The organism is Leisingera sp. XS_AS12 (assembly GCF_041224635.1).
Classification (GTDB): domain Bacteria; phylum Pseudomonadota; class Alphaproteobacteria; order Rhodobacterales; family Rhodobacteraceae; genus Leisingera.
Window position 1 is genome coordinate 1 of sequence record NZ_JBGFGM010000085.1, and the last position, 54,517, is coordinate 54,517.

62 protein-coding genes are annotated in these 54,517 nt (G+C 58.4%); 18 read left to right on the top strand and 44 right to left on the bottom strand.

Going from position 1 to position 54,517, the window contains the following annotated elements; genetic code table 11:
* From AB9K35_RS07475 to AB9K35_RS07510, 8 genes are all read right to left on the bottom strand, one after another.
* On the bottom strand, positions 1-234 hold a 234-nt coding region (locus AB9K35_RS07475; protein ID WP_369925118.1), incomplete at its 3' end, for a transposase.
* A gap of 381 nt (positions 235-615) precedes the next feature.
* Entirely contained in the window at positions 616-1,971 is a 1,356-nt protein-coding gene (locus AB9K35_RS07480) for a PepSY-associated TM helix domain-containing protein (protein WP_369925119.1), read from the bottom strand.
* Positions 1,972-2,075: 104 nt separating this feature from the next.
* Positions 2,076-3,128, bottom strand: coding sequence for a GTP cyclohydrolase FolE2 (gene folE2 / locus AB9K35_RS07485; protein ID WP_369925120.1), 1,053 nt, complete (start codon positions 3,126-3,128; stop codon positions 2,076-2,078).
* Positions 3,129-4,002: 874 nt separating this feature from the next.
* The gene (locus tag AB9K35_RS07490; RefSeq protein WP_369925121.1) at positions 4,003-4,515 is read right to left on the bottom strand and encodes an ester cyclase; all 513 of its coding nucleotides are present in this window, start codon (positions 4,513-4,515) and stop codon (positions 4,003-4,005) included.
* Between the two features lie 235 nt (positions 4,516-4,750).
* Entirely contained in the window at positions 4,751-5,452 is a 702-nt protein-coding gene (locus tag AB9K35_RS07495) for an RNA polymerase sigma factor (protein WP_369925122.1), read from the bottom strand.
* Complete coding sequence (locus tag AB9K35_RS07500; RefSeq protein WP_369925123.1) at positions 5,449-5,979, bottom strand: plastocyanin/azurin family copper-binding protein; 531 nt, start codon at positions 5,977-5,979, stop codon at positions 5,449-5,451. Before AB9K35_RS07500 ends, AB9K35_RS07495 begins: the two co-directional genes overlap by 4 nt.
* The gene (locus AB9K35_RS07505; RefSeq protein WP_369925124.1) at positions 5,976-6,395 is read right to left on the bottom strand and encodes a hypothetical protein; all 420 of its coding nucleotides are present in this window, start codon (positions 6,393-6,395) and stop codon (positions 5,976-5,978) included. The genes AB9K35_RS07500 and AB9K35_RS07505 overlap by 4 nt, the downstream gene beginning before the upstream one ends.
* Before the next feature lie 826 nt (positions 6,396-7,221).
* Entirely contained in the window at positions 7,222-7,659 is a 438-nt protein-coding gene (locus AB9K35_RS07510; RefSeq protein WP_369925125.1) for an Rrf2 family transcriptional regulator, read from the bottom strand.
* A 145-nt stretch (positions 7,660-7,804) separates the two neighbouring features.
* On the opposite strand from AB9K35_RS07510, the gene hmpA reads away from it, so the two are divergent.
* The gene (gene hmpA, locus AB9K35_RS07515) at positions 7,805-8,995 is read left to right on the top strand and encodes an NO-inducible flavohemoprotein (protein ID WP_369925126.1); all 1,191 of its coding nucleotides are present in this window, start codon (positions 7,805-7,807) and stop codon (positions 8,993-8,995) included.
* Between the two features lie 561 nt (positions 8,996-9,556).
* On the opposite strand, the gene AB9K35_RS07520 is transcribed toward hmpA, so the two are convergent.
* The 3 genes from AB9K35_RS07520 to AB9K35_RS07530 all read right to left on the bottom strand — a co-directional run bounded on the left by AB9K35_RS07520 (position 9,557) and on the right by AB9K35_RS07530 (position 12,441).
* Complete coding sequence (locus tag AB9K35_RS07520; RefSeq protein ID WP_084299399.1) at positions 9,557-10,675, bottom strand: tyrosine-type recombinase/integrase; 1,119 nt, start codon at positions 10,673-10,675, stop codon at positions 9,557-9,559.
* Entirely contained in the window at positions 10,662-10,913 is a 252-nt protein-coding gene (locus AB9K35_RS07525) for a hypothetical protein (protein WP_027234174.1), read from the bottom strand. The genes AB9K35_RS07520 and AB9K35_RS07525 overlap by 14 nt, the downstream gene beginning before the upstream one ends.
* Positions 10,914-11,316: 403 nt before the next feature.
* On the bottom strand, positions 11,317-12,441 hold the full coding sequence (locus tag AB9K35_RS07530) for a tyrosine-type recombinase/integrase (RefSeq protein ID WP_369925127.1): 1,125 nt from the start codon (positions 12,439-12,441) through the stop codon (positions 11,317-11,319).
* A 1,087-nt stretch (positions 12,442-13,528) separates the two neighbouring features.
* On the opposite strand from AB9K35_RS07530, the gene AB9K35_RS07535 reads away from it, so the two are divergent.
* Positions 13,529-14,128, top strand: coding sequence for a GIY-YIG nuclease family protein (locus AB9K35_RS07535; protein ID WP_369925128.1), 600 nt, complete (start codon positions 13,529-13,531; stop codon positions 14,126-14,128).
* Between the two features lie 390 nt (positions 14,129-14,518).
* Here AB9K35_RS07535 and AB9K35_RS07540 read toward each other — a convergent pair whose 3' ends face one another.
* Positions 14,519-14,848 (bottom strand): thermonuclease family protein, encoded by a 330-nt coding sequence (locus AB9K35_RS07540; protein ID WP_369925129.1) that lies wholly within the window; start codon positions 14,846-14,848, stop codon positions 14,519-14,521.
* Positions 14,849-15,144: 296 nt separating this feature from the next.
* Positions 15,145-15,639 carry a hypothetical protein gene (locus tag AB9K35_RS07545; protein WP_369925130.1) on the bottom strand — a complete coding sequence of 165 codons (495 nt, stop codon included), beginning with the start codon at positions 15,637-15,639 and terminating at the stop codon, positions 15,145-15,147.
* A 164-nt stretch (positions 15,640-15,803) separates the two neighbouring features.
* Between AB9K35_RS07545 and AB9K35_RS07550 the strand changes: the two genes are divergently transcribed.
* Positions 15,804-16,124 carry a hypothetical protein gene (locus tag AB9K35_RS07550; protein WP_369925131.1) on the top strand — a complete coding sequence of 107 codons (321 nt, stop codon included), beginning with the start codon at positions 15,804-15,806 and terminating at the stop codon, positions 16,122-16,124.
* 25 nt (positions 16,125-16,149) lie between these two features.
* On the opposite strand, the gene AB9K35_RS07555 is transcribed toward AB9K35_RS07550, so the two are convergent.
* From AB9K35_RS07555 to AB9K35_RS07600, 10 genes are all read right to left on the bottom strand, one after another.
* Positions 16,150-16,812, bottom strand: a complete 663-nt coding sequence (locus AB9K35_RS07555) for an HNH endonuclease signature motif containing protein (protein ID WP_369925132.1) — start codon at positions 16,810-16,812, stop codon at positions 16,150-16,152.
* Entirely contained in the window at positions 16,809-17,090 is a 282-nt protein-coding gene (locus AB9K35_RS07560) for a hypothetical protein (protein WP_369925133.1), read from the bottom strand. Before AB9K35_RS07560 ends, AB9K35_RS07555 begins: the two co-directional genes overlap by 4 nt.
* A gap of 142 nt (positions 17,091-17,232) precedes the next feature.
* Positions 17,233-17,886 (bottom strand): ABC transporter ATP-binding protein, encoded by a 654-nt coding sequence (locus AB9K35_RS07565; RefSeq protein ID WP_027234166.1) that lies wholly within the window; start codon positions 17,884-17,886, stop codon positions 17,233-17,235.
* Complete coding sequence (locus AB9K35_RS07570; protein ID WP_369925134.1) at positions 17,883-18,656, bottom strand: ABC transporter permease; 774 nt, start codon at positions 18,654-18,656, stop codon at positions 17,883-17,885. The genes AB9K35_RS07565 and AB9K35_RS07570 overlap by 4 nt, the downstream gene beginning before the upstream one ends.
* Positions 18,653-19,750 carry a capsule biosynthesis protein gene (locus AB9K35_RS07575; RefSeq protein ID WP_369925135.1) on the bottom strand — a complete coding sequence of 366 codons (1,098 nt, stop codon included), beginning with the start codon at positions 19,748-19,750 and terminating at the stop codon, positions 18,653-18,655. Before AB9K35_RS07575 ends, AB9K35_RS07570 begins: the two co-directional genes overlap by 4 nt.
* Positions 19,747-21,282, bottom strand: a complete 1,536-nt coding sequence (locus AB9K35_RS07580) for a CDP-glycerol glycerophosphotransferase family protein (RefSeq protein WP_369925137.1) — start codon at positions 21,280-21,282, stop codon at positions 19,747-19,749. Before AB9K35_RS07580 ends, AB9K35_RS07575 begins: the two co-directional genes overlap by 4 nt.
* Complete coding sequence (locus AB9K35_RS07585) at positions 21,276-22,325, bottom strand: hypothetical protein (protein ID WP_369925138.1); 1,050 nt, start codon at positions 22,323-22,325, stop codon at positions 21,276-21,278. Before AB9K35_RS07585 ends, AB9K35_RS07580 begins: the two co-directional genes overlap by 7 nt.
* Positions 22,326-22,421: 96 nt before the next feature.
* Positions 22,422-23,561: a hypothetical protein gene (locus AB9K35_RS07590; protein ID WP_369925139.1), complete on the bottom strand. Its 1,140-nt coding sequence runs from the start codon at positions 23,559-23,561 to the stop codon at positions 22,422-22,424.
* A 14-nt stretch (positions 23,562-23,575) separates the two neighbouring features.
* Positions 23,576-24,274: an SDR family NAD(P)-dependent oxidoreductase gene (locus AB9K35_RS07595; RefSeq protein ID WP_369925140.1), complete on the bottom strand. Its 699-nt coding sequence runs from the start codon at positions 24,272-24,274 to the stop codon at positions 23,576-23,578.
* 10 nt (positions 24,275-24,284) lie between these two features.
* The gene (locus AB9K35_RS07600) at positions 24,285-24,965 is read right to left on the bottom strand and encodes a 2-C-methyl-D-erythritol 4-phosphate cytidylyltransferase (protein ID WP_369925141.1); all 681 of its coding nucleotides are present in this window, start codon (positions 24,963-24,965) and stop codon (positions 24,285-24,287) included.
* 231 nt (positions 24,966-25,196) lie between these two features.
* Here AB9K35_RS07600 and AB9K35_RS07605 point away from each other — a divergent pair, with 231 nt between their 5' ends.
* Positions 25,197-25,838 carry a hypothetical protein gene (locus tag AB9K35_RS07605; RefSeq protein WP_369925142.1) on the top strand — a complete coding sequence of 214 codons (642 nt, stop codon included), beginning with the start codon at positions 25,197-25,199 and terminating at the stop codon, positions 25,836-25,838.
* 39 nt (positions 25,839-25,877) lie between these two features.
* Here AB9K35_RS07605 and AB9K35_RS07610 read toward each other — a convergent pair whose 3' ends face one another.
* From AB9K35_RS07610 to AB9K35_RS07620, 3 genes are all read right to left on the bottom strand, one after another.
* Entirely contained in the window at positions 25,878-26,255 is a 378-nt protein-coding gene (locus AB9K35_RS07610; protein WP_369925143.1) for a hypothetical protein, read from the bottom strand.
* On the bottom strand, positions 26,242-26,760 hold the full coding sequence (locus AB9K35_RS07615) for an AAA family ATPase (protein ID WP_369925144.1): 519 nt from the start codon (positions 26,758-26,760) through the stop codon (positions 26,242-26,244). The genes AB9K35_RS07610 and AB9K35_RS07615 overlap by 14 nt, the downstream gene beginning before the upstream one ends.
* Positions 26,761-26,846: 86 nt before the next feature.
* Entirely contained in the window at positions 26,847-27,158 is a 312-nt protein-coding gene (locus tag AB9K35_RS07620; protein ID WP_369925146.1) for a hypothetical protein, read from the bottom strand.
* Between the two features lie 77 nt (positions 27,159-27,235).
* Between AB9K35_RS07620 and AB9K35_RS07625 the strand changes: the two genes are divergently transcribed.
* The 3 genes from AB9K35_RS07625 (at position 27,236) to AB9K35_RS07635 (ending at position 29,716) form a co-directional block, all read left to right on the top strand.
* Positions 27,236-28,435 carry a UMUC-like DNA-repair protein gene (locus AB9K35_RS07625; protein WP_027234157.1) on the top strand — a complete coding sequence of 400 codons (1,200 nt, stop codon included), beginning with the start codon at positions 27,236-27,238 and terminating at the stop codon, positions 28,433-28,435.
* Between the two features lie 90 nt (positions 28,436-28,525).
* On the top strand, positions 28,526-29,212 hold the full coding sequence (locus AB9K35_RS07630; protein ID WP_369925147.1) for a hypothetical protein: 687 nt from the start codon (positions 28,526-28,528) through the stop codon (positions 29,210-29,212).
* Positions 29,213-29,446: 234 nt separating this feature from the next.
* Positions 29,447-29,716 (top strand): hypothetical protein, encoded by a 270-nt coding sequence (locus tag AB9K35_RS07635; protein ID WP_369925148.1) that lies wholly within the window; start codon positions 29,447-29,449, stop codon positions 29,714-29,716.
* Positions 29,717-29,744: 28 nt separating this feature from the next.
* On the opposite strand, the gene AB9K35_RS07640 is transcribed toward AB9K35_RS07635, so the two are convergent.
* Positions 29,745-30,197, bottom strand: coding sequence for a hypothetical protein (locus AB9K35_RS07640; RefSeq protein ID WP_369925149.1), 453 nt, complete (start codon positions 30,195-30,197; stop codon positions 29,745-29,747).
* A 150-nt stretch (positions 30,198-30,347) separates the two neighbouring features.
* On the opposite strand from AB9K35_RS07640, the gene AB9K35_RS07645 reads away from it, so the two are divergent.
* Complete coding sequence (locus AB9K35_RS07645; protein ID WP_369925150.1) at positions 30,348-30,848, top strand: hypothetical protein; 501 nt, start codon at positions 30,348-30,350, stop codon at positions 30,846-30,848.
* Here the strand turns inward: AB9K35_RS07645 and AB9K35_RS07650 are convergent.
* Positions 30,832-31,116 (bottom strand): integration host factor subunit beta, encoded by a 285-nt coding sequence (locus tag AB9K35_RS07650; RefSeq protein ID WP_369925151.1) that lies wholly within the window; start codon positions 31,114-31,116, stop codon positions 30,832-30,834. The two genes, AB9K35_RS07645 and AB9K35_RS07650, sit on opposite strands and share 17 nt — an antisense overlap.
* Positions 31,117-31,293: 177 nt before the next feature.
* Here AB9K35_RS07650 and AB9K35_RS07655 point away from each other — a divergent pair, with 177 nt between their 5' ends.
* Positions 31,294-31,710: a hypothetical protein gene (locus AB9K35_RS07655; protein WP_369925152.1), complete on the top strand. Its 417-nt coding sequence runs from the start codon at positions 31,294-31,296 to the stop codon at positions 31,708-31,710.
* A 48-nt stretch (positions 31,711-31,758) separates the two neighbouring features.
* On the opposite strand, the gene AB9K35_RS07660 is transcribed toward AB9K35_RS07655, so the two are convergent.
* The 3 genes from AB9K35_RS07660 to AB9K35_RS07670 form a co-directional block, all read right to left on the bottom strand.
* A complete protein-coding gene (locus AB9K35_RS07660; RefSeq protein WP_369925153.1) occupies positions 31,759-33,579 on the bottom strand; it encodes a hypothetical protein in 1,821 nt (606 codons plus the stop codon).
* 5 nt (positions 33,580-33,584) lie between these two features.
* Complete coding sequence (locus AB9K35_RS07665; RefSeq protein WP_369925154.1) at positions 33,585-34,262, bottom strand: hypothetical protein; 678 nt, start codon at positions 34,260-34,262, stop codon at positions 33,585-33,587.
* Between the two features lie 130 nt (positions 34,263-34,392).
* Positions 34,393-34,938 (bottom strand): hypothetical protein, encoded by a 546-nt coding sequence (locus AB9K35_RS07670; RefSeq protein ID WP_369925155.1) that lies wholly within the window; start codon positions 34,936-34,938, stop codon positions 34,393-34,395.
* Between the two features lie 375 nt (positions 34,939-35,313).
* On the opposite strand from AB9K35_RS07670, the gene AB9K35_RS07675 reads away from it, so the two are divergent.
* Together AB9K35_RS07675 and AB9K35_RS07680 are read left to right on the top strand one after the other, a co-directional pair.
* Positions 35,314-36,327, top strand: coding sequence for a hypothetical protein (locus tag AB9K35_RS07675; protein WP_369925156.1), 1,014 nt, complete (start codon positions 35,314-35,316; stop codon positions 36,325-36,327).
* A gap of 30 nt (positions 36,328-36,357) precedes the next feature.
* Complete coding sequence (locus AB9K35_RS07680; protein ID WP_369925157.1) at positions 36,358-37,161, top strand: hypothetical protein; 804 nt, start codon at positions 36,358-36,360, stop codon at positions 37,159-37,161.
* Between the two features lie 114 nt (positions 37,162-37,275).
* Here AB9K35_RS07680 and AB9K35_RS07685 read toward each other — a convergent pair whose 3' ends face one another.
* The 5 genes from AB9K35_RS07685 to AB9K35_RS07705 form a co-directional block, all read right to left on the bottom strand.
* The gene (locus AB9K35_RS07685; protein ID WP_369925158.1) at positions 37,276-37,593 is read right to left on the bottom strand and encodes a hypothetical protein; all 318 of its coding nucleotides are present in this window, start codon (positions 37,591-37,593) and stop codon (positions 37,276-37,278) included.
* Positions 37,594-37,688: 95 nt separating this feature from the next.
* On the bottom strand, positions 37,689-38,315 hold the full coding sequence (locus AB9K35_RS07690) for a nicotinamidase (RefSeq protein ID WP_369925159.1): 627 nt from the start codon (positions 38,313-38,315) through the stop codon (positions 37,689-37,691).
* Between the two features lie 37 nt (positions 38,316-38,352).
* Positions 38,353-38,859, bottom strand: coding sequence for a hypothetical protein (locus tag AB9K35_RS07695; protein WP_369925160.1), 507 nt, complete (start codon positions 38,857-38,859; stop codon positions 38,353-38,355).
* A gap of 1 nt (position 38,860) precedes the next feature.
* Complete coding sequence (locus AB9K35_RS07700; RefSeq protein ID WP_369925161.1) at positions 38,861-39,646, bottom strand: hypothetical protein; 786 nt, start codon at positions 39,644-39,646, stop codon at positions 38,861-38,863.
* Positions 39,647-39,746: 100 nt separating this feature from the next.
* Positions 39,747-40,139: a hypothetical protein gene (locus AB9K35_RS07705; protein ID WP_369925162.1), complete on the bottom strand. Its 393-nt coding sequence runs from the start codon at positions 40,137-40,139 to the stop codon at positions 39,747-39,749.
* 158 nt (positions 40,140-40,297) lie between these two features.
* On the opposite strand from AB9K35_RS07705, the gene AB9K35_RS07710 reads away from it, so the two are divergent.
* From AB9K35_RS07710 to AB9K35_RS07725, 4 genes are read left to right on the top strand one after another with little or no spacing between them, the layout of a single operon-like run.
* Positions 40,298-41,578, top strand: coding sequence for a WGR domain-containing protein (locus AB9K35_RS07710; protein ID WP_369925163.1), 1,281 nt, complete (start codon positions 40,298-40,300; stop codon positions 41,576-41,578).
* A gap of 12 nt (positions 41,579-41,590) precedes the next feature.
* On the top strand, positions 41,591-42,118 hold the full coding sequence (locus tag AB9K35_RS07715; protein ID WP_369925164.1) for a hypothetical protein: 528 nt from the start codon (positions 41,591-41,593) through the stop codon (positions 42,116-42,118).
* A 41-nt stretch (positions 42,119-42,159) separates the two neighbouring features.
* A complete protein-coding gene (locus AB9K35_RS07720; RefSeq protein ID WP_369925165.1) occupies positions 42,160-42,843 on the top strand; it encodes a hypothetical protein in 684 nt (227 codons plus the stop codon).
* Positions 42,844-42,872: 29 nt separating this feature from the next.
* A complete protein-coding gene (locus tag AB9K35_RS07725; RefSeq protein ID WP_369925166.1) occupies positions 42,873-43,199 on the top strand; it encodes a hypothetical protein in 327 nt (108 codons plus the stop codon).
* Between the two features lie 16 nt (positions 43,200-43,215).
* Here the strand turns inward: AB9K35_RS07725 and AB9K35_RS07730 are convergent, their stop codons facing one another.
* Together AB9K35_RS07730 and AB9K35_RS07735 are read right to left on the bottom strand one after the other, a co-directional pair.
* Positions 43,216-45,153: a calcium-binding protein gene (locus tag AB9K35_RS07730; RefSeq protein ID WP_369925167.1), complete on the bottom strand. Its 1,938-nt coding sequence runs from the start codon at positions 45,151-45,153 to the stop codon at positions 43,216-43,218.
* 162 nt (positions 45,154-45,315) lie between these two features.
* Positions 45,316-46,749, bottom strand: coding sequence for a hypothetical protein (locus AB9K35_RS07735; protein ID WP_369925168.1), 1,434 nt, complete (start codon positions 46,747-46,749; stop codon positions 45,316-45,318).
* Positions 46,750-46,975: 226 nt separating this feature from the next.
* Between AB9K35_RS07735 and AB9K35_RS07740 the strand changes: the two genes are divergently transcribed.
* Entirely contained in the window at positions 46,976-47,548 is a 573-nt protein-coding gene (locus AB9K35_RS07740) for a hypothetical protein (RefSeq protein ID WP_369925169.1), read from the top strand.
* Between the two features lie 130 nt (positions 47,549-47,678).
* On the opposite strand, the gene AB9K35_RS07745 is transcribed toward AB9K35_RS07740, so the two are convergent.
* The 5 genes from AB9K35_RS07745 to AB9K35_RS07765 all read right to left on the bottom strand — a co-directional run bounded on the left by AB9K35_RS07745 (position 47,679) and on the right by AB9K35_RS07765 (position 51,105).
* A complete protein-coding gene (locus AB9K35_RS07745) occupies positions 47,679-48,308 on the bottom strand; it encodes an NUDIX domain-containing protein (protein ID WP_369925170.1) in 630 nt (209 codons plus the stop codon).
* Between the two features lie 50 nt (positions 48,309-48,358).
* Positions 48,359-48,886 (bottom strand): hypothetical protein, encoded by a 528-nt coding sequence (locus tag AB9K35_RS07750; RefSeq protein WP_369925171.1) that lies wholly within the window; start codon positions 48,884-48,886, stop codon positions 48,359-48,361.
* A 70-nt stretch (positions 48,887-48,956) separates the two neighbouring features.
* Positions 48,957-49,190 (bottom strand): hypothetical protein, encoded by a 234-nt coding sequence (locus AB9K35_RS07755; protein WP_369925172.1) that lies wholly within the window; start codon positions 49,188-49,190, stop codon positions 48,957-48,959.
* Positions 49,191-49,210: 20 nt separating this feature from the next.
* Positions 49,211-49,708, bottom strand: a complete 498-nt coding sequence (locus AB9K35_RS07760; protein ID WP_369925173.1) for a hypothetical protein — start codon at positions 49,706-49,708, stop codon at positions 49,211-49,213.
* A complete protein-coding gene (locus AB9K35_RS07765; RefSeq protein ID WP_369925174.1) occupies positions 49,708-51,105 on the bottom strand; it encodes a nicotinate phosphoribosyltransferase in 1,398 nt (465 codons plus the stop codon). The genes AB9K35_RS07760 and AB9K35_RS07765 overlap by 1 nt, the downstream gene beginning before the upstream one ends.
* Before the next feature lie 158 nt (positions 51,106-51,263).
* On the opposite strand from AB9K35_RS07765, the gene AB9K35_RS07770 reads away from it, so the two are divergent.
* The gene (locus AB9K35_RS07770; protein ID WP_369925175.1) at positions 51,264-51,398 is read left to right on the top strand and encodes a hypothetical protein; all 135 of its coding nucleotides are present in this window, start codon (positions 51,264-51,266) and stop codon (positions 51,396-51,398) included.
* A 247-nt stretch (positions 51,399-51,645) separates the two neighbouring features.
* Entirely contained in the window at positions 51,646-52,692 is a 1,047-nt protein-coding gene (locus AB9K35_RS07775) for a hypothetical protein (RefSeq protein ID WP_369925176.1), read from the top strand.
* A 64-nt stretch (positions 52,693-52,756) separates the two neighbouring features.
* On the opposite strand, the gene AB9K35_RS07780 is transcribed toward AB9K35_RS07775, so the two are convergent.
* Positions 52,757-54,502 (bottom strand): NAD+ synthase, encoded by a 1,746-nt coding sequence (locus AB9K35_RS07780; RefSeq protein ID WP_369925177.1) that lies wholly within the window; start codon positions 54,500-54,502, stop codon positions 52,757-52,759.
* Positions 54,503-54,517 lie beyond the last annotated feature (15 nt).

The window sequence follows — 54,517 nt, forward strand, 5'->3', positions numbered from 1 at the left end:
CGGTTCGTCCGGCTCCGCCGCTGGCAACACCAGCTTCCCCTGCTTCGCCAGCCGGCGCCAAGCCGACAGCTGGTTTGGTAAGACACCATACCGCGCCGCCACGCCATTCACAGTCGCGCCCGGTTCGAGCGTATCCGCCACGGCCTGGGCCTTGGCTTCATCCGGCCACCGCCGGTGACCCGACGCGTAGATTTCGACACCCAACGATTTGAGAAACGAATTTGTAGCGCACATTGCGAAACGCACTCCCCACTGTGAGATGTGCAAGATCTCGCAGCACGGGATAGGCGCTACAACGTGGGGTCGGGACACCGTTTACGGTCTTCACGCGTTGAATGATTCCGCGAGTATGCCGTGCAGCTCATCGGTTTCCTGTCTCCCGATGGTCACCACTCGAAACACGGTCATGCTGTTGCCAGTGGTGCGTTTTTGCAGCCCTTTCCCGAAAGGTCTTTTTGAACACCATCCCTCGACCATACAGCCTGAATAGTCCCAATGAGCTTAGTGGCACTTCTTCTGGCCGATGCGTGCTAGCATGAACTCCAAGGGAGCGTCTCCAAAACCTGGATTAGGAAACTCAATGCCTGAGAAGAGTTGACCCAACGTACGCTTTGTTCAGCGTGCCCTGTGCGGGCGGCGGCTCGACAGGTAAATCGCGCATTCAACGCCTGCAATCGCCAGCATTGATAGCCCCACCAGCGGAAAGAAGATTCCTAGGGCAACGGCGACTAGTAGCAGAGTCCGCGGAATGCTCCAATCAGCTGGCACCTGAGGCAGGCCAAGTGTGCCGACAGGACGACGTTTCCACCACATTGCCACACCTGAGATGCATAATATGATCATCGCCACGCAGGCCGCCAGCAGGACTATCTGGTTAACGAGACCAAATTCCTGCCCCATGTGAACACTTATCCCCCATTCCGACCAACGCCCCAGCGCCCCGAGATCGGCCAGACCAGCGTCATATAGAACCTCGCCTGAGTACTGATCCAGATGGATTACCCGTTCGAAGTTGATGTCGTCGGGATAGACGGACGCAGTGAATACTCCAGTCGGACCGGCGGGTAGGCTTACGGTATAGCCCGGGGCGAGGCCCATTGCCTCCACCGTGGTTGCCACGGCATCAAGTGTCCTGGCTAAGCCCGTCTCGGCGCCCGATAGCGGAAGCGGTTGATTTTGCATAATCCAGGGTGCGTGATCGACAGCATCCGACACAGGCTTTGATGAGACAGGCAAATCCGACCAGTAGCCATCAGGTATGCCAAGCCCGAAGGAATAAGCATAGTCGTAAAACTTTTCGCCCCAAACCGATGACCAGGGCAATCCGGTCATGGCCATGAAAACAATAACGGTACCGGCATAGAGTCCGGTCACCGCGTGCATGTCGCGCCACCATGGTCGGCCCTGCGTTGCCTTCATCGAGAAGGTGCCGACCTTTCGGCCGCGCGGCCACCACAGGTAAATTCCCGTAATCACCAGTACCACCATCCAGCCCGCCGCGGCCTCGATTACCCGGTTACCGAACCAGCCAACATATTCCAATGAATGAAGCTTGCGCACCACATACATTGCAGGGCTGCCGGCGGGTCCTCCATCCCAAAGGCTTCCCAGCACGGCGCCGCTGTAGGGGTCCACGTAGACCGTGTCTTTCAATCCATCTACACCAAGTATATCTACCTCGGCGCTGCGGTCCTTGGCTGAGGGTGCGGTGTAGGCCTTCACCTCGCCAGGGTGGGAGGCGATCGCAGCCTTGGTGATCTGCGAAGGCGTCAGTGTAATAGAGTCGGCCGGCTCTACAAACCGTAGATTCCTATGGGCGGTGTCGTTGATTTCATCCTTGAATAGGTAAATGGCGCCAGTTACGGCCAAAAGTAGGATGAAGGGAAGAACCACAAGGCCGGCAATGAAATGCCAGCGCCAGATTGCGCGGTAGAGCGCAGAGTTGCTCCTGCCTTGGATGTCATTTGTCATGTTCCGTTTCCATTTATAGTCTTGGAAGGGGATACTCAGAGCATTCCGGAACAGCTCTGAGCTAAAATCCTCTCTTGGACACATCGCTAAGTGTTGGATGCCATCTAAGAAGAGTGTGACAACGTTCCGAACAACTGAGGATCAAGGCTTGCCGAGACAAAGCTCTCTCCTGCAGTAAGAACGCTTACCGCATCATGGCTGTGCAGGCTTTCCTGGTGGCTTGCAATGATACGAAAATCTCCAATCCTTGGATCATTTTGAAACTGTTCGCAGAAGAGCCGCGCCGCATCCTCAACGAAAATCGGATTAGCGGCGTTGAGCTCGGCGAAAGCTTGTTCGTCTTCACGCTTAACCATGGCCTGGGTTTCAGTCGGCACGGCAATGCGGGCCTTGTCGATTAGATCCTCAATCCACAGGCGCTCGCTGCCGACCACTTCGACAGATAGCCTGGCAACTGAGCGTTGCGAATGCGGTGTCGCCAATTGTCCGCGGACCCGCCGCGCATGCTCACTCAGTCCCAATGAACATGGACATGTCGAGGAATAGACATAGTCGAGATGCACAAATCTTTGACGGCTTGCTTGCAATTCTGCCAATTCCATGGCGATCTCATAATATTGGTAAGCTTCCAGCCCGGATCTTAAAGACGGCATTTTGAGCGGATAGGAGAACCGAAGCTGCAGCCTCGCGTCCCCGGTCTCGAGGTCACATAGATAGTCGTCCAGCACTGCGCCCATTGTGTCAAAGTCGAAGAGCCTATCTGCATGTTGGTAGAAACTGCGCATGATGCGGGACATATTGATGCCCTTTTTGCAGGCCTCCAGACTGACGGTTCCGCTTACCGAAACCGGCAAGGTCACCTCGGACTTGTCTCGGCACTTGAAACGCAGCGGCAGGCGAAAATTGGAAATGCCCACATGCTGCAGCTTGCGGCGCGCACCACTAATTAAAGTGGCTGGGCCGTTCTGTAGATCAGGCATTGATGCGAGATAGGTCGCATCCGGGCGAAATTTCTTTGGGTAATCTCGGTCGAGCAAAGGATATTCCTGTCCTTCGGCTTTGATGTCGACCACTTCGCCTGAGTCCTCATAGAACATAGGCGAAACACAATGAACTGCTACCATTTCAAAGGACCTCGCAAGCCTTTGATGCGTCAATGCCGCTTCCGATCATTTGGCCGCAACTTGTTCCACCAAAAATGGATATCACCTCGGGCCCGTCCAAGTGCTCCTTTTCCAACTCGGCCCACAACGGGGTCTGTCCGCAGGAATGCCGGGGTTCCATACTATGAAGCACTGCTTGCAGCCCCTCGTTCCAGCCAGCACGGTTTGCAATTTTTCTGACACCCTCTGAGTTCGCGAGTGCCAGTTTGCATCGGTTATTGCGAGCGGCCGACATATGCACTTGTCGCACGGTCAATTCCAAATTCCTTCTTGCTGCTTCATCAGGTGAGCTTCGTTGACACCTAGCCATTAGGTGCAGAAATGAGCAAAAGGTTCCCCAAAATCGCCCCTGTGTCTGATTTGAAGTGTCTTTGCAGTCATTCTGGAGAACCATGGCGTCTCCCAGGATCTGAATTCATAGCCGGTGAATGAGTAAGGCTGAAGGGGTAATGGCTGACAGGAAGACCCTTGGCACCGGCCGTGGAATGCGTATTTGCTGACCCGTCCGGCGGTGCTAAACAGGCTGTGCGGTCAGGCTTGGTTGATGCAAAATGGCGCACAATTTTCTGTTCATGCCGCCGTTGGCCGACCGATCTGTCGTCCGCGCCCTTATTCTCGAAAGGCCTTCATGTAAGTGGCGTCGATCCTCTATGCTGCGACCGAAGGCCAGCCCATCTATCTTTCGAGCGAGTGAAGTTTTTCTCGCCAGCGCTTCCACAGTCAATGAAGGCGGCTCTGCGGACCGTATCCAGCATGCCTCCCCAGCCTGCCCAAGCCGTTTTGGTCTCCAAATTTAATCCCGGTCAAGACGCGCCGATCATCGACGCGATACTTGGCCAATGCATCTGGCCGAAAACTGAATCGGTTTTCACGTGTGCCCTCCTGCCCACCCCTTCCACATAAGCCTTGCACCGGTCGTCAATATAGGCAGGGAGTCTTTCGGGATTTGACCAAGTTGTTCAAAAAGGGAAAGATAATCTGTGCTAGAGTGCCATTCTACAATTTTCTGGTTCTTCACTTTCGCGATCAGCTGCCCCCGGATCAGCAGGGGAAGCTCAGATCCTGTGGAAGTCGCTTCAATAATGGTTGTCGCAGCAACCCAATCCCCTCCATCTATTTTTATATTTATTGATACCGTTGGATTAACCTCAAAAAGAGACATGAGGACGTCCGCAGCTTCAATAAACTCACTCTTTGAATCAGCCAAGTCGCCAATGGCCCCTCCGAATCTTGCATCTGGAGAAAAGTACCTGGGCAAAGCTTTTCTATTGTTATTCTCGAACACATCTTTGTAAAATGCGCGCACAATGTCGGACGCCTTATTTTGATCGCTAAGCGGCATCTGTATGATCGTATGCTTTTTGACGTCACTTTCTTTCATTTTCCAGCCCTTTGATTGTTACCTAGCGGCCGCCGCAGGTGAATACATAAAGAAAGCAATCGTGAAGAAGGCGCTGAACAGAAACGGCAATATTTAAAATTGATCCTTTCCATACTAATTTCGGCCGCTACTATTTCTTGCCTCTAGACAAGCCTCAAGGTGTGGCGCTTGTTGCGGGCTTCGAATGATAATCCAAATAAGAACTGCATTTCATTAACAGCACCCTCGGAGTCTCCTATATTATTTTCTTTTCCCGCAAGCTAAAAATGACCCTATCAGCCATTCTCGCGCATCTCTGCCCGTCAAACGGAAAGATTGCTTCAAATCCGCCCGAGACGCTGTTTTCTAAGGCTGAGCGCAGACGGCGTCGCGCTCTAAACAACCTCGTCTTGACGGTTACCTTATTGAGATCGAGCTCATCTGATATTTCAGATATAGTCATGCCCTCCACTTCTCGCAGGAGGAATGGTAGGCGCAACTCCGTTGGCAGGCGGGCTACGGAGTTCTCCAGAAGTCCACGGAGCTGCGCCCTGCCGAGAGATGCTTCCGGCAGTTCGGACTGGTTCGGAAAAAGCTCCAATACTTGCGGGGTATTGGTTTCGCTCACGGTATTGTACTCCTCAGCAGATCGATCACGACGGCAATGGCTGCGCGCAGCGTTTATTGCGATGCGGGTGACCCAAGTGGAAAACCGAGACTGACCGCGGAAACTTTTAATCTTTGAGAATGCAGCCAGATAGGTTTCCTGCACAATTTCTTCAGCTTCGGCATCTGAAGATACTATCCCCCGGGCAACCCGGAACAGTCTTGGGTTCAGCCGTCGAACAAGTTCTCTTATAGCATGCTCACTGCCGTTACCTGCAGCCAGAACAAGTTCGCTTTCTGGAGTAGCTGAACCTACGGCTTCTTTTGTATACTGGTGGTCTCGGAGCGTCATTGTGTTCCCTCCACGTGTACATTCCCCAGATTGAGGATGGTCTCTACTTTTGGAAAGGCGGCTAGCACCTCTGCCGAAATGTCACTTGCGTCGTCTGCTGCTCCAGACCACTTAGCGTCATTCGGTGTACCGACGACAATACGCCCCACCATAGCCGCCATTTCATGCGGGATGCAGTAGTAGTCATAGACGCCTGGCACATCGAGAGTTACATCGAAACTATCCCCTGGAAGCAAGAAATCGCTGTCCCAAGGTTGAGCTAATGCAGGAATACGCTTCTCCCTCCCGAAAAGGTCCGGATGATACGCCGTGGCGGTATGGCTGTTGCCGGGGTCCTTGTTGATAAAGCGAACCGTTGTGCCCGGGGAAACTGACAATCCGATTGGATCGAACCATATTTTCTCACCGCGTGCCGTTCCACGCATCTCTACCGTTTCGACTGGCTTGGCCAGCAAAAGGCCGGGTGACCCGAGGGCGGCAACCATGCCGCCTCCGAGCCAAAGGACATTGCGTCTTTTGAAAGTCATTTTGCCAGCCGCTCCTTGGCTCCGTCATCATGAAAGAGAGCAATATGCGCGTGCGGCTTTTCGACACCGGGGTGGCCGGCGTTGTAGTAGATGTCGACTGCTTTCACCGCTTCGGAACCTAGGCCAAGATTGTCGAAAGAGGTGCCGTTCTGGAGATCCTCCAACGGGGTCATGTAAATAGTTGCGGACAACTTTCCATCATGGTCATAGGCCAGGAATGGGCCCGCGGGCAGCGTTTGAGGGTTCACGAACAATGTTCCCATCCCAGGGAGAAACTCAGGCAAGGGCAGAACGTCGCTCACTTGCACATAAGGATCTCCAGGAGGGGATTGGTGCAGCGCTGTTGCGTCTTCGGCATACGAAGCAGTGCCCAGGGCAACCATCAAAGTTGAGATCGTCAGCGTGGTCCTAAACATGGGTAGTCCTTTTCTTAGTAATGAGTGGCGCCTTTTTGGACACCTGCCCCTTAGATGCAGGTCAGCCCAAAAGGTTCCCACGATTTTTACATTTTGATTTTGGACTCATTTGGTCGGACCGTTTGGACTTCGATGGGCAATGTGCCCTAGTCAGCCCCGGGAGCGTGTCAACGGCGGCGCAAAATCCGGCCACGGAGCAGAGAAAAAGTCGGCAAGTCTGGGAATGACCGCTGTGTACTCAGGTCGTGAAGTCCCACCACTTGAAGGAGGGGGCTTCCCGTATCGACGTGACCGCAGTACCCGCAAGTGCGCTATGTATTCCGCAGATCCACCTCGACGAGGCGGCCCCCGGCCCAGGACAGTTTGTAGGAAACCTAGTGGCGCCTCTCGCTGAGCCTTTGTCGAGGATCGATCGGATTAAACCGGACTTGGCTGCAACATTGCGCTCAGGGTCCTCGACGGTTCCGCGAGCTTAGGCCGTCATGGCCTTTACTCGCGTGCTTTGGCGCGGGGCCTTCTAGTCACCGTCCTACTGTGTCGTCTCCTGCGGTGGTGCGCCGCTCGATGTCATCAAAGAGTATGTCGAGAACCAGAACATGCCCGATCGCGACCTCCACGGCGCCGCCAAGTGCGAGGCGCAGGGAAAAGAAAAAACGAGGGGATAAGAAAGGGCCTTGCCCCCTCCCTAAACGAAGGGGGTTGCGGCTAGTATTGCTCAGAAAATCAATAAACCTATTGTCGAAGGGCGCTGAAAACATCCAGCCTGTTCACTCCCTTGCATCGGTCCTTGCACAAGTCGAGTTCTCTTCACAATTCAAAGGGCATGTTACGGATTATCCGCCGCCTCTGACAAAGTCAGCAATGGAACCAGATCCGCTTTGTTTCTGATCAGGTCGGCGACAGTGCTGCGGTCGAGGATGCTTAGAAACGCATTGACTGCTTCGGCAAAGACCCCTCGGAGCCCGCATTGAGGCTGGATCACGCATTCTGCGCAATTGGCAACTTCCAAGCTTTCTTCCATGATCCGGACGACTTGCCCGACATTGATTTCGCTGGCTGCCTGTCCAAGCTTGATGCCGCCGTAGCGGCCGCGAACGCTCGTGACGTAGCCTTGCCGGACCAACTCGCTGACGATCTTCATCAAAGAGCTGTGCGGCAGACGGTAGATGCGGCTCAATGTCTCAATCGAGTGCAGTTCTTCGGGTTTGGACGCCAGAAAAATTAGAATTCTCAACGCGTAATCTGTTGTGAGGTTCAACTTCATGCGGGGCTCCGATCACGCCTTTAATATTCATATGGGTTGCATCTTTCAATCCTGCAATCATACATGCAACTAGTCTGAATGATTCAGGCGGTGAAACTCATGATGCAGACCGCAGGTCTGCCAACCGACATATCAGGAGCGTGCAATGGCACAGCCACTCAGCCAAACCACCATCGACACCGTAAAGGCGACTGTTCCGGCGCTGGCGCTGCATGGGCGCGGGATTGTAGCGGAGATGTATAACAGGCTGCTGGCCGATCCCGAAATCCGCACGCTATTCAACCAGTCCCACCAGAACGGTGACTCCCCGCAGCACGCAGCATTGACCAACGCAATCCTGGCCTACGCCCAGAACATTGAAAACCTCCCGGTGATGGCCGCAGCGGTGGAGCGTATTGCAAACAAGCATGTGGGCCTGCAAATCGAACCCCGCCATTATGACCATGTCGCCAGCGCCCTGCTGGGCGCCATCGAAGCGGTTCTCAAGGAAGCTGCAACCGGGGAGGTGATCCGCGCCTGGGGCGAAGCATATTGGTTCCTGGCCAATATCCTGATTGGCCGAGAAGAACAGCTTTACCAGGACACCGCCGCGGCCGAGGGCGGTTGGCGCGGCTGGCGGGAATTCCGGATCGACAGGCGGACCCAGGAGAGTGCTGACGTGATGTCATTCATCCTGAAACCCGTCGACGGTAAGCCCGTGCTGAAGCACAAGCCGGGGCAATATCTGTCTTTCGATTTTGAGGTGCCCGGAGCAGGCAAGCTGCGCCGCAATTATTCGATTTCCTCGGGGCCATCGAACGAGTTCTACCGGATCACGGTCAAGCATCAGAAAGGCGGCCTAGCCAGCACCTGGCTGCATGAGCAGGCAGTCGAAGGCACTATGGTCAATGTTGCTGCACCGGCTGGAGAGTTTTTCCTGAAAAGCGGCCAGGAGGCTGAGGTTGTCCTGTTGTCGGCCGGTGTCGGGCTGACGCCGATGATTTCAATGCTTGAGGTTCTGGCCGCAAACAATCGATCTGCGACCTACCTGCATGCCACGCAAAACAGCAGGCATCACGTCCTGCCTGATATCGCACAATCCCTGTCCCGCCGGTGTGTCACATTTTTTGAGGATCCCAGTTCCGAAGACCGGGTAGAAGCGAACTTCGATGTGGAAGGCCGCATCACTCCGGAGTGGCTGGCCCGAAACACCAATACAGATCAGGCTGATTACTACATATGCGGTCCAAAGGGATTCATGGTGATGGCTGTGAACGGCTTAAGGGCGGCCGGCGTCGACGAGAACCGTATCTTCTACGAGTTTTTCGGGCCAGCACAGGAACTGGACGCCGCGTAGCAGCAATAGACCAGCACAAGAAGAACGGCCTTCCCGGCCGGGAAAACCGTATCGGGTGGACCACACGATCGTCGATAGCCTTGTGACACGAAGCCAACCGCACCTGCATCGCGGTTGGCCGTGACCAAGGTGGCGAATGGCTATCAGAAGTTCAATAAACAGCTCAATCCATATGGTGGCGCTTCAGACTTGCTGCAAGCTGCCTGAGTGACTGCATTCCCCTCTGCAATGCAGCAATGGTTTCGCAGCGACGCAGCAGGTTTGCGTGCTGCCTGCGCGCGCAGAACAAACTTGGCGCTTCCGCAATGGGCTCTGTCGGGGCATTCGCCGCAATCCGCAAGAACGGCCGGTCCGAGGTCCGGCCGTTCTTGCGAGAGTTTCACGCTTGAAGGAGGCAGCGAGAGTTTGCGCTGATCCTCAGAGGCAAGTCGCCTTGTTTCCCGGGCTGGTTTCATGACTGCGCTTGACCTTAGTGAAGAAGAGTTGTTCTGCTTCCCTGGCAGTGCGCAAAGTTTTTTCAGTGAATGGCCCCCTCGCAAACGCAGCGCCGCGGCCGCATGTTCAACTTTCGCCGCCCTCCTCGTCATGGGTCAAGCGCTGCTGCCTTTTCACTTTGTCGAGGATGCCGTCCGTCATATCGGGATCCAAGGCCGCATAGATGTCCAGCATGTTTGCTGCGTGCTGAATTTTCCATCCCATATGCGCGGCCAGTTCCCCGATACTGCAACCGGCCCGGACGAGCCTAGTCACCGCAGTGCCCCGGGCATCATATAGCCTCAGTTCCCTACGGATCCCCAGTTTGTCACGCCACTGAGAGATATTCCGCCCCATGACGTTCGTTGCCTGAATTGGCTCTCCGCGTGCGCCCACGATGATGTGCTCCTGATCGGTTGGGAGTTCGTCGATCAGCGCTTGCAGCCTAGGGGTTACCGGAACGGTAGCGTAGCTGGTCCTACCGCTTTTTCTGGTGAGGATCATCGCACGGGCGTTGCCGTTTCTCTGGTGCTCGATATCCGATTTTTTAAACGCCTGAAGGTCTCCGGGCCGGAAGCCAGTCTCCACCGCCGCGATCAGGATCCGGCCGACATAGGCGGGAGCTTTCTCGACGAAATAATCGATTTCCTCCTGTGTCCAGATGATGTGCGCGTGGCTACGCCGCTTTCGCTTTTTCACCTTCAAGAGGTGATGGTTCTGCAAGAGCCCGCGGTCATAGGCAAAGGAAACGATCCGCTGGATCGTCGCCATCATGTTGTTGCCCACCCCGTCCGAGTTCTTATCGCGCCAGCGCATGACCTCCCGCCGGATCCGGGCGCTTTCGAACGCCATGATTGGCGCAGCGCCGAATTCGGCCTCGATCCCGCCACTGCGGGAAATGTTGTGCAAGTGATCTCGGCGGGTCCGCGGCGCAAGGCGGGTGAATTCGGAGGAGCCGGTGAACTCGTTGATGATTTCCTGAAAACGCCCCCGGACATCGCGCTTGGCCTGGCAGGCCCTTTGCCAGGCTTCGATGTATTCGATTCCATCGCGCCGGCAGGTACTTTCATGACTCCAGAACAACGGACCACCACGCCAAGCATAGTGGTATTCTGCGTAGGAGCCATCTGCCAGCGTCTTTCGTACGCGGTGGACACCTTTGCAGGGGCTCATGCGGAACTGAGGTTTACGCTTAGGTGCGGGCATCGAACCAAGCCTCCGCGTCAGTTTGGTGAATGGCGTCGGCGGACGCTTCCGGACGGGTCTGCACACGGATGGTGCCACCCTCGATGGTGAAAGCGTAAATAGTCAAGCCGGCGGCGTGCGCATTGCGCAAAGCCTGCTTCAGCTGTGCATCGGTCACCCTGGCCGCACGGGGCGCGGCCGATTTGGCAGCGGATTGCTGGGCCCGCGAAACGGACTTGAGTTCATGGATGGTGCTCATTGGCAACTCCTGATTTTCTTGACGAAAACCTGGCGGGTCGCAATGCGAGCTATCAGGGAGCAGGGAAGCTCTACGGGCTGATCAGCTCGGCCGCGCCCCGCCAGGACGGCGGACAGCGGCCACACGTATCAGGGCACCGGAACAGGGCTCTTCACAGCATGCACGGAAATAGCGGTTCATGATATCGCCCTTGTTGCATCGCGGGAGAATCGCGCGATGGCGGTTTGATTGGCCGTCTTGCGACGGATGTGCAAATCAAATGCCGTAAGGGCAGAAGTGAAAATAAGGGGGGCTCGACGCGCATTCAAGCTCCGCAGCAAAAAAGTTCCGCAAATCTGCTATGAATACCCCGTCACCGTTTCCGGCCAGGACCGGCCGCGGGGGAAGAAAATGCTCACCTGACTCAGCTGGAAATGGTCGGCGCAGACTGCAGGTAAGCCAACCATGCCTCTAAATCGGATTGCTCGTGTGAGGCTGTGCGATTGAGGTACTCGTGGGCGCGCCTGAAGTCCAGGACTTGAATGTCAAACTCCAGGTCGCGCATCGCCTTGTATGAGGCATTGGCCTTGTAGGGCGCGCCGATGTTCTGAGGGTTGTAGAACACCCAACCGGTTCCGCCGCCCTTAGCAATCTGCCGTGCCTCCTCCAGAATAGCGATGTGAGCGTCCAATAGGCCGAATTCGACGACCGCCCCGCCCTCGGCCTGCATCTTCGGGAAACGCCACAGCCTGGCCTGCAAATCGATCTGTTCCCACCGTGCCAGGCGGCATTCCTGCGGCGCCCGCAGCGTCAGGAGGTTGAACCGGATCAGCCGCAGCAAACTTGGCCGCCGCGGACTGGCTTCGAGCACCTGAAGAAGGGATGGCAGTTCCGCCAGAACTCGTGCCTTCCTCTTGTCGCCCTCCGCGGTTGTGCGTTTCGGTGCTGGCAGAACACGGGTTTCCGGGTGATCGGCCGGGTTGTCCTTTCTAAAGCCGTCCCGGACCGCTTCGTCCAGGATTTCGATCAGACGGGTCCGGGCAGCCTTTGCCACGTTCGGATTTACCTTCCGCACTTTCTCAAGCGCATCCCGGATTTCGGCGGAGGTTAGGTCCGCAACAGGCCGCCGTCCGATAATCGGATGGATATGGTTGCGCATCAAGCCGTACTCCTCTCGCGCTGCCTTCGCCCCTTTTTCTTCCGCCTTCCGCCGGCGGAAGCGGTTCAGCACGAAGCGCGCCAGCGTCTGCGGCCTCGCCTCCTGAGATCCTCTCGATACGGCAGGCGCCGCGAGAGGGTGTTCCCCCGCCCGAGCCAGCAGCCGGTTTTTCGCAGCAATGCGCCGCGCGGCGGCAGGGGTGATCCGGTATGCGGACCCCAATCCGATATCGCGCCGCCGGCCACCTATGGTGAGACGCTGGACCCAGCGTTTCGCCCCTCCTGCGCTCACCACAAGAATCAGCCCGTCTCTGTCGTAATACTTCCCCGGCGTGGCGACGTTTCTAACAAAGGCAAGGCTCAGCTTCTTCGGCCGGTCCGGAGATTTCACGCGCCTCCCTCCGCACCCCACATTTTTATCCCACGAAAATGCCCCACGCGGCCGTCCCACACCTGGGCGCCAGAATGGGACCGGAATAAGGTCGATCGATTGGGCAACCTGCAGGCAGAATACTTATTATTATGGCTCTTTCCGGCGAACAGAGAAAATTCTGCCGAGCAACTCGGGCGCTGTGCATGGGGTGAAAATGGCATTGAAATATGGGTGTACTTTCCGAGTGTTCTCTTGGTACGATTGCCTAGTTTACAGAGCGCCCGCTAAGTCATTGATCTGTGACTGCGAATTTCAGGTCGGTTTACAGAATTATGGCGCATTTTCAACGTGGTGTCATGCGTTAGAAGAATTGCGCAATCCGCGTAACCATACGCATTGCGTTCACCGCCGGCCAGGCGGCTTAGAGGTATTACGACCGCGGCTTCGACGTGCGTGCCCGGTTCACCGCCGGGTAGGCGGCTTAGAAGGGATGCTGGACGAGATCGCCACTGACGGCGCCGTTCACCGCCGGGCAGGTGGCTTAGAAGTTTGCACCGGGTCTCGGTACACGCCGGCAGTCGTTCACCGCCGGGTAGGCGGCTTAGAAGCACATGCAGCTTGTTCGCATCGAGCCGCGGGTGTTCACCGCCGGGTAGGCTGCTTAGAAACGCGCATCACTGCACGAACTCCTGCGCGCCCAGTTCACCGCCGGCAGGCGGCATTCAGGCTTTCTTCCGATATTCATATCCGTTTTGCCCTGTTCCCTCCCGGGGGTCCGGAGTAATATAGAAACCCGACCCATTCGGCCACGGAGCGTGTCGACCGCCGGGTAGGCGGCTTAGAAGGCAAACCGGTGATGCACGTCACTGTCAGTCACGTTCACCGCCGGGTAGGCGGCTTAGAAGCCGGGAGGGGCGCATTGTCGCCATCACCTGAAGTTCACCGCCGGGCAGGCGGCCAGCAAGAACATGGGCGGTACCGGATCACCGAGTTAATAAAGTGCGCATTCCGAAAATCGTTATAAGCGAGTATGACAAACTGCAGGTGGATTATAAGATCTTCCTGTACTCATGAAGACCACAACATTTTTACAGAGAAACTTCAGATGACTACAGGCATTTACGCCATCGTAAATCGTACAACCGGTGATAGATATGTCGGCCAATCGGTAAACATCGAAAAACGATGGGCCGAGCATCGTCGCGCCCTTACGTCGGGCCGGGCTTCTTCGCCAGCTCTACAGGAAGCCTGGAACAGTTATGGCGAGGCGACTTTTGACTTCCGCATCCTCGAGCGGTGCGAACCTGAGGATCTCGACCAGCGCGAGCAGAGCCACATGCTCAAGGGGTCCTCGCTCAATCGTGTGACGCAATATGTTGAGCCGCTGGCGATCGAGCGGGAACTGGGGATTGATCCGAATGAACTGGAGGTCGACTTAAACCAAATGCTCGAGGATCTCTTGTCGGAAGATGCGGAGGCCGCCATCAGCTCACCGGATGAGCTTTGGCAGACGCTGGAGGAAATGCTAAGGCTAAACACCAAGATCGCAGCTCTTCTCGAGGCCGCCGAACCTTATGTTCTGAATTCCGAACTGCATGATGATCGTTTGATTGAAACCCTCTGGGAGAAAACAGCCGACGGAGTTCATGGCGTCTCTGGAGCTATTCCAGAAATTCTCAGGCGAATGGATCAGCTGAAGGTTTGATTGGCTCAACCAGGCGCGATCTTTGGTATGATCACCACCAGATGGGCAAGGTAGAATACCAGCCTTACTAACTCTGGCCGCGGGGGCATTCCGTCCGCTGGTAGGCGGCTTAGAAGTCCGGCCAGTGCGTGGCCACTAGGCGCTCTCGGTTCACCGCCGGAGAGGCGGCTTGAACTCAAGAGATCAATATCACCGGATTATGATTGGAAAAGCGAAATGCGGTCCGCATTACAAACAAAAAGCAGCACTCGTTAACGCGGACCGCAGCCCCAGACGTGCCGAGGCATCTTAATGGTAGCGTGGCGGCAGCCAGGTCCACGTTTTTTCAGGCACGGTTACAAGACATCCCCTCAATCGGCTTACGAAAGCCTGCGGAGCCACGATCGTGGATCAGCACCAACTTTGGCGCTGTCCGCCCCGGTACGGTCTGGCCAAGCCCTCATTGATTAACAGGTCACCGGCATCCCGGCCGTCGATCAGAAGCCTTCCCAGCCCTCTTCCGTAGCGATCCGTGCCTCGCTCCGTTTCAAGCCTCACAGAGTCCGCCCGGTCAATCAGCTGACGCAAGCGGCGTGTGGCCCTGTCGCCAAGCGCCTTTTCCGAGCTGCATTCTGAGAAATGGGTTTCCGGGGTGTCATAACCGGTCAGCCTGTACTTCCGGCCGGCATACTCGATCGTGTCTCCGTCAACCACACGGATCTGAGAGGCGAGCATCGCCATGCGGACCGGGTCCGGCCGGTCCGGTGGGGGCGCGATCGCCTGCCCCGCAAGAAGCCAGCCGGCCAGCAGAAGGGCGCCCGGACCCAGCAGAATTACAAAACGGCGTTTCGCCGATCGCCTAAAGGAGGTGTTTCTTCGCTTATGTGCTAGTCGCCTAAATTCAGCCATGAGTGACATTTCAATGATTTTTGGGATGCATGTTAGTTGAAATGTTTGGCTCTGCAACCTCCCAGCCTGCGCCAGGTTTCTGATGGGGAAGCATCCCCATCGGCGGCTGACAACGGGGCATTCTGGCACTAGAAATCAAACGCGATCGAGAGGTTCAAAACCGCTTCCGTATCCGTGTCCGGCGGCAGGGTGGTCAGCCGGATCTCAACTGGCGAAATGCGATAAGACGCGGTTAGTACCGCCATCGGGATAAACCCGCCGATACTGGGCAGGCCGTAGCGGTCTTTCAGGCTGCCAGACAGTTCATCGTAGTAGGCAATGCCGGCGCTCGCCCCGACGCGGATCTCACCACGCCCAGCTCGGGCCAGGCGGGTCGAAACGCCTGCCAGCAGGAGCGGGGAGATCTCGTCATAGCTATTGTAGAAAACGCCGCCCTCGACATGGTACTCGCCGCCATCCCAGCGCGCATCCCACCGCTTGCCAAGCGTCAGGCCAGGGTTGAAGTCATTGAGACTGTCATTGCCGAAATGCTGAGAGCCGATGATCATACCGAAGTAACGAGCTTCGCCGCATTTCGCGGATCCCGCGGCAATTATCGCGGCGACGGTGATCGTTAGCAGCATCTCTGTTTGCATCTGGAAATTATAGACCTGATCTGTTGCGTTGAACTTAACGTTGGCGAAACTCGAGCTTCGATCAATGTGTGGCTGATCAAGCCGTGCGCACTGTTGCGTGGGCGGTACTGCACCAATAGAAACGTCCGATAGCAAGGATCAGGACAGTTATCATGAAAACCTCTTCAATCATTATGGTCGCGACTTCTTTTCTCAGTTTTGCCGGTTGCACAGAGCTCTCCTCAATGGACCCCGATGCCCAGGTCGTCTCAGTCTCAGGAAGAGAATTTGCCGTGGGCCGACTGGCCGGCCAACGCAACGCGTTCTATGGCCGACCAAACAACGTGGATGCCGCAACGCTTTGGTACGGTGACATGTCGATCTTCCCGCAAAATGTTAAGGCGATCGAGAAGGCAACAGGATGTCGAGTGATCCCTGAGAGCATTGTAAACTCAGGGATCAAGACCGATGCAGCTGTAAACTGCAGCCACTGATAACAACCCCCGGGCAGGGAGAGGGTCACCTCTCCCGCTTGAGCGTCAGCTTGGGCACCGGCCGCCCTTTCTCTCGCTCCCGCACGACGTGCTTCAGCTTGGCCGTGTTCATCAGAACCGGCTTCAGTTCCGGATCTGCGCTATCGTAATGCATGGTCCAGCGCCCGGACAGGCGCGGGAGAAGCCCTGCCGGAATAGCCTCCCAGTTCGAGGCATCGGTATTGGTCTTGTCACCGTCCAGGCATTTCAAAACGTAGCCCTCCGGCACCGGGCCGTTCTCGCGCTCCCAGTTCACCCGGTGTTTGGCAACAAACCGCTGCGCGGACCCGGTGTATGGGTTCGTTTCAGCGACGCAGACCTCGATGTAGCCATCATCGCGCACCCGCTCATCCCCGATGCTGGCTTTGTTGTGCGGGGTCTGCCCCTTCTTGAACCGGGTCCGTGCGCTGTTGGGATTGAACGGCATCTTCTTGCCTTTGTTGTCCGGGATCCGGCCAGGGTTGTAACGGCCATCGCGTCCGGTCATCCACCGCTTGCGCTTGCACAGACCCCGCAGCGTATCATAGCTGATCTCAGGCCGGTTGAACTTCGCTACGAATTGGGCGTGCAGCTCTCGACGGGGCATGGAAGCATTTGCCTTAATCCAGGCCAGCTCCTCGTCAGTCCAGTTCCAAGGGGTGCCTTTCATTGACCGCCCTCCTCATCTGGCGTGATGTTTTTGACCTCTTTAGGGCCCACAGAACCGATCTGAGGCAAATGCGGAAGGATGCGGTCTCCATGACTGGCATAGAGCCGGGCGGCCTGGATCTTCATGTCCGCGATGTTGACGATCTGGTCGGAGACATCGACGATCGCACGGGCGCGCTTGCTCTCAGCCTCAATGGCCTCCTGTGACAGCCCTTCTTCGGAAAGCCGTTCGAGCTGCGCGAACAGGTGGTCGTTCAAATCCTGAAGCTTGTTTTTCATGAGGGGAACCTCGTTTGATTTTCGATTTCGACAATCAAACCGGCATCCCGGCCGGGCCTGCGCAATGCATCAGGGCACCGCTCGCTTCTCCTCAGAGATTACCGCATCGCGAAAGAATGGCAATAGTTATTCGCAAATATTCTCAGCTGCAGAATTTCTTGTAATCCGCAATCAGCGCTTCCGTGTCATCGTATTCGTAAAGCGAACCCTGCCACAGCAGCATGCCGCGCTGGCAGTATTTCTGGATGGTGGAGATGGTGTGGGAGATCATGATCACCCGCGAGGTCTCAAGCCGGGCCGATAGCGCCTCGGCGCATTTCTTTTTGAAACGGGCGTCACCAACCGCCGTGATCTCATCAATGAGATAGGTGTCAAAGCGGATCGCCAGCGACAGGCCGAACGCGAGGCGCTGGCGCATGCCGGTGGAATACGTCGAAACGGGCAGGGCGATGCTCTTGCCGATCTCGGCAAAGGCTTCTGCCTCCTGCAAGACGCGCCGCGGATCCTGGCCGTAGATGCGGGCCACGAAGGCCACGTTTTCCCGGCCCGTCATCGTCCCGTTGAAGCCGCCGTAAAAGCCAAGCGGCCAGGAGACGATCTCATCGCGGTCGATCCGGCCGGAGCTGGGCATGTCAGCCCCTGAAATCAGGCGCATCAGGGTCGACTTGCCAGCGCCGTTCGGCCCCATGATCGCATAGTTCTGCCCGTCCTCGAAAACCGCATTGACCCGGTCCAGCACCTGCTTGCGGCCGACCTTGGTGTCGTAATGGCGGGAGAGGTTGGAAAACCGGATCATTTGCGGATCTTCCTTGTGCTGCGTTCGATCATAAAGGCTAGCGCAATGGCGGTCATGCAGAACGCCGCGCAGTAGGCCGGGCTGAAGATTTCGCTGTGGTAATGGGGCCAGAAACCCATGCGCACCAGCTCCACAGCATGCAGGATCGGGTTCCACTCCAGGATTCTGAGGGCCTCAGGCGGGAGGGCAGAGGGGACATAGAAGGTGCCGGACAGGAAAAAGAGCGGCCGTCCCCAAACCTTCTCCACATGCTGCCAGGAGGTCGTGAACCGGTAGATCACCGCATTGATCATGCCGATAGCCAGGCCGATCATCCCGACGATCATGAAGCCGCCGATGACCAGTTCAGGGCGCCGGGGGGCTTCGCCGTAGCCGGTGGCGATGAGCGCCGTGTGAAAGCCAGCCCAGACCAGAACATAGACGGAGCTGACCAGCAAATAGCGCGCAAAGACCGTATCCAGCGCCTGAACCGGCGGATACGCAAAGAGGGAAGTGTTCGAGCTGAACGCCCGCATGAGGCTGACGGACAGCTTCTGGAAATACTCCAGGCACAAAACGCTGGTGGCAAAAAACAGCGCCAGGGAGTCTCCGAAGGGGGCATGCCGGCCGATCATCACGAAAACCACGATCAGAAAGGTCAGCGTCACGGCAGGCTGCAGCGCGGCCCAGAGATACCCCCAATGGGAGGTTCCGAACGCCATCCGCGACTCCCGCAGCAGCAGGGCCCAGATGACCTGGCGGTTGATGCGCAGTTCCCGGCGGGTGATCATTGGCGGTGATCCCGGATCATCTGGATGATGAAGCGGCCGATCGCCCAAAGCAGGATCGATGCGATCAGCGTCAGAACCACATTGATGATCCGGCGCGGGTATTCGGCCTGATCCGCGGCGTAGGGGCGCGAGAAGATGGCCAGATAGCGCTGCTGGTGCTCGGCATCCCGCCGGGCGCTTTCCATCGCATCCAGCATGCTGACATAGCGCGTCTTGGCAATCTCCACCGACAGCCGCAGCTCGTCGAAATCGCTCATGACCTCTGCCGTGATAGCGGTTCCGCCATCCTGGCTGCCGATCTCTTCCCGCAGCGCATCGCGGCGCCGGGTGAGCGCATCGATCCGCTTGCGCAGGACCTCAGCATTCGGGCCAGGCTTCGCAACATTCTGCTGCAGCACGTCCAGAGCCACCTTTTCTTCGGCAATCTGCTTGTTGAGCTCGTAAATCAGAAGATCATCCCGCTCGGCACTGCTGTCGGGGTTGGCGATGTTGTTGGCCACCCGGAAGTGCTTGAGACGCTGCTGGGCGTTGCGCAGCTCATTCTCCGCCTCCTGCAGATCCTGAAGCGCATAGGCGTAGGAGGTTTCCCGGGCCTGATGGGACAGGCGGTTCACCAGGCTGGAAATCTCAGACATCACGAAGTCCGCCACATCGCGTGCATCGGTGGCCGAGTACGCCTGGATCTCAAGCGTCAGGATGCCGGACGTGTTGTCATAGGTGCTGAAGGTGCGCCGGTTCCAATAGTCAATCTTGTCCTCAAATCGTGCCCACGGCTGCAGCCGCTGCACCAGGTCTGCGCGATCCGGGCCAAAGAGCTTCTCCAGCCCGAAGTTTTCATCGACGAGGCGCACAAGGTCGGCCGATTCAATAAAGCGGCGCACGATGTAGGAATCCGACTTGGTGGAACCCGATGACACCGACCCCGTGATCGTGTCCAGCATGTCTCCGCCGGACTGTCCGCTGGAGGCGCTGCGCACAACAAAGCTCGCATGCGCAGAGAAACGCTCCGTTGCCAGGATGTTGTAGACAGCTGACAGCAGGACAGGCAGCGCAACAACGATCAGAAAGGACCAGGCCGCGGCGCTTGGCCTCAAACGGCGCCGCGCCTTTTCGCGCGCAGCCGGATCAGCCGCGCGGACTTTGCCGCCGGGGATCGGTTTTTCGCATTCTGCCTGCGCGGGGCCGCTTTCCTTTTGGGCGTCGAGCACCGGTGCGCCTCCTTCAATGTCTCTTGGTCTAAGTCACTTTCGGACAGGATCGCCATGGTTGGCGCGCAGGCCAATGCACGGATAGCTTCAGAAAATCGGCTGTCTTCACTGCCGGCGTCTGCCCCGAATGCATATTCTCGCATTTCTTTTCTCGGGTCCGCAAGGCGGTCCGGACCGATTGCGTCAAAAATTTTCGCATCCAGATTTGAGAGGTCAGGATCAACCTGCCCGGCTGCCGCAAGGGAAGGATAGCGCAGCTCGTCCAGCTCAAAGCCCTCGGGCAGGAACAGGATCTGTGGCCGGTCCGTAAAGAGGAAGTCGATAACGGTCGAGGAGATGTCAGTGAGCAGGACATCCGCCATCTCATAGGCCTCGAAAGCTGTGAGATCCTGGGCCGCAAACTCACCGCCGAATTTGCGCAACGCTGCACGGACATCCTTTTCGATGCGCGGCCAGCTGGGGTGCTTGAAGCTGAGCGGGTGCGGTTTGAAAATGAGGGTGACCCCCGGGGCGCATTCGCCGAAACGCTCAATGATCTCTGCTGCCCGCTCCAGCGAGGAGAATTTCGTATCCTCATATTGGCCGAGCCAAGTGGGCATATAGACCGCGGTCTTTACCGGGCCGCGCTTGCCCCTCTGCATCAGCGCGGATTGGGGGCGGCCGACATGGACGAATTTCGACGGCGGGATGAACACGCCGTTCCTGGCATAGCGGTCCTCGCCCATTTGTCCGGAGACAAACACCTGATCGAAGTTGCGGGTCAGCGGCGAATAGGAGGGCGGCTTGTCGGAGTCGCCATGCAGCATCTGAACATGAACCAGATCCTCGCGCTCCTCGAGCATTTCCCGATTCTTCTGCGCATTGTTGGCATAGAGGATGGCTCTTACGCCGGGCGCAACCGCCCAGCGGAGCGCGGAGCGGTCCGCGGCATGCACCGATTTGGCGCGGCCGGTTTTGCGGAACCAGTCATGATGCCGCTTCTCCCGGCAAATGACGTACCAGGAGACGCCGGATGCATCGAGGGCATCAATCCACATGTCGACGTGGGTCGGCGTTTCCAGCCCCGCATCCGAGAAATGGAAGGCAATCGAGGGCGCATCCAGACCGGCAACCGCATCCTGAAGATCCTGAACCGAGGCCGGGATCCGGGTCGGTCCGGATGTCACCGTCAGCGCAATGATCGCAGGCACCGTTGTACAGAGGGCTGCCATCGCGGCCAGAGGCACGGATTGAACGAACCAAGCCGCACCGGCCGCTGAGGCGCACACCAAGGCAAGAGCCCAGGGCAAAGCAGCTGCGATGCGCCGCGCCCGCGGGTCGGGGATGCACAACGTTGAGACCGGGATCCGGCGCTGAAAGAGAAGAGGGCTCACAACACTCGAAACGAGCGTCACGGCGGCAAGAATAATGATCAGCATGGCTGAACCTTCCGGTAGACGGCGGCTTGGTGCGGTTCGATCAGATCCAGGCCGCTTTCGCGGGCCTTCATCTGCTGCAGGGGGTTTGGCCGTGCCGTGCAGGCGATGGCATCATACATGGCCAGGTAGCCGGGCAGGCCGCGAACGGAGGCGGGCAGGAACTTCAGGTGGAGAATATGGCTGACCCATCCGAAGCGAACCACATGACCTGCACGCTGGGTGTTTGCGGTGTAATGCATCCGCTCCAGCGAGGGCAGCACGAACGCATCCAGATCCGCAAGTGTACGCACCAGATAGGTCTTGAGCTTGGCATCATTGGCACGCTTGTACGAAGAGATGTCCCTCGCCAGGACCACAACGGGCCGCCCTAGCTTTTTGAGTTTTGCCGCGGTGGACTGGATGTCCTTGATGGAGCCGCCAGCGTAGTGAATGGCATCCTTGATGCGCGCGGTGGCGCAGTACCTCAGGAAGTCATCCATATGGCGGCTGAAAGCCGCCTCCAAACCGCTTCGCAGGGCATGATGCGACAGCAGCAGGAGCATCAGGCTGATGGCCGCAAGCACGCCCGCCGAAGGCAAGAGCCAAAGCGGGGAGGGCCCGCCGGACGCCAGCCACGCCGGGCTGACAGCCACGATCGCTGCATTGGCCACGATGAGCAGTGAATTCAGCTTGCGCAGCGTGTTGAGCGGCATTTCGTCATCGCGGCGCGCGTAGGGCTGCTTCCGCATCCGGGCGCGGAGGGTGAACATGCTTTGGGCGGCGGCCCGCAGACCCCAGGTAAGCGATGCGGTGGCGGCAATGGCGGCCAGCGCGGCTGCCGGGCGCGCGAATGCGAAGGGGAACAGGGGCGCGGCCACCGCCAGTGCGCGCAGCGTTTCAAACAGCAGGAGGGTCGGGCCGGACAAGGTTTTCGACCCAAGGATGAGCTTGCGCGGCAGAAGCCCCCATAGGGCAATACCCCCTGCAAGCGCCCACCCGGCGCCGGGCAAGAGGAGGCTGACAAGGTCGCCTTTCTCAGGAACGGGCGCAACAACGGAGGTCATGAAGGCCCCGTAAACTACGGCCGGCACGTATATGAGAACCGGGATCATAAGAAAAAGCCTTTCGAAGAAGGGCAATTTAGACATGCTGTGACGTCCTCAAACTAACGGGGCAACAATGCTCATCAGGCGCTGGAAACGTGTCGCGCCATCGGAAGACCGGAAGTCGGGGTGGGAGACCGAAAAACTTGCCTCCCGGTGCGCAGCGTCGACGTCCTCAGGATCACTGAGATAGGCGGGCAGTTTCTCGTCCAGCTCCCCCATGCAGCCTGCAGACTTCCGGTCGTAGAAGGGCTTGACCGCGGAAGTGACGTTGAAATTTCGCAGAAGCGTGAAGTTCGGGAGCCGCTCCTTCAGGCAAATTGCTTCGATCGCGGAAATATCGCTGACGCACAGGGCAATTCGCGCGCTGTCTTGTGCGTAGACGCCGATCCGGGGATTTACGAGCGCCAGAGCCTGCACGGCCGCCCGCACCGCAGCATTGGCATCCCGCAGGTCGACGCTGACCGGCCACTTCAGGGACACAGCCCGCAGACCTTCGATGAACTGACGGATCAGGCCCGGTTTGAGCAGGCCGAGATAGGGGTGCGGGCGAACGACGATATGCTCGCACCCGCGAAGCCAAGCGGCGCGCCGGGCCATCTCAAGGCCCCCGATGCCGATGGAGCAATAGTTGTTGATCTCGCCGCCATAACCCTCCCAGGTCGGCGCGTAGAGGAGCGAGTCCCCATGTTCCGGGTCCACCCGGTAGCCTTCCAGTGACTGAACAAAGGTATCTCCAACGCGGATCAGGCGGTCGGTATCCGCATCGCTCTCCCGGAAGATGCCTGCCCGCAAATAGCGGTCCAGAGCCAGCCCGCCCGCCAGGCAGACATGGTCGTAGAGACGCGCCGCCGGCCGGGCGGAGGCACGCTTGTTGGACTCACCGTGAAGGACGAGGACATGACGATAGCTGCGGTTCGCAACCGTGTGCAGGTTTCCCTGGCTGTTGAAACCGTAGAAGACCGCGCCACCCCTTTTGACAGGAAGTTTTTTCGCAGTTTGACCGTCAACCATCCGGATGTCCACGCCTGCGAACCGCTTGGCCTGAGCGAGGCCGAAACCGTTGCCGATGCGCTTACGCATGAGCATCGGGGTGCGGATAGAGTGGAAGACCCCCTGATGGTAGAAGGGCACCATCTGCTTTGCAGCCGCGCGGATCGGGCTGTCGATATAAACAGCCGCAGAAACCTGTGTCATGTCCTCAATCCAGCTTAGCGGAAGACCACGTTCTGATGGCGCACGATCTTGCCCTGTGCGGACAGCATGTAGCGCAGGCCATGCGCAACCTCTTCCGGCTGCATGATGGTCGACGGATCTTCATCCGGCGCGAGGGTCTTGCGCAGATCGGTTGCACAGCGGCCGGGCGAAATGCGCACGACTTCAGTGCCGTCCTTGCGGAATTCTTCCCCCATGGATTCCGAGGCGGCCAGGATGGCAGCCTTGGAGGCTGAATAGGCGGCCCATTCCGGACGCCCGTTCAGGCCGGCGGTCGAGGCGATGTTCACGATGAAGTCCAGCTTGTGGCCGCGGCGGCGCGCCTCGCGCACGATCAGGATCGGCGCCTTGACGTTGATCTGCATCGTCAGGTCGAGATCCTCATCGGTGATCTCGTTGAACGGGCAGGGCGCGGTATAACCGGCGTTGTTCACGATCGTGGTGACGGTCAGGCCCTCGGCCTCGATGCGGTCGAACAGTTCCTTCTGAAAACCGGGAACGCCCAGGTCCGCTTCAATCAAAATGACGGCCTTGTTGCCGGCGATGCGGGACACTTCTTCCCCGGCGCACTGCAGGCGGTCCGCGTCGCGCGCGACCAGGATGATGTTGTCAAAATCCGCATCCATTTCAGCGAAGGCTTTTGCGGTTGCAAAGCCGATACCGCGAGATGCGCCGGTGATCATGATGGTTTTCATTGGGGTTCCCTTAGTTCTGAAGTAGCTTTTCAACGAGGCCAAAGTCTTCCGGAGAGGTGACTTTGATATTCTGCCCGTGCCCGGCAATCGCGCGCACGTTTGCACCGGTCATTTCCTTGACGAGGATCGCGTCTTCGGTGAATTCCCGGCCAGCATCAGCCGCGGCCTGATGGGCCGACAGCAGAGTGGAACGGTCAAATTTCTGCGGTAGCTGGATGTTGAAGACGTCCTTGCGCGGCACATCCCTTGCAACCATGCCAGTGTCCAGATCGACCGAGCACATCGAAAACGGAACCGCGGAGAACAGGCCCGCATTCGGCTCCTTGGAGGCCAGAAGCTCGTCGATCATGGCCCTGCTGATCATCGGCCGGGCCGCTTCATGCAGGATCACGGCATCCCCTTGCGCCGCCGATGCCAGGATCCGGACGCTTTCCTGCCGGGTGTCGCCGCATTGTAAGATTTTCGCAGATTTTGCCGGGGCGTACTTCTCACAAAGGACGCGTGTCCTTTCCTCGAAGCCAGCTGGCGCGTTGGTGATGATCTCAGTGATGCGCTCATGGGCATTGGCCAGCATGAGCGAATAGCACAGCATTTCCAGGCCGTTGATCTTGTAAAACTGTTTGGGCTCGTAGTGCCGCGAGCGGGAGCCTATCCCGCCCGAGAGCAGGAGAAACGAGACTTGCTTTTGCATCAATCGATAGTCCGAGGGATTTGAGTTTTTCGCATCCTAGCTGCGCGTCATAAATCTGTCACCATGTGAATCGTAATTTTTTTCGCATATCCACATTTTTCTGTCCGGCCGCTGCCCCGGCTTCGCATCCGGTCATTTGACCTGCGGCGCGGGCCGTCTCATTGGCGTTTCCGGTTTTCCTTTAGGTTGGATAGGATTGCGAAAACAGAACAGTGAAATCAGGACAAACACATGATCACCGAACGCACGAACCCGCGCATGACCCAGGCAATCTGGCTTGGCCAGATCTGGCGCGGCGCCATCGCGGAGAAAGCTCATTTCACGGCAGATCAGATCATCGATCTCTCCCAGGCGCAGATCACGATGACCGCTGACTGCGATGAGGCGGATCCCGTGAAGATGCGCAAGCTCACCAAGGCGGCCACGTATCCGCAGCGCGCGCGGCGGTATCTGGAACGCAACTGGGTATTGAACACCGGCCTGTCGCGCGATCGCGACCAGGTCAGCATTGCGCTCGCCGGCAAGCGCACCGAAAAGGCAATCGACCAGGCGCTCGAAGGCCTGAGGCTTTCCGCCACGAACCTGTCTGAGGCTTCCGGCCCGGAGTTCGTCAGGATCACGGATCGCGTTGCGGTGGCATTGTCAGGGGAAACGAATACGCTGCGTGATCTTCATGGCGAGGGAACGGGCGTCCTGCTGCGGGAGATCCTCGGTCTGCCGGGTGATGCGGCGCATTGCGAAAAACTGACAAACTCGGAGGTTCTGGAATGCGCGCTCCTGGCACTGGAGCGTTTTGGCGTGACGGTGGCGCCGGAGCTGTACGAGAGCCTGCAGACGAACCTGAATGATGAGAGCCTCCCAGAGCCGGCATGAGACCACATCTTCATCGAGCTGGCAGATGCAGGGTGCTGCTCAATGTGGCGAACGGTTGGGCTTCGATGACCATTCGATAGAGACTTCCTGAATAAGCACGTCGAAGCCACCAGTCGATGTATGCGCCAGACTGAGAGCGGCAGCTGTTCTGAGATCCAGCTCCGCTTTCGGATCGATCCTGAGGCGCAACTGACCGCCTTGCGCAGGCTGCAGGAAGATCGCGTCCCGGCCGCGCCCGGCAACGAGGCGCAATGCCCCCGTGGCGGGGAGGTCAGCGCCGAGCAGGCGCTTATCCTTTCCGAAAATGACCAGAACGGCCTGCTCGCCATCCCGGATCACCGCGGTCGGGGCAGGCTTTAAATGATGCGTGGTTGCCGAGATGGACTGCGCGCGCCGCAGCGGGTCATGCGACCGCACAGGACAGCTCTGCAGCGGGCTCCGGCATCGTCACTTCTTGGGTCATGATGCGATCAAAGCCTTCATCGAAGTCGGGCATTTCCATATTCAAAATCTGCCTTTTGGACACCTCGCGCGGGATGTCCCGGCCGCCAATTGACGCGCGGGCCAGGATCCGTGATCGATGCGCAGCCAGCCCGCCATGAAGGCAGACCGCGATCTTGGTGTATCCGTCCGGCACCATGGCCAAACGCTTCTCCCGGACCGACCGCTGGAGGTTGGTTTGATCCCAGATCACATCCAGGCCGCGTTCAAACGCGCGCACCGCGGTTTGCTCGCAGATATCCCGGGCATTGTCAGCCTGCGCGGGGTAGGCCTCCTGGTAACTGATCCCCTCCGCCCGAGCGAAGTCCTCAATGATCTGGTCGGATGAAATGATCACCGCGCTGGGGTTCCTGGCGCGGATGTCCTCGGCGATGGTGGATTTTCCGCTGCCGGAGCAGCCAATCAGCATGATGAAATGCATCTCGGTTTTCCCATTCGGTATTCCCGTTCAGGATAATCCGAGTATGCGAAAAAGAGAAGGCGAGGCGCCCGGGCCGGTGCTGGGGGTCATCTTTCCGGGGAGAGCCAGGCGGAAAAAGCCGCGGCCAGCCGCGTCAGCTCACGCTGCCGTATTGCGGGCTCCGGATGTGCCAGGGCCCGCGCCCAAGAGGCGCCAAGCTGTGCCCCTTTCGGGTGGAGCGCACATAGATCCTGAAGCGCTGCCTCCAAGCCCGGGTCGAGGCGCAGATCTTCTTCGACGGTGCGCTGTGCTGCCTCCTGCACCAGGGAGATGGAGTGCGCCATGCGCTCCCTCCGCGGGATGGCCTCCGACCAGGCGCCGCCGAAGGCGACATTGGAAAGCTGCCGGTTTCTGTCCATGGATTTCGCTCCTTGAATTGGGGAGAACAGATGTAGAACAAGTGAGGTCCGGCTAGCAATGATTCTTCGGGGGCCTTGTGACCTTCAGAACTCTGTACATCGATATGAACTCGTTCTTCGCGAGCGTTGAGCAGCAGCTTGACCCGGCGCTGCGCGGGCGGCCGGTTGCCATAACCGCGATGGAAAATGAGAAGGGCTCCTGTGTTGCCGCGTCGTATGAAGCCAAGGCCTTCGGCGTCAAGACAGGCACGCGGGTGGCCGAGGCGCGCCAGCTCTGCCCTGACATTCAGTTCCGCCCGAGCCGTCATCGACTTTATGTGCGCTATAACCTTGCCGTGGCCGAGGTTCTGGACCGGTTCGCAGAGCTGGAGCGCATCCGGTCCGTTGATGAGTTTCAGCTGATCCTGTCCGGTCCGGCCACGGAACTGGAGGGCGCGCGCGATCTGGTCATGCGCATGAAGCGGGCGGTTGCCGGCGAGGTCGGGGAGTGCCTGCGTTTCAGCGCGGGCATCGGCCCCAATCACCTGCTGGCCAAGATCGCTGGCAAGCTGGAGAAGCCGGACGGCTTCCGCTGGCTATCCCAGGAAAACATGCCGCAAGCCCTTGCTCACCTGTCCCTGGATGATCTCCCTGGGATTTCCAGGGGGATGGGCGCACGGCTTGAAAAGGCTGGCGTGCGCAGCATTCCGGATCTCGTCGCGCTGGACCCCCGGCATGCCCGGCGGATCTGGAATTCAGTCGAGGGCGAGCGGTTCGTCCGGATGCTTCAAGGCATGGATATTCCGCTCCAGCCCTCAAGCCGCGGCGGCTTTGGGAACTCCAAGGTGCTGGCGCCGGAATTCCGTGCGCCCGAGGAGGCATATCTCGTTTCGAGATGGCTGATCGAGAAGGCGGCGGCACGGCTGCGCGAAGAGGGCAGGGTCGCCGGACGGTTTGCCCTGCAGATTTCGATCGCCGACCGGTCCGGCTGGTCGCGGTCGGTCAAATGCGCGCCCGCACAGGATACGCTGGGCTTCCTGCGGATCAACCGAACGCTCTGGCGCTCCGCCTGGCCCGCGATCCGCGGGCAGACGCTGTTGTCCATCGGCGTGCAGCTGAGCGATGTGCAGCTGCTCTGTGATCGCAGCGGGGACCTGCTCAGCGGCGTCCAGGCCGCAGAACGCAGCCCGCAGGAAAAAGCCGCTGTCGCCGCCGACAGCATCAACCGCCGGTTTGGCGCCGGGACGATCCGCTATGGCGATAATCAGCCGCATCCGGGGTTCTTCGAACGCGGTTGATCCGCAACCTATTTTGCTGCTTATGGGACGTTTTCTTGCCAAAGATTTCACCCAGAAGTACGGTTTTGGCATATGCGGAAAGGGTGTTCGATGAAGATCATGATTACAGGATATGGAGCCCAAAGCGATACTGACGGCGCCAAACGTTATTCCACAATGCGTCTTCTGACAAAGCGAGAGGGCGTTTACAACCAAGTGATCCCAGCTCGAACAAGTGTTCGAGTAGGGAAGAAAAACATTCCGGCTCTCAGGATTAACGCGGTCACACGGAAAACAAGCCAGAACACCTCTGATAATGAAGCGGCCATATATCTGCATTCAATGTCGCCGGATGATGCTCTGACGTTAGCGATAGAGCTAATAGGTTTCTCAACCTCTTCGCTTTCTGGTGGGGAACTGAAGGCCTTCTGGGAACGCAATCATGCATCACGTTCCATTCTTTCGCGCTACATCTATCGGGACCCGGAAGACGGTTGGTTCGAAGAGGGTCTCGAGGGCACTATCACTCCAGATGAATTTGAGCGCATTTGTGCAGTAGCATATCACCGGCTCGTCCCGGACCTTAGCAACCTTCCGCACAAGCGGGAAGATTGGCAACCGATGCATCAATCGCGCTTTGAGCAGGCAAAGGAACAGGCGGACAGTTTGCGCAAACGGGTACGCACTGTTCTTGATGGGCTATTTCCAAATCTGGCCAAGCGTCGAGTCAAACCCAATGATGATAGCTCTCCCAAATCCTGTGAACGGCCTAATCTCCATGTTGTGCCGCGAGACTGAACTGTTGCAGTATAGGCTTTAAAGACCTTCCCGGGCGGTTGGGTGATCTGGAGCTCATCCTTCTTCTATTTTGAAAATCGATCAGCATTGTATCGCGTCATGTCGCAAAAGACCCAAGAGCCAACATTCCATGTTCCCCTGCTGCCGCATGACAAGCCCGGCGGCCGGCCTGAGCGCAGGTTCAGCTCTGAGGAGCTTGCGCATCCGCTTCTGCCCCAGCTGCAGGACGGTGACATGCTGATCCGCATGGAGGAGGATGCAACCGGGCTGTTCCGGGAAGATGATCTCCTTCTGGTCCGCCACGCACCCCAGGCAAAGCCGGAGATCGGCATGATCCTGGTCACGCTCTACGACGATCAATTCTGGCCCGAAAAGGTCGTGGCCAAGGGGCCGGAGGGGCCGCTGCTTGAAACGCCGCCGGAGGCGGGCGCGCCGGGCAGCCATTACCGGGTCGAGCGTATCGGCTATGTGCTCTGGTCGGGCAGGGAGTGGCCCGCGCCGTGACTGCGCAGGCCCAAAACGCTGGTGGCGCCTAGAGATTGGCGGCCCAGGCCCAGCATGCCTCACGATGCTTTTGCGCCGCTGCGGCCGGGTCTTCTGTCGAGGAGACCAGCTCCAATTTCAGAAGTTCCTTGAAGAACCCCTCGCCGCATTGGCCGGACTGCGCATTTACGACCAGCGAAGAGAGTATCGGCAAGCCATGCTCGTTGCAGTGGACCATGAGCCTGCCCAGGAACTGCGACACCTGGGACATCTTCGTGTGATCCCATTGGACATCTCCGCCCACGCAGTCTTCAAAGAACGGCTTGTAGTTGATGGTCTCTCCGGACTTGGCGACGCCGGTCAGCAATTCGAGCGCACGCGAAACGTGGAGGTGGCCTTCCCGCGCCCCCAAGATCTCGTCAATTTCGGCGTGATACTCGGTGTAGCGCTGATCGGCGAGGATGCGCTCCAGACTTTCGGTCTTGTATGTGTTGAAGTCCATTTGGGAACCCGGAATTGAGAATGGTCGGTGCCGCATGCGGCGGCATGAAATCAGCTTGCATGATCGGTATCGCGTTGCAACTCTGGCGATTGCGATTGCACGTCGCAGGGGGCGGTGCTAGTTTTGCGAAAAATCATTTAAGGCATTAACATGACCGGTGAAAACACTTTCAAGGAATGGGCCTCGCTTGCCCCTTGGGGGCTCTACGGGTCTGACATCGTCTTGCGTGTCGATCATGTTCTGACCGAGCCGGTTTGTCCGACTGCGGTGATTTCGTTCGAGTTGCCGGAGCGCGCAGGCATCGAACGCATCGCATCCGCAATTGGCGACACTGTGGATGAAGCGATTTCAAAGGCAGTCGAGGCGGCCAAGCAGCGGCTGGCCGGGCTACCTTTTGAGCTCGCTCACTTCATGCGCGGGGTCGAACCTGTCGGTGACTTGCCCTTCATCGCCTTGCGGCCGTGGCGGCATCACGCGTCAGAAGAGAACTTTCCGCCCGGTGACCTTGATCCGGAGCAGATTGTCGAGGTCTGCCGCCGCGGACCGGATGCCGTCGAATGGCTGGTGGCTGAAGCTCATCAGCTCGATTGGGCGCACACGGGAGGCAAGGAAGACATTATGCGGTATCGGCCAGTTATGCGTCGCCGTTAAGGCGCTTGTGTAACTCTTTTCCGGTCTTGAAGAAGGGGATATGCTTCTCTTGCACTTGGACTTGGGCACCAGTTCGAGGATTGCGCGCTTCGCGGGCTTCACGTTCGCGGATGGAGAATACACCAAAGCCGCGCAGCTCTATGCGCTTGCCACCCTCCAGACCTGCGATAATTTGGCTGAATAGCGCCAAGACAACACGCTCCGCGTCATCCCGGTTTAAATGGGGGTTCTCGGCTGCAATGATGTCGACCAGGTCTGAGCGAACCACTGGCGTTCTCCATATGATTGTTTCGCTCACCCTATCATATACTTACGCAATTCTATCAATAAAAATTCTATCCAGTTCTGGCTGTTCTTATCTGAACTGGATCCGCTGGATTCCCGGCAGCGATTTTCGCCCACCCCGTGTAGGCTTCTCCTGCGTTCCACATAATGGAGAGACGGGATGAAACAGCCGGGAGACGCCGCCTTGAACAGCCTAGATGATCAGACGCGCCAGGAGCTGGAAAAAACCGTTCTGGCAAAGCTCAAGACGGTGAACGCGCAGTTCCTGTCCAAGGCCCTGCCTGTCAATTTCACCGCGGTCGACATGGGCTTCATGGCGCATGAAGACAAGATCGAGATGAAGATCTCGGTTGGCCAGGAGCAGGTTGTCACGCTCGAAATCAATCATGAAGCCGCCACCCAGAAGGTCCGGTTCGCGCTTGGCTTTGAGAGCCGCGCGGAGAAAATTCTGCAGATCGTCGACGCGGCAATGGACCGTGCAGTGCAACTGGCGAATGAGGCCGCGCTGCAAAAGCGGATGGAGATGCTGAAGCCCGTTTTTGATGAGATCGACCAGGCCGCGACTATGGACCTCTGATTTCGGAAGAATGCAAGATCCGCGACCCGCGATGACTAGCGCACTGCCTCATCCGAACAAAAAGAATGTGACGGAGCGCAGCCATGCCTTGGCCAGCCCGGCGCCCCGAGGCTCTGTGGTCGACACCAGCAGAGATCCGGTATCATCAAGAGGGAAGATTGTGGGGCGATTGATAGCTACGCTGATAGGGTCGGATTTCGCCTCACATCCAAATCGTCCAAAGCTATCCATGCCAACGATTGCCGCGATCCCGGCATGGTCGGGCTCGCCACCGCGTGTCACAGAATAAAGGCCGCCACCTACACCGCTCACAAGAATGCGCCCCTCCCCATAGGCTTCGGTGTAAATGAGCCGCTGCCGAAGGACTGCCGCCAGACGTGCGCTGAAAATCGTGCGAAACCGCACCCCCGAAGTGAATGCCTCCAAGCGGGCAATGTCGATAACGATCCGGGCGCCGGGCGGGATCTCGATTTCACCGATTGGGAACCGGATATCATGTGTCCCTGTCAAGACCTCAGTGTCTGAAGAGTCATACTTCATCCAAGCCAACTTCCCATTCAATGCGCGCCGGAGCATAAGGCGCCCTGGCGCGGGCCATCGCGATAAGGAATGCAGCTTAGACCAGGAGATCACTCCGGATCTTGCGACATACCAGGTATCTGAGTTGATCGGGATGGAGACGGAGCCGCCCTTTGACAGGCTGCTGAAGTCTGGATGAACCGCTTTGGAGCCGCCTTCAGGCGCGATCGACAGATGAAGACCACCTCCCGTCCGGGTAAAAGCAAACCGTGCGAAGAGGCTTAGGTAGATCTTTATGAGGATTGCGAAGGACCAGGCAAGGAGCGCCCAGCTAAGAAATCGCCAGAAAGCTAGGAAACTCTTGATAGATCGGACCGCGCGCTTCTCGGCCGGCGCGAGATAGAGGTCCAGAAAAGCGTTGGCGGCGTCTTTCGTTGCGGTTTCTACGTTCTCTCCCGTTGTGTACATCGCGCCGAGATGATCATCCCAGGATGCCTTGAAATCATGCCGCGCCGCTTCATAGGCTTTCACGATTGCAATCTGCACGGTGTGCTGGATTTCGCGTGAAGCACATTCTCCAATTTTGAACGGCCATCGATAGAAGGGACAGGTCTCGGTGACTATGATGCCGCAATTCTCGAGAGACGGCGGTATCGCACCCTCACAGTGCCTCCCAGTGCCAAACAACGCTGAGGTGGTGGCATCTGCCCCTCGGTCTCCGTTGGCTCTTGCGCTTTCCACAGCTGCATCTACACGGGCAAGGAGGTGGCGGCGAATGTTTTCTGCGTAGGCATGGATGCTTTTGATCAGGCTGGCTTCCAGGTCAAAGCGATCGACTGGGGGCGGGCATGCCCAGCTGGAGAGCGGCGTAAGCCAGTTTGCGGGTAGAGGCCGCGTCGCGGCTTCACGGGAAAGCATGTAGGATTGCTCACCCTCTATGTGGCCCCTCAGAATCTCACCGGACGCAGGGACCTCAAAGGCACCGATGACCTCATCGCATCCGTAAAGTGCGGTATTTGCCCGTAGCCGGCCCGCATCTGCGGCAAGGTAAATGGCAATGAGAGGTAAGGACGCATATGCGGCAGCCATAGCGAGAAGGCGAATGAGTTTCAGCCCTCCCAACCCCCTGTAGACCTCAAGGAGGTCTGAAACAACCATGCGGGCAATCCAGCCCAAGGGAGCGGAAATCGTTATCAGCAGAACGGCGACTGCGGAGAGATCCGCACCTCGAGCTGCCAGTAAAAGGCCCGAGACCGCAAGGCCGGTGAGAACAAAAGGCCAAATGCGGGAGGCTGTGGCGCCGATCAATCCGCTGAACAGGCACAGTGTCGCGACAAGCCAACCGAACACGAGGGCTATTCCAGCACGCAGTATTGAACGACATAATATGGGGGCATGTTGTTGTGAGGCGCGTTCTTTCCTTCGCTTACCATAGGGTGATTACCGTCTGCATGATATTTTGTGGCAGCCTCTGCGTGCGCGGATACACCTCCTTTGCCACCGTGAATTCTACCGTGGTCATGTGCTGGCATTTCATCCTTGGTGAGCTGGTGTTTTTCCGCTCCGCCTTTCTGACCGGGAACACGCGGGGTCAATGGGACCCCATTCAGTGAGCCAGAACCTGCCCCAAGAGGGAATTTGCCCGCGAGGTCATCGAACACCTTCCATCCGGGCGGGCATGGCTGCTTGACGCCATCAATTTCGAAGTCCGATGTAAAAGCGGCAATCACGCCTCGGGGAGCATTCCATCCTTGCGGCGGGCCGATGATAATAGGTGCAGACGCAAGAACCAGGGAGGGTATCAGTACAGCGACAGCCCAAGTTTTGCGCGCATAAGCCGCCATTGCGACCCCGCCGAGGAAAAGGAGGGCGGAAACGGCAGCAGCGGCCGGATTCCCGAGATAGGATGCGGCATGTTGCAACTCTACCAAACTTCCCTCTGCAGACCAGAGATCTGCAAGGAGAATGACCAGGCTGGCCAGCGAGACGAAGCCAATCAAGAAAATGGCAAATAACAATGTTCCGGTGCGCATGAGCCCCCTCCTCTTTAAACCTAGAAGAGAGGATAGTTCTCAACCTTGAATGGTCATCAAAAAATAGACGCAACTCGGCGCTTAAGGCGATTTGGGCTGGGGTACCCCCGTATCCTGCAGAGCATGATACCTAGAGGCCCGGAGTATGCTCAACTTTGTTCGGGAGATGAAGCCGCTCCGCCATTGCGGCCTGCTGTTCCTCCCGTGCCTGGCGGAAGTTGCGCTCCAGGCGGGCATCCGCCCGCGGGATGGCGGCGGGATCATCGGGCCAGCCCAGTGCTTCCATGAGATCAAGCGCATGAGCGATCGCATCCCAGGGCCCGGTCTGCCGGGTTAAGCCGGGCGTTTTGGCCAAGATTTCGTGCCGGTATCCCTTTGGGACGCCGAAGCTCCGCATCATTTCCAAGACCGGCCGACGGCCTTCGGCGTCGATGACCCACCCCTGCGTATCCATGCAGAAGACATGAGCTGGGATGCGGGCATCCGCAGGGTAGTCCAGCCTTTTCGCATACCTCGCATCCGAGACTACCAGTTCGCACGCCGTCAGCTTTCCCGGATAACGCTGCAGGAGCGCTGCGGTAAACGCATCGCAATAGCCATCGGTGTAGATCAGCTGTTCATGGAGCGGCAGATGCGCGCCCGCGGCTGCAGCCGCCCGAATGCCCTTCACGGGCACAAGGCCTGACTGCTTTCGGCATCCGGAGCCAGCTTCTCTTCCAGTTCGGCTTAACATCTTCCGCGCCCTGAAGGACGGGGATTTCCCATCAAGCGGCAGCGGCATCGAGCTGCTGCCGTTTGAGTCGAGTTGACGCTTCGCAGGCGGCGAGTGCCGAAGCCTCCACGTCCAGCAACGGGATCCAGGTCGGTTGCCCGGACAACCCGGTCGTGCGCCTTCGTGTAAACGCGGTACTGCTCAGCAGGGGCCTCGGTCATGGGGGACTACTCCGATCTGTTTCCCCTCATTGTAGAGTTTCCGCTGGAAACTGTGAATTGTTTTTCGCATTTTCGGCGCGGCCTGAAATCCTGTTCTTGAGTGACACAGGAGGTCCAAGTGCCGGTCAATCTGGAAATCAACACGCGCCAGCCGAAGCGTAAGCGCCTCGCATATACCGAAGTGCGCGGCCTCAACGATGCTCTGCAACTGGTTCATCATGCAACGCGTGAACATGGCTTCGCCGCCGCGGATATTGCGCCCCTCAGCCATTTCGGCACACGCACGGCCGCCAAAGCCCGAATTTTCGAGCAGGAGGGTGCCCGGATGTTCTCTGCGCATCTCGATATTCGAAACCCGCTGCACCTCAATGACATGCATGGCAATCACGATGTGCCATCCCTCCTGAACCTCATCGCTTACTCGAGCGCCGATGGCGCAGTAGCGGCGCGCCGCGGCGAGATCCTGGCAGCGGACGCGGTGGGGGAAGGAGAGGAGATGCTTGCCAGGACTCTGCTGGATGTGGGATGGGATGGGATCGCCTACACCAACAATCACGAGGATCCGGGGTCGAGGAGCTGGATTATTCTGGACCCCGCGCAGGTCATGCTGGTCAGTGAAGGACCCGTCTCGCAAAGTTTGGACCCTTGGGAATTGGATGCTGCGGAATTCGTGGGTCCGGCCAGCATCCTCCCTCATTTCGCCATTGATGCTGGCGAGGAAGCCTACGCCAGTCTCTGGGACATGCTGGACGAGTGTGGGGACGATATGCCGGTGTTGGCCCGCGACCAGGATGGCTGGGAGGCCCGTTGGATTGATAATTGGGGTCTGGCCGCCAATATCGGCCTGTTTGACGGTTGCGGGGTGGCGCGAGGCTTCTATCTCGGTGGCGAGTCCTGGATCGACGAGGATGCCCGCGGGGCAGGGCGCTCATCGTTGATGATCAACGCGGCTGCGGATCTCCTGGGTGGCTCGCCCACCCAAGCGCTTCTGGGGAACGGCTTTTCGCCGGCGGGTTATGCCGCGCACCTGTCAGCGCACCGGAAGATCTGTGACTGGGCGCGGGATCAGGGTTACGTGCCCGCTGTGGACCTGTCCGCCAAGAAGGGCGACTGGGCGCCCGTGATGCCGTAAAGCGGCTATATTGAAAGAAGGATCAACATAATGACACCAGAGCGACGGCAGCCCGGACTATGGGAGACCTTTTGGCACCGCAAGTCCGACGGCTATGGCATGCGGGAACATTTTCCGGGCACCTATACTGCGCTGGAGACGCTCTACGAGGCGCTCCCAGAGTGCATCACAGGCGCCTCGGATTTGAAAATGTCGCGCGCCATCATGAGCGGTACGGAAGCGGTCGTGAAGATCTCTGACACCTTCATAAGCGCATATGCAAACGGCGTTCCTCAGGAAGCGTTCAAGAAGGCCTATGAGAGTTACCTGAAGGAAAACTATGGCGACGAAGCAGCCGAGGCGGTCAAGATGAGTATTGACGCTAAGGATGCTCTGCTTGGACAGGTGAAGGACAGGCTGGGCCAAGCTGTTGGCGCCGCGTTGTCAAGCCTTCACTACGAAGCGAGCAAGTATCTCGACGAAAAGTTTCACCGCAAGGATAGCGAATGGCATCGCAAGAATGGCCGGGCGATACACCCGGAGAGCCATCTGGCATTGTCTGGAGAAGCAAGCCCGGAAACCATAGGCTTCCGGGAAGGCAGCCGGATCTACTATTCGGATGAGATGGAATATATCGCCCGCATGCGCATGAAGGTCATCCAGGAAAGCAATCTGTTCAAAGATGATCCTTTTCAGCTGCCGCTCGAAATCCGCGGCACCTATCTGGCTGATAAGATCGCCGCCGTGGGCCTCTCACCGAAGGTTTCCACGATGCTGCCCCTCCAAGAGGAAATGGGGCGGGCCGCGCCGCCGGAACCATCCCCCGAAACTGAGGGCTTGGCTCCTGGCTGCTGAACTTCAGGGTTCGAACCCGGCATCATGCGCCGCCCCTTTGGGGGCGGCGATCTCTTTGCGGATGCTGATTTCATCTTCCGGATAAATCTTCCAGCTGGCTCCGGAAGAAGACCCTCAGAAGTTTTCGCGCCGTCCCGCCAGCAGCAGGACAGTCCGCGGCCCTCGATCCGCCTGCCGCTCACGCAGACGGCGGCGCGCCGTTTCAAGCTTCAGCACGGCAACAGAAAGCATGTTCAGGGCCCTGTCCCGCCGGTTGTACAGTTCTCGGATGCGAGACCCAGGGGCGCCGATGCTCCAATAGCTGTGGCGATGCGCCTGCGGGACAAGTTCGGATGCCTTTGCGACCGCAGCTCGCCAGTCTGCTTCTGCCCTCTCAAAGCGCAGGCTTGCCTTGACAAGAACGGTGCGGCGCAACTGAAGATCGGGATGCATTTCAGCCTCCTGCAGTAAGAGCGAGCCGCAGGGCGGACTCGCTCTTCAAGCCTAGCCACAATGGCCAGATCCGGTCAACGCGGACTGCGTGCTGCTCAGCTGAGATTTGAGATCAGCTCGACACCGGCCGCCTCCATTTCGGCCATGCGCTCCGTGATCGACGCATCCGCGATGCCGCGGCAGGACCCCAAATCCACGGCGGCCTCAAAGCCAAGCTTGCGCGCATCAAGGGCCGAGAAGCCTACGCAATAGTCAAGCGCCAGGCCTGCGAACACGGCGCGGGTCAAGCCGCGCTCCCGCATGAACCCGGCGAGGCCCGTCGGCGTGGTGCCGTCGTTCTCCAGGAATGCGCTGTAGCTGTCGATGCCCGGACGAAAGCCCTTACGGAAGATCGCCTGGGCCTTGTCCAGAACCGATGGCCCCAGGGCGATCTCCGCCCCCGGCGTGCCCTGCACGCAATGCACCGGCCAGAGAACCTGCTGGCCATAGTCCACCTCGATCACCTCGAAGGGTTCACGCCCCTCATGTTCGGCCGCGAAGCTCTTGTGATCGATCGGATGCCAGTCCTGGGTCAGCACCACATTGTCGAACTGCATAGCCAGCATATGCGCCGACACAAGGATCTCATCCCCGCCAGGCACAGCTAGAGCGCCGCCAGGCAAGAAGTCGTTCTGGATGTCGATCAAGCAAAGGAGGTCGGTCGGTTTCGGGGTAATGGGCATCATCATATCCTTTCAGAATTTCGGTTGGTATGGAGGCTCAGGCATCGATTTCGACGGGGATCTTGAGCGGCTCGCCGGTCAGCGTTTGGAATGCCTCAACGCCTGCCTGCGTCAGACGAATTTCGCGCCAGCTATCGGACCTCTGAACGATGGTCACCAGGCCGCGCGCTTTGAGTGCCTGATGGGTGGACCGGCGCGTGCAGCACGTGTAGGGGACACCCTTCGCCTGCGACCTGCCAGTCGCCACGATCTCATTCTCCATTGTCATGCTGAGCTTCCCGGAAACCGGACGAGCCGGGATCTCGGCACTGGCCGCCGCCCGGCCTGCCGCCGTGATCTGCCAAGCCTGCCCCTTGGCGGTCTTGCGGCCAACGCGCTGGACGAAGCCGCGCGCCTCGAGCGCCTTCAGGATGGGTTGAGCCCACTCCCAGCGGCCGTGCTGGACGGTGGCAATTTCGGCGAAGTCCCGGCTGCACAGTCCCTCTGACACTCCGGACAGCTTTTGGAGCACAGCCTTCTGGTTCACGGTCAGCATTTTCGCCATCTCAGTCTCCCAGGCTCTTGCCGCTTTCCGCCGCGGTACGCGGCCGCCATTTGCCATCAGCACGCAGGATCAGGACCTCCTTGGTGCCGTCCATATCCACAACCCGGATGCCCTTGGTTCCTGCCGGGCAGGCATCAAGGTCAGGCCAGTCTTCAGGGCCGCCGTCGAGCGGGATGGCTGTGCGGAGGTGTCCGGGATACTCCCACTCATAGAATGCCCACAGCTTGGCCGGCACATGATCCCGCCATGCCGGATCTCGGCGCTCGATCATGCTGCGCACATCCGAAGACGAAATCCGGATATGTTTTTCGCGGTCCAGGATATGAATACGTTTCCCGGATTCCGGATTTTCCCAAACATCGAACAGGCCTCGGCGATAGCTCGGGGCGCCATTCAGAGAGGCAAAATGCGCCTCATACCAGCGCGCATCATTGATGGATCCCGCATAGAGATCCGTCGGCTCGGCCTTCCCGGACTCTCCGATCGCCTGGAACACGTAGTCCGCCCAGTCGGTGAGGTTGTCCGTGGCGCCAATGTCTTCCAGGAAAACGAGATCAAAGGCATCCGCCCCCCAAAGACCCTGGATCGCCCGCCGCTTCTGGTCCGGGTTCAGCGGATTGCCGAGGACCCCGAATTTCTCGGAGCTGCCGTAGCAGATTGTGTTCCGGGAATTGTCGGTGAGCATCTGAGCGTAGACTGCGGTCTTACCGGCATGCTCAATCTGACCGCGCGTCAGAAACAGCCCAACCCGGTCCTGGCCAATACGAGGATCGATTTCAGCGGTCATTCAGGGTCTCCTTGTCCGGCCTGATTGATGAGCAGGTTACTGGGATCAGCAGCGGAAGGCAATAATAAATTTCGCAATGCAATTTAATAACGCCAGGTGGTCAGAAAGATGTGTCGCAGCATGCACTTTCGGGCTTTTCGGGGACAGGATGCCTGCGGCTGGGGCTGGTGTTGAAGCAGCGGAACCAATCCGACAGCTGCCTGCGCTCTTCGTCCGGCGTCTTCTCCCAGAGGTATGAAATCAGACGGGACAGCCTCCGTGCGGTGCCGGTGTCAATTTGGCTTGGAACGGGATGATCTTCTCCCCCAAGCACCGCGGCGACCTCTCGCGCCTCCTCAGGAATGTGCTCCATCATCCGATCGACAGCGGTCCGAAGCATCTGGATCTGCCCCGCATCCAATGGTTCATCAAGCTTGTGGCTTTCCGGGAAAGCGCCGGTCAGAGGATGAAAGCACCGCTCCAGAAGAACGATGTTGATGCCGTTGGTCTTCATTTGATCTCTCCACGATGTTCTTCAGGCAGTTTGCTCCCCTGGCCGGAAAATATTGAGCATTTGATGCCTGCCATCTCATTTTTCGCAATTCCTTTTGCGCATCTCAAGCTTCGGTGGTAGCTTGTGCGAAAAATGTAGATTGAGATTACGGATTGCTGATGAGCGCTGTTGATAAGAGGATGTACGTCCTCACCGATACCCGTGCGAACAACAACAAATTCTGGGAAATCACCAAGGATGCGTCCGGGATGGTCACCACCCGCAATGGGCGGGTCGGGTCAAAAGGTCAAACCCGCAGCCTGGGAAGCGGTGATGCGTTGTTTCAGCGCAAGATCAATGAGAAGGAGCGCAAGGGGTACCGGCAGATCGAGATCGTTGGCGCGCCAAGTGCCAGCAGTGCGGTGAACGGATCCGAGCTCGTGTCAGCCGCTGAAGAACAGATCGGCCAAGGCAACGCAGTTGTTGCCGAACTTGTTCGCGAACTTGCGAAAATCAATCGCCACCAGATCATCGCCGCCTCCGGCGGCCAGATGGATGTGGACCTGACGACCGGGGTGATTACCACGCCGCTCGGAGTCGTAACCGCGCAAAACATCGCTCAGGCGCGCGCGCTCCTTGAGGGCTTCACGCCCTATGTTGAGCGCCAGGACTTCGACACGCCAAACTTCATGAAGCCGCTGGAAGAGTACCTGATGCTCGTTCCGCAGAAGGTTGGATCCAAGCGTGGCTGGCACCGTGATTTTATCACTGGCTTAGAAAGCCTGACCCAGCAGGGTGCGCTGTTGGATCAGTTGGAAGCGTCGATCGAGACCGCGCAGCAGCGCATGCGGGAAGCCGAAGGCGGTAAGCAGCCTGTTGAGAAAATCTTCGACGTCTCTATGTCCATCAATGAAGATCCAGCGGTCCGCAAGCGCATCATCGAGTTCTACAAGCAGGGCCGCCAGTCGATGCATGCATCGCACCGGCTGAAGCCAGCGCGTATTTTCGATGTCTCTCTTGGGGCCATGGACCGGGACTACGATGCCGACGGCGCCAAGCTGGGCGGCGTAATGGAGCTCTGGCATGGCACCCGGGCTCACAACCTTCTCTCGATCCTCAAGAGCGGTCTCATCATCCCGAAATCGAGGGGATCGATCCATGTCACCGGCCGCATGTTCGGCGACGGTCTGTATTTCTCTGACCAATCCACCAAGTCGCTGAACTACGCCTATGGCTACTGGGACGGCGGGTCGCGGGACAGCCGGTGCTACATGTTCCTCGCCGATGTGGCCATGGGGGCGCCCTGGCATCCGGACCGGACCGGTTCGAGTGTGAAGCCCCCTAAGGGCTACGACTCCGTCTTTGCCCGCGGCGGGAAGGACATCGTGCGCAACAATGAAATGATCGTCTACCGGACCTCTCAGGCCAAACTGAAATACCTCGTCGAATTCGAAGCATAAGGAATGCGAAAAATGAACCACGGAAAGCATTTTGCCGCGGAAGTCGCCCCCGCCCTGTCCCTGCAGGACGTCACCGGCCGCCGCCACCCGGTTGCGAGCGCAGAGCGCGCGGAGGCAGCCCTGCGGGTTGCGAACGAACTGCAGGGCCTGGCCGGAACTGGCCGCACCGCGGACTATGGCCATCCGGATGCGGAACCGGCCGGTGATACCATCCTGCTCTTCTACTCGTCGGACAACGGCCGGGCTGGCAAAGGGGAGATTTCCCGTGCGGCCAAGGCCATCGCGCGCAGCAATGTGACCCTCGAAGCCGATGGCAATGGCGACACCGCGCCCATCCGGATCAGCGGAACCCGTGCGGTTGTCTTCGCAGAACGGCCCGCCGTGAAAACGGGCGCTGTCCCGTTCCTGGTGTCGACCCGCATCTGGTTCAACGAGAACCGCTCGACCGTCAATTTCCCCGCAGGGGAAGCGCAGATCCGTCAGGCCCTCGCAGACATCAATGACCGCCTGGAAGAGGGCCGCGTCTCGCTCGCGCGCTGACACCCGTCTGCGAAATTCCACATCTACCAAAGGACCCCCTTATGAAACGCTCCATCATCTTTGCTGCCGCATTGGCGTTCGCCACACCCGCTCTGGCGGAGGCGGAATTCGAGCCGCTGAGCGCCTCTGACATTGCCGCGGCCAGCATTTCCGCTCAGACCGGCCGGGACGTGTCTCCGTTCTCGATCGGGCTCGGCGTCAGCGTCTTCGGCCCGAGCCTCGAAGCGCGCTATGCATTCACCGACAAGTTCGCCGTGCGGGGCAATATCGCGGAATTCAGCGTGAACCACGAAGAAGAAAGCCGCGGCGAGACCTACAGCGGTGATTTCGAAATGGGCGGCACCGGTGTCTGGCTGGACTACCACCCCTTCGGCGGTGCGTTCCGCCTCTCTGGCGGCGGCTTCATGACCGATATCTCCGGCACGCTCTCTTCCAGCGACGTTGAGATCGGCGGCATCACATCCCGCCTGAACGCAAGCGTTGAATCCCGCACCGATTTCATGCCCGCCGTGGCGATCGGCTTTGATAAGCAGGTCTCGCGCAGGCTGTCCTTCTCGATGGACGCCGGCGCTCTGTTCGGTGATGGCTTCAAGGTCTCGGCCAGCGACCCAACCGGCACCTTCACGCAGGCGCAGGTCGACAGCGAGATTTCTGATCTGGCATCGGACCTGGAAGACCTGGACGTCGTGCCCTACCTGCGTGTCGGGCTGGCCTGGCGGTTCTGATCAGCATGAACGGGGTCACTGAACGCATCTTGACCGAAAAGATCTGCAGCCTCGAGGCCGAGGTTGCAGATTTGCGCGCGGAGCTGAACCAAGCGTCCAGCCGGGACATCGAAATTGCATTGCCGCTGCTGCAGCACTATGCGGTTGCTCCGGTCTTCATGGGAGCTGCGCCCTCCATGCTGCGAGAGCAATTGGCCCGAGCCTTTGGACAAGCCACCGCGGACGCCCTGATTGGGCAGATCCGAGACATCAATGCCGCTCCGGTCTCCCAGCTGACGATCGATCAGATCAAGGAAGCCTTCGAGGACGGGGCAGGGCGCTGGCCGGGGATCCCGGCTTCAGCCGCGATCCCCTGAGGGTGGAAAAGGCAGCTCAAAACAGGAACGCGGTGTCCTCAATCTTGCCACCGCTGACATATTCCACATTGATGATGAAGTCGGTCTTCCCGTCATAGTCATGATCGAGCTTAATGCGCGCTTGGTTTCCGTTTGGTAGATCGTAGTTTACCGTGAGTTGCGCGAATTCTGTATTCAGCCGCGTGAAGTCAAAGGTATCATCGACGCCGACATACTGAACAAAATCCTTTGAGGTGCCTGATTTTCCTATATCGGTCTTCCTGAACTGGAACGAGTCGGCCCCTATGCCGCCACCCAACGAGTCCCGGCCTTTGCCGCCGTGCAAGACATCATCACCGTCGCCGCCGAACAAATAGTCCTTACCATTGCCTCCAAACAAGCGATCATCGCCCTGTTGACCCCACAGCCGATCGTCGCCATCGTTGCCCTTTAAAAGGTCCCGGCCCTTTCCGCCATCCAACACATCCAGGCCATCACCACCGAATGCCTTATCGTTGCCATTCTCAAGCCAGACGCGATCTTCGCCTGACGCTGCCTTGACAAGATCCCGTCCACCACCAGCCCAGATATGATCATCACCGGAACCTGACCTTACAACATCCCGACCGCCACCGGTCCAAACATGATCGTCGCCAATGCCGCCCAGAAACGAATCGTTGCCCTGAAACAGGCGCACGGTTGTATCAAGTAACTCATTCCGAAAATTGAGGTTTTCGGATCCACGCAAACCCATATATGAGAGACGAAATTCGTCCTGGACCTTTTCAAAATAGAGAAGTGACGTTTCAGGGGTGCGCCACGTTCCATCTTCTTTCTCATAGGCTAATTCCAGGTGAGAGTTTAGGGTTCTAAAAAAGTTGGTGCTGACGTCCAGATTGTTGGCGTCAATTTCGGAATTGCGTTGCGCCTCAAGTCGATCGAACTCTCGCAATAGACGATCTTGAGCCTCCTTGAGATCCCCAAGCTCGCCTATATCTCGCACTATCATTAGGAGATCCGCGAGCAGAAATACATCGTTCAATATCTTGACGTAAGCTGGAATTTCCTGCCCATGAAACACTTCCTCCAGGGCACTCTTTGCCTGGACTAACTCGTTTCCCAAGGCTGCTGCTGCAACCGCCCTTTCCGTGCTGTCAGCGGCAAGGGCTAGGTCAAGCGCCGAAAACACTTTGCCCAATGCTACATCAGCAACAGCGTCCAAGGCTTTCAACACTCCTTTTGCTTTCCCCAGCACAACATCAACCGCCAGAGAGCCAGCCGACATCGCAACATCGATTTCCTGCCGCGAGATTTGGGTGTCAAGGTCGGCAATGAGCGCCCTAAGTCCGGCCATCTTATCGTCAAATCGATCAGCCTGTGTGGATTGAATACTCGCGGCGCGGATAGTGGCGTTATGATGAGCCACTGCTGCTTTCAGGGGGGCACTAATCAAAATTTCATTGTCGTCTATTTCCAAATTTACACCGGTTTGAATATTCTCCCGATGTCTGTAACTTGTCTCGACGAGTTGTTCTTCTCCATTTTCATCCTTTTCTTCCTTTAGTCTGATGACGTTTAGGTTTGCGACAAACTGGATGTCCAGATAGAAGTTCCCGAAATCGAACTCTACATTTTCCAAAGATTCAAAGAGCAGTGTCACGACCCTGCCGTCGAAAGATGAAATCTGAACATCAGAGAAAAACTCGTTTATCCGATCGAAGCCGTATCGATATCTCATTTCAAAGTCGTCACTAGACAAACTTGAAAAGCTTAAGAAGTCCAGAGTGGGCTTTCTCCACTCAAGTGTACCAGGGGTGCCCACCTCATCAAGATGACCTTTAGCTGATACCATTTTCGCGAGATTTAGTTTTATTTGATAAAGCTGCCCTTCTTTCAGAGTGATCGGTGGTGTATCTTTTCTTTTCTCAAAAAAATCATAATAAGGGACGAAGCCTAAGTCGATAACTCTCTGCACTGAAATCCAATCCTCGAACTAATGTAAGGTACAAGCAATCCATTCAGGATAGTATCTGCGAAGATGAGCAATGCAATACCTGTTCAGGCCAGCGAGCGCTATGGCAGTAAGCTTCCGATGACCAAGCCTCCTTCGGAAATCTAAACCTGTGCTTTCGTCGCCTTATGGCTGCGGTATATCGGCCTCTCCGGCCTCCGGATATTCCATATCTAGGACACAGCTGAGGGTCGAAAGCGCGGCGATGATCCCGTTCATGTCCATCACCTTACTGATGTGATAGGCTACTTCGGGCTCGCCGGTGCGGCGCCCCGCGTAATCTTCCTCAAAGCCATCCGCACCCCGCACGAACCGGCCAACCGGGCGGGCAACGCCGCCACTCTCCCGGAAGGCGCAGATGCGCATCATCTCACCATCCTCGATATGCAGATCCACCCGGTACATGCCTCGCTGCGTTTTCACTTCCACCGAGAAGCCAAAATCCTCTTCGCGCGCATAGCCGACGTGTTTGCCATCATTTGCCTCAAACAGCCTTTCGGGGCTGGTATAGCCGTGCTTCACCAGTCCAACAGCAAGGCTCATAAAGTCCGGCACGCGAAGGTTCACATCATGTGCCGCAATGCCCCGGGAAAAGCGGAAGACCCGCTCCAGAACGCGCTCGTCAAACAATCCTCCGGAGCGGTAGACCGCGGCCGTGGCAGCATCCATGATCTCCGCGCCGCCGGGGGAGCTGTCGTAGCAGCGCCAGCCCTTCAGGCTCAGCTCGTCGCTCCGCGCTTTGACGATGTCTGCAAGACCGTTTTCGCTCAGCAGCCTGGACAACAACAACAACGCCACCTCTGCGGATCCATGAACGATGTTGAGGGAGTTTGAGCTGAGGAGTTCCCGTCTTTCGTCCGATAATGATAGCTCCGGGACGGCTTGGACATGATTTCCATACAGGTAATCCTTGTCCGGATCAGCCTTCAGGATCTCATCAAGACGGCTGAAATCCTCCACCCCTGCAGGGGGTCCTTTGAGCGTGAAGGCATTCATCGTCAAACGGGAAAAACGATCGCCGGGCTGCAGGCCGCGGTAGCTTTCGGGATCGGCTTCGAGCGCGGCATAGGCTTTTTCCGCCGGCGTCAGGTCACCCTTGGGGAAAATGCGCCGAAGGATCTTTTCCTTCCCGGTCAGGCCCAGAGTATCCAGATCCCGATCGATCTTCTGGTTGAGCTCCTCAAGGCGCGCCAGAGCGGCGCCGGTAAACTCCTTTGCCGTGCGCAAGCCAATATGCCATCCGCCCGCAACCGCTGACCGCAGAAGCAGATCTGCGCTCTGACCGTTTCGCTGCGGCAGCACTTCAAGCTCCCAGCCGCCCGGTGCGCGTAGGGAGCCAGCCGTCGCCTTGCAGGCCAGCTCAACCAGGGCATCCTGCGAGGCCTCAATGAAATAGCCCATGGCGGCCTTCACAAGCGCCGTCACGTCATTCAGGCGATCATGAGAGATCTTGTAGGCCAACGCCGCCTCCATGGCGGCATCCGGATCAATAGACCGCGCAGGGAATGACCCGGAAAGTGTCAGGTCTTCAACCTTCCAGGTGGGGCGTTCTACTGTCATTTCTTTTCTCCAAGCTCGACCGGCCAGCTGCTCAGCCGCCAAGTCATCCGTTTTTCGCAAAATACCAGCCTGATTGGAAAGAAGCGATACCTGCAGACCCGGACGGGGTTGCAAATCCTGTTGTAACCAGGCTTACCTCCAAGGTACTGCAAGCTTCTGTCCAGAGCGGCTCAGCCCTCCACGGTCCCGAGGCGCAGCGCGCGAAATGGGCACAAGGAGATGTCCAATGAAGATCGAACTTTCCGTCGCAACGAGCGAAGAGCATCAAGCCCTGTCGAACCGCAAGGGGGCGATAAAACTCGATACCATTAACCTTCTGGCTCCCTTGGAGGCTTTCCGGCCCGGCGAAGAGGGTGAAGAGGCGCAGGATGACAATAGACCGATGCTGGCCTTCTCCAAGGAAGGTCTTGGCGCACATGGCGCCTACGAGGACACCGTCGGCGAACGGGACATGTTTGCACCCGGTGTGATGCCGGCAGAGTTCAGCTTCCTTCTGGACTACCCAATGAACAACGCAGCCCTTGTGCATGTTTCTGGTGGTCCTGACGAGGGGTTCTCTGCAGCAAAGCTCCTGGAGATCATCCGGGAAGCCTATCAGGGGATCTACTTGTCCGAAGAAGGGGAAGACCCTGCGCCGGCGTCTCAGCAGTTCGGGGAGCTCGTCATCCTGAACCGGCCGCAAACACAGGGGATCTTCGGGATCTGGGGACACGGTATCGCAGACCTTGCGGTTGAGCAGATCGAGATCTACCGGCTGGACAACGGCCGCTACACGATGGACGTCTTTATCGGGTCATAACCCTGACTGCGGAGAATCCGTATCCGGCTGGCTGCCGCTCGGCCGGTGCCCGCGCGCCCCTCTCGATCCAGAGTTCTGCATCCGGCGCTGGAGCGCTACCGTGTCCTGATTGACGTGCCGTCGGCACTCCTTACATTTCCGGGCCGTTTTGCGCCGCAGGTTCGCACAGCACGCCGCGCAGCCGCAAGAGTTCCAGCTTCATCATCAGAACGCTGAGGTGACCGGCCGATGGCTCGCGCTCGACGCGCGCAAGCACCTCTTCCCGCGGCAGCACCCGGCGCCAGGTCTGTTCGGCCTCACCCGCCTCACTGAAGACGGCATCCTTGAGCCCGCTCAGATCTGCGCGCGCCAGAAGCATCGTCACCGTCTCGCTGGAACCGCCGGGGGAGGGGAGGGTCGTGAACTCCGCCAGGATATCGCGATCCTCGATCTCGACACCGGCCTCCTCGTGGGCTTCACGGATGGCCGCGTCGCGTGGGGTTTCGCCGGCGTCAATCATGCCCGCCACAGGCCCCAGGCTGAAACATGCATCGCCCTCAAAGCCAGCCGCCAGCATGCCGATCCGGAACTCCTCGACACACATCACGCTGTCGGCCTCCGGGTCATAGAGGAGCACTGCGGCAGCATGACCGCGCTCGAAATTGAGCCGTGAGAATTCGAATTCACGGCCTTCCGCCGTTTGGCGCAAGCGCCATGCGTCGACCTTGAAAAAGCCGTCATAGACGCGCTCGCGCCCGAGAACTTCAACCTTGCGGCTCATTTTTCCCTCCGGAAACCTTCAGGCTACCATGCCATCACCTGGCGAAAATTTCAGCCAGCTTCCCCTTCTTGCACCTGCCGCCGGCGGCGGAAGATCAGGCGCATCAAGTCGAACAGCAGGACAAACGGGAAAGCGATCAGCCAAAGGGCCACGGCCGCGAAAAAGACAGTGATCCGGTACATCATGTAGAAAAGCTGGAATTGAGCCGCCTTCTGGCCTCGAAATTGCACGCCGGCCACCTTGAAGGAAGAACGCTTCGGATTGCTGAAATTGAAAGAGCCGCGCCGGTTCTTTGCGGAGACGGATGCGCCCGACTTTGACAGGTTGAAATTGAAGGGGCCTTTCGACCAGCGGCCGAGCAGCTGGAAACGTCCGCGCTGAAAGGCGACCCGGGTGCCAGGAGCGATTTTCTTCGAGGCGCGGATGCCATGCTTGCTGTTTGCAGTTAGGGTGACGCCGCCGACCTTCTTTTGCGCGCGCACCGACGCGCCGCCGGACCGGGACACCCGGACGTGCTTGCCGCGGTGCTCGATCCGCGTTTGATTTCCCTGGGCATCCTTTTTGCCGATTCCAAACATGACGCTTCTCCCAAAATGACAAAGGTTCTCAAATACATTGCGGTCAGATAGCCACTACTGGGATAACGCTCTACTTCTTCCCGCCAGCGGTATCCATATGGGCCGCGTACCAGCCCATGATCGTGCTGTTTGCACTGGCCCTCGGCAGCGCATTGATGGACCTGTCCTCCATGCCTGGCAGCACGCAGAAAATATCCCAGCCCTCGCGCGGATTCTTTTCCCAGCGCGCAACCGCAACGGCCGGGGAGCCGGTGATCAGGACACGGCCATCCCTGCAGAATTTGACCCGGTTAAAGTCCGGCATGTTCAACCTCCATCCAGAATTCAGGCTTTCGATCTGTAAGGCTTTTCGTGCGCTCGATTGCGCCATTCCTCATCCGCGCGCCAGGCACGCAGCATTGCAGGCACCGGTTGCAGCTCCATGACCTTCGACTGCATGAAGAGCCAGCTTTCGAAATCCGCGGCTTCCGCACTCGTCAGGTCAGGCACCAGGCCGTCTGCCGGGGCATCAGCGGCAGGGAGTGCTTCATCTACCCGCCGCTTCAGGGCCCTGTAGGTCCGCTTATCGCCGGGCAAAGACTGTGCCAGATCCGCCACCAGGGCCGAAAGAAGGCTTTCACGCTCACGCAGGTGGAGCAGCGCCGCAAGCAGAGCCACTTCCTGCGTCACATCTGACTGGGCCGCGGCGCGGATCACCGTCTGATTGTTGATCCGCTCGATCAGACTGTCCATCAGCGCCGGCGTGACCGGCACCTGCTCGACCAAGCCTTGCAAGACCGGCGAAACCGGCGTGCTGGCGAGCGCTTTCTTCCGCCCCGCCATCAGACGATCACCGGCGCGTTTGCGACGCCCTCAGCCCCGAAAACTTCACGGTAGTAGGCGATTTCACGCTCCGAGCCGGTGGCTTTCTCGTAGTTGTCCGACAGTTTCACCGCGGAGATGCCGCCGCGCCCGCTGCGCATGACATAGCTCACCTTGCACACCACGGAAATCGGGTCCAGCAGGTCCAGACCGCGGGGATCGCAGCCGCGGAAATCGTTGGTCGCCATGGTCCCCCAGCCGTAACCATCGAGGATCCGGCCGCCAAACGCCTCGTGGAGCGCGATCATCTGGTCAACATCCAGGCCATCGGAAAACAGCTGGATTTTCTGGCGCGGATCCTGCCCGACTTCCTTCCAGAACGCGATTTTTTCCTCGCCTCCAACGAAGGGGTCCTTGCTGTCTTCCCGGAAACCTCTCCACTCGGCGATATCCGGAAAATTCCGGTAGGCATTCTTCAAAAACTGGGTCGATCCGAAGGTGTCAGGCAGTGCTACCAGGAGGTTCCCGATGAAGGTCTGCTGCCACTGCCGCAGGACCTCGTACTGACTCGCGAACAGGGCCCGGCGCGAGACGCTTGGGTTCGTGTAGCCCTGCGTCTCCAACCGTGAAAGAGCTGCGATGGTCATGGGCAGCTCATGCGCGTTTGTGCCAATGGCTTCAATGCCGTGGCGCATTGCATGCAGCGCATTCGATGTGCCCAGGAAATTTTCGCCAAGCTCTTCTCGCATAGCCTCGATGACGAAGTCCTGCCACAGCCAGCTATGCCGACGCCGTGTTCCGAACTCTGCGATCCGTGGCACGCCCGCTTCGCTCAGGTCCTTGAGCTTGCGCACCAGCTTCGATGTCGCGTTGGAATAGAGAACCCGCAGCTGGTAAGCGCTCATGTCCGCCATTGCGGAGCGGGCGCGCATCTCATTGATGATCGAAAGGGCCGGGATCTCCCAATGGGAAACCTTCCACCACGGGCCAGTGAAGTCGAGAATGAACTCGCCATCCTCTTGGCGAAGCTTATACTCAGGCAACCGCATCGTGCGCAGCGCATCAATAAACTCACCTGGGAAAATATTGCGCTGGCCATAGAAGCGGGCGCCTTGCAGCCAGATCAGTTCGCTCTCGCTGAACTGAAGGCTGCGGACGTGATCAAGCTGTTCGCGAAGCTCCGTTTCCGAAATGGAGTCAGGAAGACGCACAGACTTCGTTCTATTTTTCACAGAAAAAGTGACGGCCACATCCGGGTAGTTGCGCCAGATGAAATAGGTCATCAGCAGCTTGTAGAAATCGGTATCGAGCAGCGAGCGGACAACTGGGTCGATGCGAAAATTGTGGTTGTGAACCCGTTGTGCAATGTCGACGCTCATCTCGTTCTCCTCAATTCGCCCGGTGCGTACCGGGAACATCAGCTTTGACTCCTTTCTACATCGCCATGACGGGCCAGGCAAGATTAAATTGCATGATGCACTTTAATACCTGTCACATTGCGAAATTGTTTTCTCATTGCCGATCAAAATGGCCGATGCTACTCTATCCATGAATTTTCGCAAAATGGAGATCAAATATGTCGAACAGCTTGAACGATCGCGCCAAGGCTGAAGAAAACCGCTGGATCCGGGAGCAGGAAGCCAAGGCGGCCGAGGAGGCGAAACAGAAGGCTGCCGAGCAGGAAGCTTCAGCCGCCGAACCGGCGAAGTAAGCCTTTGCCATACATGGCTCCTTCCTGCCCCTCGGGCCCGCGCCCCAGGCAGGAAGGCTGCCGGGCTGGCTGGAAAGCCACGCCCGGGAACGGGATCCGCTTCCGTTCTTGAAGAAGACGCGTCGTTCCTCTCTATTCCCGCTTGTATTTCTATAGCGAGCATGGCCGAACGATGAGATCTCCAACAAAATTTTCCGCATTGGCGCTTCTACTTTGCGCATCCGCAGCTGCCTCCGAACCTGCTGATATGGATGCGATCACCCGAGCTCTTGAAGCTGGCAACCGTGATCAGCTTTCGGACGTTCTTGACGGCAAGACTGCCCACCTCCCGCCGGAACAGCAACTTCAAGCCCGCCTCATGTTGATGGAGCGGCTGGTGGTCCTCAGCGACAAGGACCGGGCAGAGCGCCAGGAAACCGCCCGCGCCCTGCTCGCCATCATGCCGGATGACGCCTTCATCAAGGCTGTGGCCGCGGGGGAGGGGATAGACGTCTACAGCGGCGCTCAGCCCGAAACTGCAGCTGTCACCGACAGCGCAGCGCAGCCTGGCACCGTGAGCACGGTGCCGTACTCCTTCCGGAAAGCGCTTCAGGACAAAAACGGGCAAAAACTCACCCAGGTCCTTTTGAAGGACAGCTTTGCCGATCAGCTTACCGCTGAACAGCGCGCGGCCGCTGAAGAGCTGGTGCTGGCCTATGTGAAGCCGCTGCCGGCAAGCAATGCCCAGGCCAACTTCGATGGATACCGGGCATTGTCCCTGCTGCGGCCGGACCAGGCCGTTTATGAGCAGAAATCCCAGCAGTACGAGCAGGCGGTGCGCAACAAGCGCGCAGCTATCGCCAAGAGACTCAGAAGGGAAACGGACGAATTCAACGGTACAACCTGGCTGACGCATCCGAACGAGCCGAGATACATGGATACCCGCTCCCATCTATCCGTCTATGCAGGCGAGAAGGACGGTAAAGTCTGGCTACGTATGAGGCTGGTTTATACGGCAGACACATGGCTATTTGTCAAAAGCGCGATGTTCAATATCGATGGACGCATCGTGCCTTTGGTAGATGCAGAGTGGAAGCGGGACAATGATAGCGAGATCTGGGAGTGGGTAGATGTCATCATAGATGATGATCGCCGGAACCTCCTCGAGCTCATAGCCAATTCGAAGAAAACAGTCGTGCGTTTTGAGGGTCGCCAATACTACGACAACGTGACCATCCGGGAAAAGGATAAGCAAATCATCCGGGATATGTTCACCTTCGAAGAGATCTACAATGCAGATTCAGAGGAGAGCTGACGGCCATGCCTCCGCTCTCATGAATGTTCCTGCCTGGCCGCTTGCGCGGCCAGGCAGAACATGGCTACAGCTTGTAGCTGCCAGCGATCGGAAGCCTCCAGCCGAGGCCGAAATCGACCTCATTCAGCTTCACGCCCGGGCAGGTCTGATCGCGCTTATACTGCGCCCGCCGCAACAGCCCGGCAATGCGCTCAGCGTAAGACAGGGCGCTATAGCCTCCGCTGCGCTTCCAGACATCCTCTGCACCGAACTGGCGCTCAAGCTCCCGTGCTGCCGCTGCGGCGCCGGCGCGCACTTCCACAAGCTGCCTGAGGACACAGTCGAGCAGGTCATAATCGCCCAATGACTGCTGGTCGGTTTGGCCCTCTGCAAGCTCTGCGCTTGGCGGGCGGGCAATGATCTCATCCGGGATCGGGTGGGCAACGGGGTTTTCCACGTCCAAAACCGCTTCGGCCTCGTTGCGCCAGCGCGCCATCGCAAACGCGTCGCTCTTGTAGACGCTCTTGAGCGGATTGAAGCCTCCGTTGGTATCGCCATAGAGCGTGCAATAGCCAACCGCCAGCTCTGACTTGTTGCCGGTGGAGATCACGATGCCGCCCAGGCGGTTGGTGAGGTCCATGAGCTTCAGGCCGCGCAAGCGGGACTGATCATTTTCGCGGCCGATGCCATGATCCGGCTCGATACCGAGCACGCCGGCAAGGCGGCTAGCAGCTGACGTCATCGCCGCGTCGACAACTTCGAACCCTTCATCGATGCTGATGCACTCCCGGATAACGCCGGTCCGGCGCATCAGGTCGTCGGCGAGGTCGAGGCTGGCCTGGCTGGTGTGCCGCGAGGGCATCATCACGCCAATAACCCGATCTGCACCGATCGCATCAACGGCCATGGCCAGGACAAGGGCTGAATCCAGCCCGCCGGAGACGCCGATGAAGACGCGCGGCATGCCGGTCTTGCCGACATAATCCCTCAGGCCCAGGACGCAGGCATTGTAATCGGCCGCAATAGGGTCTTCCGGGTGGCGGGGCCCTTCCGGCTCAGCATCCAGGCCGACACGCACGCTGCCATCCTGCTCCCGCCGCAGCACAACCTTCAGAACCGTCGGAGTGAAAGCGCATCCGCCAGCCACCGCCCCGTCCGTATTCATCGAAAATGTTCCGCCATCAAAGACAAGCTCGTCCTGACCGCTGACCTGATTGACATACAGCAGCGGAAGGCCGGTCGCCCGCACCCGGGCCGCGGCATGGCGCAGGCGGACCGCTTGCTTGCCGCGCTGGTATGGCGAGCCATTGAGCACCAGCAGGACATCCGCGAGTTCATCCGCCAAAGCCCGGGAGACCTGGCCGTGCCACATGTCTTCGCAGATCTGCACGCCCAGGCTGAAGCCGCGGAATGAGAGAGGGGAGGGGTTGCCTTCGGCGCCAGCGAAGGTCCGGCGCTCATCGAAAACGTCGTTCGTGGGCAGCTCCCGCTTGCGCACGATGCGCATCGCACCGCTCGGCTCGATCAGAAATGCTGCATTGTAGGGCAGGCCGGTTCCCGCGGCAGGTGCTCCAATCAGCACCGACGGGCCATTTTTCGCAATTACTTCCGCCCGGATCCGCCCGATCTGCTCCTCGACCGACGCAATAAAGCCGGGCCGCAGCACCAGGTCCCCAACCGGATAGCCGGAGACAAAGCACTCCGAGAAGACGACAAGATCCGCATCGCCATTTTCCTCAAGGTGCTTGAGCGCGAGGCGGGTGTTCCCTTCGACATCGCCGACGATGGGATTATCCTGGATGAGTGCGATGTGGAGCGTGTCCTGGGTCATTTCATTCTCCCGAGC

Bases quoted from the DNA above. Each gene is read 5' to 3' on its own strand.
- AB9K35_RS07565 (WP_027234166.1), bottom strand. From the start codon at position 17,886: ATGATCCGGTTTTCCAACCTCTCCCGCCATTACGACACCAAGGTCGGC.
- AB9K35_RS07540 (WP_369925129.1), bottom strand. From the start codon at position 14,848: ATGGCGATGCTCGCCTCTCAGATCCGTGTGGTTGACGGAGACACGATC.
- AB9K35_RS07535 (WP_369925128.1), top strand. From the start codon at position 13,529: ATGACTACAGGCATTTACGCCATCGTAAATCGTACAACCGGTGATAGA.
- AB9K35_RS07720 (WP_369925165.1), top strand. From the start codon at position 42,160: ATGAAACGCTCCATCATCTTTGCTGCCGCATTGGCGTTCGCCACACCC.
- AB9K35_RS07500 (WP_369925123.1), bottom strand. From the start codon at position 5,979: ATGACTTTCAAAAGACGCAATGTCCTTTGGCTCGGAGGCGGCATGGTT.
- AB9K35_RS07505 (WP_369925124.1), bottom strand. From the start codon at position 6,395: ATGTTTAGGACCACGCTGACGATCTCAACTTTGATGGTTGCCCTGGGC.
- AB9K35_RS07700 (WP_369925161.1), bottom strand. From the start codon at position 39,646: ATGACCGCTGAAATCGATCCTCGTATTGGCCAGGACCGGGTTGGGCTG.
- hmpA (WP_369925126.1), top strand. From the start codon at position 7,805: ATGGCACAGCCACTCAGCCAAACCACCATCGACACCGTAAAGGCGACT.
- AB9K35_RS07595 (WP_369925140.1), bottom strand. From the start codon at position 24,274: ATGAAAACCATCATGATCACCGGCGCATCTCGCGGTATCGGCTTTGCA.
- AB9K35_RS07560 (WP_369925133.1), bottom strand. From the start codon at position 17,090: ATGAAAAACAAGCTTCAGGATTTGAACGACCACCTGTTCGCGCAGCTC.
- AB9K35_RS07750 (WP_369925171.1), bottom strand. From the start codon at position 48,886: ATGTTTGGAATCGGCAAAAAGGATGCCCAGGGAAATCAAACGCGGATC.
- AB9K35_RS07580 (WP_369925137.1), bottom strand. From the start codon at position 21,282: ATGCTGATCATTATTCTTGCCGCCGTGACGCTCGTTTCGAGTGTTGTG.
- AB9K35_RS07710 (WP_369925163.1), top strand. From the start codon at position 40,298: ATGAGCGCTGTTGATAAGAGGATGTACGTCCTCACCGATACCCGTGCG.
- AB9K35_RS07655 (WP_369925152.1), top strand. From the start codon at position 31,294: ATGAAACAGCCGGGAGACGCCGCCTTGAACAGCCTAGATGATCAGACG.
- AB9K35_RS07550 (WP_369925131.1), top strand. From the start codon at position 15,804: ATGAAAACCTCTTCAATCATTATGGTCGCGACTTCTTTTCTCAGTTTT.
- AB9K35_RS07645 (WP_369925150.1), top strand. From the start codon at position 30,348: ATGACCGGTGAAAACACTTTCAAGGAATGGGCCTCGCTTGCCCCTTGG.
- AB9K35_RS07640 (WP_369925149.1), bottom strand. From the start codon at position 30,197: ATGGACTTCAACACATACAAGACCGAAAGTCTGGAGCGCATCCTCGCC.
- AB9K35_RS07685 (WP_369925158.1), bottom strand. From the start codon at position 37,593: ATGCATCCCGATCTTCAGTTGCGCCGCACCGTTCTTGTCAAGGCAAGC.
- AB9K35_RS07755 (WP_369925172.1), bottom strand. From the start codon at position 49,190: ATGCCGGACTTTAACCGGGTCAAATTCTGCAGGGATGGCCGTGTCCTG.
- AB9K35_RS07480 (WP_369925119.1), bottom strand. From the start codon at position 1,971: ATGACAAATGACATCCAAGGCAGGAGCAACTCTGCGCTCTACCGCGCA.
- AB9K35_RS07570 (WP_369925134.1), bottom strand. From the start codon at position 18,656: ATGATCACCCGCCGGGAACTGCGCATCAACCGCCAGGTCATCTGGGCC.
- AB9K35_RS07770 (WP_369925175.1), top strand. From the start codon at position 51,264: ATGTCGAACAGCTTGAACGATCGCGCCAAGGCTGAAGAAAACCGCTGG.
- AB9K35_RS07495 (WP_369925122.1), bottom strand. From the start codon at position 5,452: ATGACGCTCCGAGACCACCAGTATACAAAAGAAGCCGTAGGTTCAGCT.
- AB9K35_RS07520 (WP_084299399.1), bottom strand. From the start codon at position 10,675: ATGCCCGCACCTAAGCGTAAACCTCAGTTCCGCATGAGCCCCTGCAAA.
- AB9K35_RS07635 (WP_369925148.1), top strand. From the start codon at position 29,447: ATGCTGATCCGCATGGAGGAGGATGCAACCGGGCTGTTCCGGGAAGAT.
- AB9K35_RS07760 (WP_369925173.1), bottom strand. From the start codon at position 49,708: ATGGCGGGGCGGAAGAAAGCGCTCGCCAGCACGCCGGTTTCGCCGGTC.
- AB9K35_RS07735 (WP_369925168.1), bottom strand. From the start codon at position 46,749: ATGACAGTAGAACGCCCCACCTGGAAGGTTGAAGACCTGACACTTTCC.
- AB9K35_RS07620 (WP_369925146.1), bottom strand. From the start codon at position 27,158: ATGGACAGAAACCGGCAGCTTTCCAATGTCGCCTTCGGCGGCGCCTGG.
- AB9K35_RS07705 (WP_369925162.1), bottom strand. From the start codon at position 40,139: ATGAAGACCAACGGCATCAACATCGTTCTTCTGGAGCGGTGCTTTCAT.
- AB9K35_RS07510 (WP_369925125.1), bottom strand. From the start codon at position 7,659: ATGAAGTTGAACCTCACAACAGATTACGCGTTGAGAATTCTAATTTTT.
- AB9K35_RS07665 (WP_369925154.1), bottom strand. From the start codon at position 34,262: ATGCGCACCGGAACATTGTTATTTGCCATTTTCTTGATTGGCTTCGTC.
- AB9K35_RS07630 (WP_369925147.1), top strand. From the start codon at position 28,526: ATGAAGATCATGATTACAGGATATGGAGCCCAAAGCGATACTGACGGC.
- AB9K35_RS07740 (WP_369925169.1), top strand. From the start codon at position 46,976: ATGAAGATCGAACTTTCCGTCGCAACGAGCGAAGAGCATCAAGCCCTG.
- AB9K35_RS07545 (WP_369925130.1), bottom strand. From the start codon at position 15,639: ATGCTGCTAACGATCACCGTCGCCGCGATAATTGCCGCGGGATCCGCG.
- AB9K35_RS07600 (WP_369925141.1), bottom strand. From the start codon at position 24,965: ATGCAAAAGCAAGTCTCGTTTCTCCTGCTCTCGGGCGGGATAGGCTCC.
- AB9K35_RS07680 (WP_369925157.1), top strand. From the start codon at position 36,358: ATGACACCAGAGCGACGGCAGCCCGGACTATGGGAGACCTTTTGGCAC.
- AB9K35_RS07715 (WP_369925164.1), top strand. From the start codon at position 41,591: ATGAACCACGGAAAGCATTTTGCCGCGGAAGTCGCCCCCGCCCTGTCC.
- AB9K35_RS07745 (WP_369925170.1), bottom strand. From the start codon at position 48,308: ATGAGCCGCAAGGTTGAAGTTCTCGGGCGCGAGCGCGTCTATGACGGC.
- AB9K35_RS07695 (WP_369925160.1), bottom strand. From the start codon at position 38,859: ATGGCGAAAATGCTGACCGTGAACCAGAAGGCTGTGCTCCAAAAGCTG.
- AB9K35_RS07585 (WP_369925138.1), bottom strand. From the start codon at position 22,325: ATGACCTCCGTTGTTGCGCCCGTTCCTGAGAAAGGCGACCTTGTCAGC.
- AB9K35_RS07765 (WP_369925174.1), bottom strand. From the start codon at position 51,105: ATGTTCCCGGTACGCACCGGGCGAATTGAGGAGAACGAGATGAGCGTC.
- AB9K35_RS07555 (WP_369925132.1), bottom strand. From the start codon at position 16,812: ATGAAAGGCACCCCTTGGAACTGGACTGACGAGGAGCTGGCCTGGATT.
- AB9K35_RS07590 (WP_369925139.1), bottom strand. From the start codon at position 23,561: ATGACACAGGTTTCTGCGGCTGTTTATATCGACAGCCCGATCCGCGCG.
- AB9K35_RS07605 (WP_369925142.1), top strand. From the start codon at position 25,197: ATGATCACCGAACGCACGAACCCGCGCATGACCCAGGCAATCTGGCTT.
- AB9K35_RS07780 (WP_369925177.1), bottom strand. From the start codon at position 54,502: ATGACCCAGGACACGCTCCACATCGCACTCATCCAGGATAATCCCATC.
- AB9K35_RS07775 (WP_369925176.1), top strand. From the start codon at position 51,646: ATGGATGCGATCACCCGAGCTCTTGAAGCTGGCAACCGTGATCAGCTT.
- AB9K35_RS07615 (WP_369925144.1), bottom strand. From the start codon at position 26,760: ATGCATTTCATCATGCTGATTGGCTGCTCCGGCAGCGGAAAATCCACC.
- AB9K35_RS07690 (WP_369925159.1), bottom strand. From the start codon at position 38,315: ATGCCCATTACCCCGAAACCGACCGACCTCCTTTGCTTGATCGACATC.
- AB9K35_RS07490 (WP_369925121.1), bottom strand. From the start codon at position 4,515: ATGAAAGAAAGTGACGTCAAAAAGCATACGATCATACAGATGCCGCTT.
- AB9K35_RS07525 (WP_027234174.1), bottom strand. From the start codon at position 10,913: ATGAGCACCATCCATGAACTCAAGTCCGTTTCGCGGGCCCAGCAATCC.